Here is a 50,652-nt window from a genome sequence, read left to right as displayed (position 1 = left end):
AAACGGGTTTGGGGGGGGTTGTTTGTTTATAAATAGCTTTGCGGGGGGGGCGGCCCCGGGCCCCCCCCCTGTTTGCGGCCCCCCCTTAAATTCGCTTTGGAAAACGGGGGCCGGCCCGACGGCTCGTCACACGCCACCGCATCGTCGCACCCGATCGCCCTACCCGCGTCGCGATGCTCACCGACTCTCTCATCCCGATAACACCGCCTCGTCTAACGCAAAGGGTCTCGGCGACCATCCCCACGTGCTTTGCATCTGCTGGGGATGGCCGCCGAGACCCTCGATATCCCTGCGGGACTTCGTTGCTCCCGGGGTCGAGTCAAGTGAGTGCCTCGATAGTCCGTGTCGCGCGGATAACCGTCGGTTTTTACTACGAAGACCTTGGTGGACCGGGCGTATAGAAGTGTCATCGGAAATGTCGAGGGTCTCGACGGTCGTCACCAGCAGATGCGAAGCACGTGGGGACGACTGGCGAGGCCCTTGGCATTGGAAGAGGCGGTGTTATCGGGATGGGGGAGTTCGTCGGTATGGTGACGTGTGGAGCGAGGTGGGTTGCGACGATGTGGGGGAATGGAGATGGCCGTCGGTGCGGTCCCCGTTTTCCAAAGCGATTAACGGGGAGCGACGAAAACGGGGACCGTACCGGCGGCAGACCGCAGGCGTCACAAGTGGGTAGGACTTAAGACAACAGAAGCATCGCCCCTTTTCATAAAACAAAAGATAAAAACCCCGAACCCAAAGTTTCCTGCTCGTCTCAAGAATCAACACTGCGATTCAAGAGACTTAAGGCCGTCCACAGAGACGGCCATTTTTTTGGGAAAAGTTTTTTCAGAAAACTTCGGTGTTAACCCGCGACGTATGCCGTTCACAACGTAATACCGAGTATCAAAGCCGGATGATATTTCGCCATTACCGTCTTGATAATAATGATCACGCCTTAAAGCAGTACCGATACCGCGCGAAGTGAAGTCAGTAAAACAATGACTCGGGCGTGCCCCTGACAAATATCGGTAATCAAACTGCGTAAGGCACACGCACAAATCAAAACGAGACGGAGACACATTCATGAGCAAGGCAGCGGGATGGCTGCGGGGCGCGTTCGCCCTCGCGGTTTGTGGTGCAGCGGCAGGGGCGGCACAAGCACAATCCAACGTATCGCTTTACGGTCAGGTCGACGCCTGGGTCGGTGCAGTCAAGACGCCCGGCGGCGAGCGGGCATGGACACAAGGCGGCGGCGGTATGTCCACGTCGTACTGGGGCATGAAGGGTAACGAAGACCTGGGCAACGGCCTCAAGGCCATCTTCGTGTTGGAAGACTTCTTCCTCCCGCAAAGCGGTAACTACGGCCGCTTCACCGGCGACAGCTTCTTCTCGCGCAACGCCTACGTCGGCCTCCAGTCGAACACGCTCGGCACCATCACGATGGGCCGGTTGACCACGTCGTACTTCGTGTCGACGATTCTGTTCAACCCGTTTATCGACTCGTACACCTTCAGCCCGATGGTGTATCACACGTTCCTCGGCCAAGCCGGTCAAGGTATCGTGGGCGACTCCGGTTGGAGCAACGGCGTGATGTACGCCACGCCCGACTATAAGGGTCTGGGCGCCAGCTTCTCGTACGCCTTCGGTAACAAGGCAGGCGAAACCGGCCAGAACAAGTGGAGCGCCGCCGCCATGTACTTCAATGGCCCGCTCGCTGCCACCGTCGCGTTCCAGCAAGTGAAATTCGATTCGGTCCCCGACGATCAGGCAGGCATCACCGGCTTCCGTAATCAGCAAGCCGTGCAAGCCGGTCTTACCTACGACTTCCAAATCGTCAAACTCTACGGCCAGTATCAGTACATCAAGAACAACATCACCGGCGGCAACCTGACCTCCAACGGCGGCCAACTCGGCGTGTCCGTGCCGCTGGGCGGCGGCAACATCATGGCGTCCTGGGCTTACACCAAGAACTCGGGCGCCAACAACACCAGCCGAAACACCTGGGCCATCGGCTACGACTACAACTTCTCCAAGCGCACCGATTTGTATGCCGCTTACCTCAACGACAAGGTTTCCGGCCTCGAAGTCGGCAATACTTTCGGGGTGGGCATGCGTACCAAGTTCTGACAAACTCGGCAGCACGGCGCGCGCGCAGTACAATGCGCGCGCCCCCGCTGCACACGGACGACGGCATAACAAAGTGAAAAGGAGCGCACGTTGCTGACCAAATTCTTCAAACTCGAGGAGCATGGCTCCAATGTCAGGACAGAAATGGTGGCAGGTCTCACGACCTTCCTCACCATGTCCTACATCATCTTCGTCAACCCGAACATTCTCGGCACCACCGGCATGGACAAAAGCGCCGTGTTCGTGGCGACGTGTCTGGCGGCGGCGATTGGCTCGGTCATCATGGCCTTCGTGGCCAACTACCCGATCGGTATGGCCCCGGGCATGGGCCTGAACGCGTTCTTCGCGTTCACCGTCGTAGGGGCAATGGGCTACACCTGGCAGCAAGCGCTGGGCGCAGTCTTCATCTCGGGGTGTCTGTTCATCATCCTGACCGTCACCGGCGTACGATCCTGGCTCATTGCCGGGGTACCCAAATCGCTACGCTGTGCAATTGCCGCCGGTATCGGCCTGTTCCTCGCGATCATCGCGCTCGGTAACGCAGGCGTGGTCGTCGCTAACCCGGCCACCAAGATCGGTCTGGGCGACCTGCACTCGCCGCAAGCGCTGCTCGCGATTTTCGGCTTCTTCCTGATCGCCGTACTCGACGCCCTGCGCGTGCGTGGTGCCATCCTCATCGGCATTCTCGTCGTGACGGTGCTCTCGATGGTGCTCGGCCTGAACCAGTTTCAGGGCGTGTTCGCCATGCCGCCGAGCCTGGCGCCGACGTTCCTTCAACTCGATATTCCGGGTGCCCTGCACGCCGGCTTCGTCCACGTGATTCTGGCCTTCGTGCTGGTGGAAGTGTTCGACGCCACCGGGACGCTGATGGGCGTGGCCAAACGCGCCGGTCTGCTCGAAGGCACGCATTACAAAGGCCTGGGCCGCGCACTGTTCGCCGACTCGATCGCCATCTTCTTCGGCTCGCTGCTGGGCACGAGCAGCACCACCGCCTACGTGGAAAGCGCCTCGGGCGTGCAAGCCGGTGGCCGTACGGGTCTGACGGCACTGACCATCGCCGGGCTGTTCATTCTGGCGCTGTTCATCGCCCCGCTGGCCGGCTCGGTCCCGGCATACGCAGCGGCGCCGGCCCTGCTCTACGTGGCTGGCCTGATGCTGCGCGAACTGCTCGACGTGGAATGGGACGACATCACGGAAGCCACCCCGGCTGCCCTGACCGCCCTGGCCATGCCGTTCACGTACTCGATCGCCACGGGTCTGGCCTTCGGCTTCATCTCCTACGCCGTGCTCAAGCTGTTCACGGGCCGCGCCAAGGAAGTGCACCCGGCCGCTTGGGTCATCGCCGTGCTGTTCGTCTTGAAGTACGCGTTCTTCCCGGGGTAAAAACCGGCGAGGCTGGCGAGCAACTACGCCAGTCTCGGAACGACAAAACGCCCCGCCGGGATCACTTCCGGCGGGGCGTTCTTTTATCTGCGGATGCAGGATCGATCAACCGTCGATCAGCCCTTTGCTACCGAAATCAGCTCGGCCAGACTCGCCCGGTGCTCACCTTCAGCATCGAAGTTCTCCGGCGACAACCACTGCGAGAAGCCACGGCTAATCGCCGGCCACTCGCCATCCGTAATCGAAAACCACGCCGTGTCGCGGCTGCGGCCACGATAGACGATCGCCTGACGGAAGATGCCCTCGAACGTAAAACCATAACGCGTCGCCGCCCGGCGCGACGGTGCATTCAACGCGTCGCACTTCCACTCGTAGCGGCGATACCCCAACTCGTCGAAGGCCCGCTTGAGCAACAAGTACTGCGCCTCGGTCCCCGCCCGCGTGCGCTTGAGCAACGGCGAATACGCCACGTGGCCCACTTCGATCACCCCGTTCGCCGTGTCGATACGCATGAGCGCGAGCGTGCCCACGGCCTTGCCCGTCTCCAGATCGATCACCGCGTGGTGCAACGGGTCGGTCGATGACGCCTGCTTGGTGGCATAGGCGTAATACGTGTCGAAATCGGGAAACGGACCCGCCGACATGTACGTCCAGTCACGCCCATCGGCTGCGCTGGCATAGGCGTCGTATAAATCCTTGGCATGACGCTCTACGTCGATCGGTTCGACCCGGCAATAACGGCCAGTGATCGCAGTGCGGGGCGGCTGTGCGCGCGGCGTCCAATCCGGCACCGGCGGCCCGATAGGTTGATCGTAGTCGTTGAACAGCGGTGCTTCAGTCATGAAAGTCCTCTCCGGAAAACGTAATGAATGCCGTGGACGCAACGGCCATGACACCAAAATAACGCATCGGTGGTACGATAAAAAGCACCATTAAAAGGCAATCTAATGGTGCCACGATGTTCCGCTCCACGGCCGTGGCACTTTTTTGTGGTGCCTCCCCGCCACGCATGTCATCGACGCTACCGTCCTGCCCGCTATGACCGTATCTGCCAAGCCTGCTAGCGAGTCTTCCCGTCCCACGCACGATGCGCGCCACGACGCCCGGCCCGAGAACGTCGCCGCGCTGTTCGACAGTCCGCTGAACACCGGCTCGGGACGCGGCCTCTCGCTCCAGAAGCAACTGCTCGCCCGGCTCAAACACGCCATTCTCGAAGGACGCTTGCCCGCCGGGGCGCGCCTGCCAGCCTCTCGCGCGCTCGCGGAAGATCTCTGTGTGTCGCGAAACACGGTGTCGATCGTCTACGACCAACTCGCCGCCGAAGGCTTTATCGTGCCGCACCGGCTGGGCACTCGCGTCGCGCAACTCTCGCTCGACCCGCGTGTCGCCGAGGAAGCGGCCAACGCATCCATCGCCTCCGTTGCCGCCAATTCCGCTAATTCCGCCATTTCCGCCGATGGCCACGCAACCTCATCCCCCGCCTCGCCAAGCGCCTCGCGCCGCGTGCAACGCTTGCCCTCGACAAGCCATGCGGCGCGTGCAAACGAATCGCCCTTGCCCTTCGTGCCCGGCGTGCCCGCCCTCACCCGCTTTCCCGCCAGCACGTGGCGGCGCACGCTCGAGCGTGTCATGCGCGAAGCTCAACCGCGTCACTATCACTACGGCGATCCGCTAGGCGAACCTGCACTACGCGAAGCCATTGCGGAACACTTGCGCATCTCTCGCGGCGTGCGCTGCGATGCGTCGCAGGTGGTCATTACCGAAGGCGCGCATGAAGCGTTGATCCTGTGCGTTCGCCTGCTCACCGACCCGGGCGACACGGTGTGGATGGAAGACCCGGGTTATCGCGGCGCAAAAGCCGCCTTTCACGCCAGCGATGTGCGCGTGCAGGCCATGCGAGTTGACGATGAAGGGATCGTGATTCCACCGGAGATGTGGGCGCAGGCGACGCCGCGTCTGGTCTACGTCACGCCATCACACCAATATCCGCTCGGCAGCGTGCTCTCGGCGTCGCGTCGGCTCGACCTGATTGCACAGGCGCGTCAATACGGCACATGGATTTTGGAAGACGATTACGACAGCGAGTTTCGCCATCAAGGTGAGCCCATTGCGGCGATGCAAGGGATGGTGCCCGACGCGCCCGTGGTCTACGTGGGCACGTTCAGCAAGACGATGTTTCCTGCGCTGCGGCTTGGATTTCTGATTCTGCCGACGCAACTCGCCGCGCAAACCCGCGACGCCCTCGACGAACTGCTTCGCGGCGGCCATCGGTTCGAACAACTGGCGCTGGCCGATTTCATCCGCAGCGGGCAATTCGCACGCCACCTGGGCCGCATGCGACGCCTGTACCGAGAGCGACAAACCGCGCTGCGCGAAGCCCTCGCCGAACATTTCGATCCGGCCTATGCCGTCATCGGCGAGCGCTGCGGCCTGCATCTTACGGTACGGCTGGACCCCGCCTTTCACGATAAGACGATCGTCGCAACCGCCCTGCGTGAAGGTATCGGACCGCGCGCCCTATCAAGCTTCGCCCTCGATCCGCTGCCCGCCGACAACGGCCTCGTCATCGGCTACGGCGACACGGATGCGGCGCGCATTCCGTCGCTCATCAAACGGCTGGCGGCCATTGTGGCGGCACAAGGGAAAGTGGGACGGTGAGGCGTTAACGGGTCAGGGCGCTGAGTGCCTGCCCGTTGATTTGATCGACATCAGCGATCAGAGGCGACAGCGGCAATGCGCCGCTGCGCGAAAAAGCTAGGCGGTCTGCGGTGTTTTCTTGGTGGTGTCGGCGGCCTCGCTGGCCTCGCGGACCCGAGCGGCGCGCGACATCCAGACGGTGAGCAGCACGGCAGCTACGGCGGCCACGGCCGCGCACAAATAGACTTCGGCATAGCCGTAAGCCCCGACGATCAAACCGGCCACAGGACCGGTGACGCCCAGCGCCACGTCCAGAAACACCGAGTAGGCGCCCAGCGCGGCACCGCGATTTTGTGCCGGAACGAGATTGACAGCAGCCACACCCAGTGACGGGAACACCAGCGAGAAACCAGCGCCAGAGAGCGCCGCGCCCAACAGCGCCGTAAAGCCGGTCGGGGCCACGCCGAGCACGATCAGACCGAAGGCTTCGAGCGCGAACGACACCATTGCCACGCGATAGCCACCGAAACGCCCGATGCTGCTGCCCAACATCAGACGAACGCCCATGAAGCACACACCGAATGCAGTGAGCGCAAGCGCTGCGTTGTCCCAATGATGGCTGGCGTAGTACAGCGTAATGAACGTGGAAATCGCACCAAAGCCGATGGACCCGAGCGCAAGCCCCAGCCCGAACGGCATCACGCGGCCCAGCACAGCGCGGAACGCCAGACGCTCGCCATGAATGACCGGCGTAGCGCGCTTGACCCGAGCGAGTAACAAACCAACCACACCCGCGAACGCAATCGCACCGCCCAAGACTTCGATGCCGTAGGCGTTATTGAGCGCAACACCCAGCGGCGCGCCCAGGGCCAGCGCGCCATACGTCGCGACACCATTCCACGAGATCACCCGTGCAGTGTTTGCCGAACCCACTTGACCAATGCCCCACATGATGGCGCCGGTCGACACCCAGCTTTCACCGAAACCCAGCACCAGACGTCCGAGAATCAGCGCGACGAGCGACAACCACGGCACGCCGGAGAACACGCCGCCCAGCGCCACAAGCAAGCCCGATGCGCCGCAGGCCACCAAGCCGCACAACACCGTGCGCTTCGGCCCCCACGCGTCGGCCGTGCGTCCGGCGTACGGGCGCGAGAGCAGCGTCGCCAAATACTGCACGCTGATCGCCAACCCGGCGATGACCGAGCTGTAAGCCAAATCCACATGCACGAACGACGGCAGCACCGCGAGCGGCAAGCCAATAGTCAGATAGCAGAGGAACGTGAAAAACACGGTCGAGACGATTTGCAGCGTCGTCGCAAACTGCGTAGGGGTGCGGGCGTCGTTTGACATTGGGAAGCGAAAAGAGAATCGACGAAACCCCAGAACGAGCCCAGCCGCGCGACGGGCAAGCATTCGCGCGGCTGGACTCAATCCTAGGGTTTTCCCGAATGATACGCCGTTTTGCGTCTTTTGTGTAAACGCTTAAAAAGTGACGAGGTGTGATGTCTTCGTTTGCCTTGCCATGCCCGAAGAGTCGGGCACGGCATTAGCAATAGGCAAGTGGTATGACAACCTTAACGCCCGACTTCAGCTAAGGATTTGAGACTGACCGAGAGCATGGCCAAATCGGCATTTCCCGATGCCACTTGATCGGCGAGCACACGGTGATAGCGAGCGAGTGAATCGGCGTGCGCCTGCTGCCATTCGGCCACGCGGCTATCCGCTTGCCCTGTCGACGCCTTCCCTTCAAGCACACTCGCCGTCAACCGTCGGCGCAGCGTCGACAATTCCTCCAGCAATGTGGCCCGCGCCAGACGCTGCCAGTGCGACTGCACCGGCAACCCAAGCACGCCAGCATGCAACCAGCCATACCCAAGCGGCTGATCGAGCGCGAAGTACACTTGCGCCGCCAATTCAGGCTCGCATTGGCTCGTGCTCGCCACTTCCGCAATATCGAGCAACGCCACGCGTGCGCCGATGCCAGCCGCCGTCTGCGCGAGTGCCGGTGGCACCCCTGCATCGACAAACGCCTGACGCTTGGCCCGGGCTTCCTCGGCCGCTTCTCCGCTCACCAGCGAGTCAAGCGACGGCAGCAGCGGATCGAGTACCCCACGCAGACGCTCCACGGTCTGCGGCACGTCGGTCAAACGACGCCGCAGGAACCACAGCGTCGCCTGTTCGTGCCATTGCGCCAGCGCCGTGAACAGCCCCGCCTGCGTTTCGTGAGAAACCCGTGCATCGAGAGCGTCGATCTCCGCCCACAACGCATCGAGCCCGTACACCCCGCGTGCGGCCAGACTCGCCCGCACCACATCGACCGGATCGGCGCCAGTCTCTTCGCTCAGGTGATGCACGAACGTCACGCCCGCCCGGTTAACGAGCGCATTGGCATGCATCGTCGCCAAAATCTCTCGCTTGAGCGGATGCCGCGTCATCGCCGCACCGCACCGACTCGCCAGCGGCGACGGGAAATAGGTCGGCAAATCTTCCGACACGAACTCGGCATCGGGCAACGTGCTGGCGAGCAGCATGTCGTAGAGCCACATCTTGCTGTACGCCATCAGCACGGCGCGCTCGGGAGACGTCAGGCCAGTTCCCGCCGTACGGCGAGCATCGAGCGCCTCGTCGTCAGGCAGGAACTCGATGGCGCGGGCGAGCCGCTGCGCGCGTTCCAGATACCGCATAAAACGCGCATCACCATCGAGCGCCGCCGCCGCGCGCAAACGACCCAACGACAACGCCTGCGTTTGGAAGTAGTTGTCGCGCAGCACCAGCGTGCCGACCTCCTCGGTCATCTCTGCGAGCAGCGTGTTGCGCTGCTTGAGCGTCATCTCGCCATCGGTGACCACGATCCCCAGCAAGATCTTGATGTTCACCTCGTGATCGGAACAATCGACGCCTGCCGAGTTGTCGATGGCATCGGTGTTGATCCGCCCGCCATGCTGCGCGTATTCGATACGCCCCAATTGCGTCAGACCGAGATTCCCGCCCTCGGCCACCACCTTGCAACGCAGGTCTAGCCCGTTCACCCGCAGCCCGTCGTTCGCCCGGTCGCCGACTTGGGCATGCGTCTCGGTGCTGGCCTTCACATAGGTTCCGATACCGCCGTTATAGAGCAGATCGACCGGCGCCTTGAGCAGCGCACGCAGTAGATCGGTCGGCGCCATTTCGGTCGCCTCGGTCTCTATCAGCGCGCGCACCTCCGGCGAGAGCGGAATTGCCTTGGCGCTGCGGGGGAAGATGCCACCACCCGCTGAAATCAACGCGGTGTTGTAGTCCGCCCAGCTGGAGCGCGGCAACTGGAACAGCCGCTCGCGCTCGGCGAAGGACGTCGCCGCATCCGGCGACGGATCGAGAAAGATATGGCGATGATCGAACGCCGCCACGAGATTGATATGTTTCGACAGCAGCATGCCGTTGCCGAACACGTCGCCCGACATGTCGCCAATGCCGACCACGGTGAAGTCCTGCGTCTGTGTGTCGACGCCCATCTCGCTGAAGTGCCGCTTGACGGACTCCCACGCCCCACGCGCGGTGATGGCCATCTTCTTGTGGTCGTAGCCGACCGATCCGCCCGACGCAAACGCATCGCCCAGCCAGAAGCCGTACTCGGCAGAAATGGCGTTTGCGTAATCCGAGAAGGTGGCGGTGCCCTTGTCGGCGGCCACGACAAGATAGGGATCGTCGGCGTCGTAGCGCACGGTGTCGGGAGGCGCCACCAATTGCCCGTCGACGTAGTTGTCCGTCAGATCGAGCAGACCACGCAGGAAGGTTTGATAGCACGCCACGCCCTCGGCCAGAAACGCGTCGCGATCGCCCGGCGACGGCGGCTGCTTGACGACGAAACCGCCCTTCGAGCCGACCGGCACGATGACGGTGTTCTTCACCATCTGCGCTTTGACGAGCCCCAGCACTTCGGTGCGGAAGTCCTCCCGCCGGTCGGACCAGCGCAAACCGCCGCGCGCCACACGTCCGCCACGCAGGTGCACGCCCTCGACACGCGGCGAATACACCCATATTTCGAACATCGGCTTCGGCTCGGGCAAGCCCGGCACCTTCGACGGGTCGAATTTGAACGACAAATAAGGCTTCTGGCCCGTGCCGTCCCGCCCCTTTTGGAAATAATTGGTGCGCAACGTGGCTTCCAACACGCCCAGGAACTGGCGCAGGATGCGGTCTTCGTCGAGATTGGGGACGTCTTCGAGCGCTTCGTGAATCTTGGCCCTCAGTTGCTCCGACTGCGCAGTGCGTGCTTCGGCGGCATGCGCCGGGTCGAAGCGTGCGAGGAACAGCCGTACGAGCATGCCTGCAATGGCCGGATTGCCCGTGAGCGCATTCTCGATATAGGCGTTGCTGAACGTCGACCCCACTTGCCGGATGTACTTCGCGTACGCGCGCAGGATGCGCACCTCGCGCCAAGTCAGACCCGCTTGCAACACCAGCCGGTTCAGATCGTCGTTTTCGACATCCCCCGCCCAGATGCGCGCGAACGCATCTTCGAATCGGGCACGGGCATGCTCCAAATCGACGTCGGCACCGTCGAGGCTCGTCATGCCGAAGTCGTGCATCCACACCGTGCCGGAGTCGGCCGTCTCAATACGATACGGACGCTCGTCGTTCACGCGCACGCCCAGATGTTCAAGCATCGGCAAGCTGCGCGAGAGCGCGATCGGCTCGCTCGCCTGATAAATCTTGAAGCGCACGGCGCCTGGCGAAGCTTCGAGCGGGCGATAAAGCTGCATCGACAGTTGCGAGCAGCCGGTCTCAGATGGGCGCGCACCGAGCAGTGGCTCGATCAGTTCAACGTCCCGAACCGCGACACGGGCTGCGTAATCCTCGCGATACCCGGCAGGAAACGCCTGTGCGTAGCGACGCAACGCGCGCATGCCCCGCTCTTCGCCCAAGTGCTCGCGCAGTGCTTCCGACAGGTCGTCTTGCCAGCGGCGTGAAGTCTCGACGATGCGCGCTTCGAGTTCGTTCACGTCAACGTCAGGTACATGGCCCGGCTCGGTGCGCACGGTGATATGAATGCGCGCCAGCATCGATTCGGAGAGCTGCGGCGTGAATTCCACCCCCGTGCCGTGATACGCCGCGAGCAGCAAGTTCTGCACACGCACGCGCAAGTCCGTGTTGAATTTCTCGCGCGGCACGAACACCATGCACGACACGAAACGGTCGAACCGGTCGCGCCGTACGAACAGGCGCGTGCGCTGGCGTTCCTGCAAACGCAGAATGCCGAGCGCAATGTCCGCCAGCGCATCGGTATCGATCTGGAAGAGTTCGTCGCGCGGGTATTGCTCAAGAATGGTGACGAGCGTCTTCGCCAGATGGCCGTTGGGCAGAAAGCCCGTGCGCCCGATCACGTCGGCGACTTTGCGGCGCACGAGCGGAATATCTTCCACCGGCACCATGTAGACCGTCGACGTGTAAAGCCCCAGAAAGCGCCGCTCGCCACAGACACGGCCCTTCGCGTCGAAACGCTTGACGCCCACGTAGTCGAGATAGCCCGGCCGGTGGACCGTGGCACGTGAATTCGCCTTGGTAAGGAAAATCGGCGTGCTCGCTTCCACAATGCCGATGGCCCCGGGCGACAAACGCGTGACGTCGGGCGATGCGGCGTCGCGGCGTGCTTCGCGCAACACGCCAAGGCCGGTGCCCGCCACCCCTTGCAGGTAGTGCGCACCGTCGCGCTCAACGAGTTCGTAATCGCGATAGCCCAAGAAAGTGAAGTGCCTCGCGAGCATCCAGTCGAGAAAGGCTTGCGCTTCGTCGACTTCCGCGCGCTCCTGCTCGCTCACGCCCTTCTGTGCCGCCCGCGCCGTCAGGGCTTCAATGGCCGCGTGGGCCGCCGCTTGCATCGGACGCCAGTCTTCCACTGCCGCGCGCACATCGCCGAGCACGCGTTGCAGCCCGTCTGCGAGGGCCTGAATGCGCTCCGGTTCAGAGAAACGATCGACTTCGACATGGATATACGATTCGAACCGGCCGCCGTCGCCATTCCCGCTAGTGCCCTCGCTCGCGGGCGGGGCCGCACTGGCGGCGCCCGTCGAACCGAGCAACGCGCCGACATCGGCGGCTGGACTGGCCCCGTCGCCCATGGCGGGCACGCCGTTGCGCCGGATGCCGCCGCCGGGGGCGACCGCAATGCGCTTGCCCGCGCTGTCGCGCGTGACACGGTAGACGGGGTGGAATGCGGAATGGAGCGCCAACCCTTGGCGGTTGATTTCCATCGTGACCGAGTCGACGAGAAACGGCATGTCGTCGTTGACGATTTCGACGACGGTGTGGCTACAATGCCAGCCATGCTGGTCGAGCGTGGGGTTGTAGATGCGGATGCGCGGCTGGCCGGAGACGAACTTTTGGCCAAGTTGCCAATGTGCCATCGCCGCGCCATAAAGGTCGGCGACACTGCGAGAGACGACTTCTTCCGCGTCGGCCAAGCCGTAGTAATGCAATACGAAGGGTTCGAACTGGGCTGCAACGTCGGGCGCGCGCTCGCGCGCCATGGTCACGACTTCCGCCATGTGCTGGCGGACCTTCTCTTCCGGATGCGCAGGCATGAAAAACCTCGGCAGGAATGGGACGAGTCATCGACAGGCAAGGCCATGCTACGCCGGGTGGTCCCGGGCGGCAATGGTGCTTCGGGCAACCGCTAGGACAGGCACAGGGCAGATATAGTGCCCCTATATAAGCCGGTATAATCGCGCATGACTTCAAAAGCCCCCGATTCTCGCGCCGACGGCGCCCCCTTCTCGAGCCTGCCGCTCTCGCCTGCCATGCAGGAGAACCTCGCACGGCTCGGTTACGCCGCGATGACGCCCATCCAGAGCGCATCGCTGCCCGATATGCTCGCCGGGCACGACCTCATCGCCCAAGCCAAGACCGGCAGCGGCAAAACCGCCGCGTTCTCGCTCGGACTGCTCCAACGTGTGGATGTGCGCGACTTCGCCGTGCAAGCCGCCGTGCTTTGCCCCACCCGTGAGCTCGCCGAGCAAGTCGCACAAGAAGTGCGCCGGATCGCCCGCGCCGAAGACAACGTCAAGGTGCTCACGCTGTGCGGCGGCGCCCCGCTGCGCCCGCAGGCTGAGAGCCTCGCGCATGGCGCGCACGTGGTCGTCGGCACGCCGGGACGCATCATGGATCACCTCGAGCGCGGCACGCTCTCGCTCGCCAACGTGAAGACGCTGGTGCTCGACGAAGCCGATCGCATGCTCGACATGGGCTTCTTCGACGATATCGCCACCGTGGCCCGTCAAACGCCCGCCTCGCGCCAGACGCTGCTCTTCTCTGCGACGTATCCGGAAGGCATTGGCAAGCTGGCCCAACGCCTGCTGCGCAACCCGCGCGAGATTCGTCTGGAAGAAAAGCACGACGCCAGCAAAATTCGCCAGCGCTTCTATGAAGTGCGTGAAGAAGAGCGCCTGCACGCCGTGGGCCAGTTGCTCGATCACTTCCGCCCGGTCAGCACGATTGCGTTCTGCAACACGCGCGCCCAGTGCCGCGATCTGACCGATGTGCTGATGGCCGAAGGCTTTCACGCGCTGATGCTGCACGGCGATCTGGAACAGCGCGAACGCGATCAGGTGCTGATTCAGTTTGCCAACCGTAGCTGCTCGGTGCTGGTTGCCACCGACGTGGCCGCGCGCGGGCTCGACATCGCACAACTCGAAGCGGTTATTAACGTGGACGTGACGCCCGACCCCGAGGTGTATGTCCACCGCGTCGGGCGCACCGGCCGCGCAGACGAAGACGGCTGGGCCTTCAGCCTGGTGAGCATGAACGAGATGGGCCGCGTGGGCGCCATCGAAGCCGCGCAAGGCGGCGAGGTGCCGTGGCATAAGCTCGACGAACTCACGCCTTCGGGCAGCGGCCATTTGCTGCCGCCGATGGTGACGATTCAGATGTACGGCGGCAAGAAAGACAAGATTCGTCCGGGCGACGTGCTGGGCGCGCTCACCGGCGAAGCAGGGTTTGCCGCCAGTCAGATCGGCAAGATCAACGTGCTCGAGAACTTCACGTATATTGCCGTGGAGCGCGACATCGCCCCCGTGGCGCTGCGCAAGCTCAACGACGGCCGCGTCAAAGGCCGTAAGGTCAAAGTGCGCTACATGCAGCAGGACTGAAGTGTCAGCAAGCTAACGCCCACGCCGCGCGCGGCAAGGAGGCTGCAATGAGGTCGTCGCAAACGTCACGTCCCCTGTTGTCCTCCTTCGCTGCGCGGTGTGCGGCGCTCATCGCTGCGGCACTGCTCGCCGCGTGCAGCACCAAGGGCATTCCGCCCAATCCCCAACTCACCGAAGACACTCTCGACGAATACGCCATCGTGATCGTCGGTCTCGACACGCCCTTGCAAAGCACATGGGGGCCGTGGAGTTATTCGGATTTTTCGCAGACGGTCAACGGCATCGTCGCCGGTAAGGTCACGCGCACGCTCAACACCAACCCGCCGACACGCGGCTTTGTCGCCATGCGCGTGTCGCCACCCATGCGCAATGAGCGCTTCGGGCCGATGGAGTTCGTGCCTGCCGACAACAGCTACCGCTTTCGCTATTGCAAGGGCCGCAAGGTGCCGACGATACAGGTGCGCCGCGGCGACGTGATTTATGCAGGCACGCTGGTGCTCGACAGTCACGACGGGCAGATCTGGTTACGTACCGAGTTCGATATGGCCGGTGCGCGCCGGTTTGTCTCGGCAAACTATCCGTCGCTCGCAGGCAAGCTGCAAGGTCAGCCCTTCACCTACTTCGAGGTCAAGAGCGAACCGGGTTGCCGGTAAACCGCTTGTGGCGTCGGTTATCCACTGGCGCAGCCTAAAGTGCTCAGCCCTCGTCGGCCGCTTCACCCGGCGCGAGGACGATTTCGCGGCCTTCGCATAGCGCCTCAGCACGCGCACTGAGTTCCTGCGCCACATCCGCCAAATGACGACGCAGCGTATCGGCCAGTACCGACTCCGGCTCGTGTGCCGGTCGCAGCATCTCGACCGGAAAATCAATCGCCGGTGACACCCGGTACAGACATTGCGTCTGCACATGCGCGCTGGCTGCGGTGAACTGGTCGAGCAACGCATAACCGAGCCCGTGCTCGACCAGCGCCGCCGCGAGCGAGTAGGTCTGCACCATCACTTCGGCATCCTGCAAAAGCGCGGTTTGCTCCAGACGCTCATTGATCAGCGCCCCGAGCGGCGTGTCGTCGTGCAGCTTGATCAGGTCGCGCCCGATCAGCGCCTCCGCACTCGCTTGGCCACGCCGCGCGAGCTTCGGCCACGCAGCGGGCACGGCCAGCACGATATGCCCCTGCGCAATCGGACGGCTCACGATACCGGCCGCCATGGGCGGTGCCGAGACGATGCCCACGTCGACCGACGACGTGAGGATCGCCGTGATCATCTCGGTCGTGTGGTGCGTGATGAGTTCGAAGACCACATCGGGATGGGCGCGCCGCATGCGCTCGATGGCCGCGGGCAGCAGACTTTGCGCAAGGCTGGGCGTGGCGGCGATGCGCAGATGACCGACACCGTGCTGACGCAAATTGCGCGACGTGGTGCGAAGGCGCTCCAAGTCGCTGAAGATTCGCTCGACGTCGGGATAGAGGCGGCGCGCTTCGGCAGTAGGCACGAGGCGGCCCTTCACGCGATCGAAGAGCTTGAATCCGAGCTGCTGCTCGGCATGTTGAAGCACCCGTGAGACCACCGGTTGCGAGACGTTGAGGAGTTGCGCCGCGCCACTCGCCGAGCCTGTCAGAACCACTGCGCGAAACGTCTCGATATGCCGCAATTTCATGCCTGCTGCCGCTCCTGTGGCGGGCCGCACGTCGCGACGACCCTATAGCTAAAAGACATATGCTGCCTCAAAACCGCATAGGTTGGCGATTTTTATCGCTCTACACTGCGTAACAAAGGCCAAGGAAAAAGCGCCTGCGGCGGCTCCCCCGTCCTGCTGCCGCGAATATTTTCCGCCTTGCAATTCCCTGCGTTTTTGGTTGTTATTCATCGTCATGCATATTGGAGTCATCGGGGCGGGCATCGTCGGCCTCGCCAGCGCGTATCAGTTGCTGCGCGCAGGCCACGAGGTCACGGTCATCGACAGTGGGCGCGGCCCGGGTCTGGGCACAAGCTTCGCCAACGGCGGCCAACTGAGTTACGGCTACGTGTCGCCGCTCGCGGCACCCGGGGTCCTGTCGCAACTACCGTCGCTGCTGTTTTCGCGCACCGGCCCGCTGCGAATCAAACCGTCGTTCGATCCGGATTTCTGGCGCTGGTCGATCGAGTTCGTCAAACACTGCAATACGCAGGCCAATGCCAGCTCGACGTTGCGTCTGCTCTCGCTTGGGCTGCATAGCCGCGAAGTGATGCTGGAGTTTCTCGCGCAAGAGTCGGTGTCGTTCGACTATCGACTCAGCGGCAAACTCGTGGTGTATCGCGACGCCGCTAAGCTCGCCGCCGCCGAACGCTCGCTCGAACTGGCCAACGGTCTTGGCTACGCGCAACGCCGTGTCGACGCCGCCACGTGTGCGGCACTGGAGCCGGCGCTCGGCAAGATCGCGGGCGAGCTGGCCGGCGGGATTCATACGCCGGGCGAAGGCACCGGCGACTGCCAGTTGTTGTGCAAAGAATTGGCGCGACTCGTCGGCGCCCATGCACGCGGCACGTTGCGCTTCGATCAAGAAGTGACCGGCTTCGACGTGCGCGGCGACGCAGTGCAAGCGATCCGCACGCGCGCCGGCGATATCGAGGTCGACGCGGTGGTCGTCGCCAACGGACTCGCCGCCATGCCGTTACTGCGCACGGTGGGCGAATCGATTTCGCTGTATCCGCTCAAGGGTTACAGCTTGACGTATCGCGACGCACCTGAAGCGGCACGCCCGCAGGTGTCGGTGACGGATGCGGACAACAAGGTGGTGTATGCAAGCCTTGGCGATCACCTGCGTGTTGCAGGCATCGCCGATCTGGTGGGTTACGACTATCGCATTGCCGAGCACCGCATCGATGCGCTGCGCTCGCTCTCGGGCGACTTGTTCCCGGCATTGCGCGGTGCGCATGCGCCGCTGGAGTGGACGGGGATGCGTCCGGCCACGCCGCATGGGCGTCCGATTCTCGGGCGCGCTGGCCGGTTGGGCAACTTGTGGCTGAACGTGGGCCACGGCGGATTGGGTTTTACGTTGTCGATGGGCGCCGCACGCGTCATCGCCAATGCGATCGACGGCGAGCAACCTGCCGTCGATCTGGCAGGGTTTGCCCGGCTGGCCGCGTAAGGTTCGGTGCCCGAACATGTTTGGTTGTATCGCTGTTTTTGGTTTTGATATTCCAACGGCGCGGACCACCGTGCCATTTGTTCCTATAGGACTGAGACCATGAAGAAGCTGTTTGCCCCTTTGCTGCTCGTCAGCGCCGCCGCTAGCCTGTTCGCGCACACTGCCAGCGCAGAAGAACTGACCGGCACGCTCAAGAAGATCAAGGACACTGGCGTGGTGGCGCTCGGGGTGCGCGAATCGTCGATTCCGTTCTCGTACGCGGACAACACGGGCAAGACCATCGGGTATTCGCAAGAAATCGCGCTGAAGATCGTCGACGCGGTCAAGAAGAAGATCGACGCGCCGAACCTGAAGATCACCGAAACGCCGATCACCTCGCAGAACCGTATCGTGCTGATGCAAAACGGCACGATCGATCTGGAGTGCGGCTCGACCACGCACACGTTCGAGCGCGCCAAGCAAGTCGGCTTCTCGCACAACATCTTCCTGTACTCGATCAAGATGATTGCGAAGTCGGGCTCGGGCATCACCGACCTGAACAGCCTGAAGGGCAAGACGATTGCGACGACGGCAGGCACGACGGCCGACCGCATTCTGTCGGGCAAGAAGGGCGAAATCGGCTTCAACCTGATTCAGACGAAGGAACACTCGGACGGCTTCCTGACGGTCAAGCAAGGCCGCGCCGTGGCGTTCGTGATGGACGAGCCGCTGCTGTACGGTCAACGCGCCGCGCTGCCGGCCGAAGAAGCCAAGGGCTACGAAGTCGTCGGCCCGAACCTCCAGTTCGAAAACTACGCTTGTATGTTGCGCAAGGACGATCCGCAATTCACCCAAGTGGTGAACACGGTGATTGCCGACATGGAAAAGTCGGGCGAGATGGAGAAGCTGTACAACAAGTGGTTCACGCAGCCGGTGCCGCCGAAGAACCAGAACATGAACTACCCGATGACGGTGGAAATGCGCGCCATGTTCAAGGATCCGGTCACGAAGGCTTACGACTGATCGGTTGATGCAGTGACGCTGTAGACCGGCGGTCCGGGGTGAGCGAAGTCGGCGCACCCCAGACCGTCGGGCAGTTCAGGGCGAGACGTTTCGCCCGTCGGTGAAAGTTATTAGTTGTCTGTTGAATTGCCACGATCATGAACACGCACGCAACGCTTGGCATTCTGGGCGGTATGGGGCCTGCCGCAGGGATCGACCTGTGCCGCAAGATTGTCGATCAGCATCCGGCGAACCGAGATCAGGATCACATCCCGTTCATCCTGTACTCGGTGCCGCAGATTCCCGACCGGACCGAGGCCCTGTTGCGTGACGGCGCGTCGCCGTTGGACGGCATGCTCGACGGCGTTCATGCGTTGGAACAATCGGGCGCGGGCTGCATCGCCATCGCCTGCAATACCGCGCACGCGTGGCTCGAAGCGCTGCGCACCCAGACCCATCTGCCGGTGCTCGACGTCGTCGACGCCGTGGCTGGCGAACTGTCGCGCTGTGTCGCACCCGGCGCGCCCATCGCCCTGATGGCGACCGAAGGCACCCACCACGCTAACGTCTACCGCCCGCGCCTTGAGGCGCTCGGGTATCGCTTCGTAGCGGCAGCCGAACCGCTGGCGCAACAGGCACTGGTCAACGAAGGCATCCGCCTGACTAAAGCGGGCGACATCCGGCGTGGCGGCGAAGCGCTCGCCATGGCGATGGAACCGCTGCTCGCGGCAGGCGCGCAGCGCGTCATCCTTGGTTGCACCGAAATTCCGGTCGCCCTTGCCATGTGTGAAACGCCGCTCGCGCGTTTCGGCCTCGACGCCTCCGCCGCTCTCGCGCGTGCATGCATCGCTTGGTCGTTGGCCCACGAGTCGGACCCAACGCCGGCTCGTCAGTAATCTTCCCCGCACGGCTTCGGCAATTTCCCACGCCGAAGCCCCTCATTCCCATGTCGTGAGTAGGCCTATGCGTATTCGTACGTAGCCAAACCCGGCACGCACTCATGACGCATCGCGATGTTGCATCGCAATGACAAAAATCCATCATTCGGACCCCCGCAAACGCATCGCGCTTCGGTAGACTTGCGCACGCACGATAAACGCTGCCAAGACGGCACGGCGCCCAACAAAAACGCCGTTCGCGAGGCAGTTATCAGCCAAACGGCAGGTGTCGTGCAGGAAAAAAACCCCAGGGGCTTGTCAGAAAAAAACCCACAAGGGAAAACCTGTGGAAAGCGGCATGAAACGGGGGTTACAGCCACCAAAATCACTGGCGTCTTTGGCTATAATGGCCCACAATCCATCGGACACCTGCCGGACCAAGGTCCGGCCATGAGCGCGTTTGCCTGAACGGGGAAGCAGATGAGCGGCGGCGCGCTCGACGTGAAGCATGCACAGACAACAACAATGAGTTCAGATCGACTCCCAGCCGGTGTGCCTTTGGTCGAACCGTCGACCCTGGCACCGGCACTCGCCGAGGTTAGCGCCCCGGCACCGGCACCGGCGTTATCCCGGGCGCTGGTCGAGCTGACCGGCGGACTTTCGGCACATGTGGCGGCCGATGGCCGCTTCCTTTTCATTGCCGACGCTTCCCTTCGCCTGCTCGAATACTCACGCGAGTACATCGATCACGCGACGTTGATGGAGCTCACCGGCATTGAAGATGTGCCGTTGTTGCAAGATGCCTTCTCTGCCGCCCAGACCCTCGGTCCCCAGCAGTGCACCGTACGCCTGCTGCGCGGTTTGACCGATCGCATCTGGATGCGACTTCGCATCGCTCAATACACCCCGCGTATCGCCGGCGCCCCGGCCACCTTCCTCATTCAAGGGGAAGACATCACCGCGTTCAAGGAAAACGAAGCACGCCTGTCCGATCTGGCAGTGCGTGACGCCGTGACGGGGCTGGGCAATCGTCAATATATCCAGCAGTGCATTACCGAGGCGATTCAGCACGCCCGACAAGGCGGCCCGAACTTTGCCGTCGCCCTGCTCGATCTCGACGGTTTCAAAAAGGTCAACGACTCGCTCGGCCACGACGTGGGCGACCAGTTATTGCACGATGCAGGCCAGCGCCTGATCGCCCAGATTCGCGAAACCGATATGGCAGCGCGCATGGGCGGTGATGAGTTCGTGCTCGTGCTGCCGGGCTGCGATAACGAACAGGCGCTCGGCGGCATCATGAAGCGCTTGCTTTCCGCAGTGCAGCAGCCGTTCCAGGTCGGTGACCAGTTGCTTCACCTGACGACGAGCATCGGCGTCTCGTTCTTCCCGCAACACGGCGACTCGGCCGGCCTGCTCATCAAGCATGCCGACGCCGCCATGTATTGCGCCAAGGACCGCGGCCGCAACGGCCTGTTCGTCTACACCGACGATCTGGGCGACCTGCACCGCAAAGCCTTCTCGTTGGAATCGGCCATGTTCGAGGCCATTCACAACGGCGAGTTCAGCTTGCATTACCAGCCGATCTGCGACCCGATCACGCTGAACGTGAAGGGCGTGGAAGCGCTGATGCGCTGGCACCCGGCGCTTGGTCCGGTCTCGCCTGCCGAGTTCATTCCACTGGCCGAAGCCAACGGTCTGATCAACCTGCTCGGCGGCTGGGCCCTGCGCGCGGCCTGCATGCAGTTGGCCCGCTGGGGCAGCACGCGGCTCGACGGGCTGTACATGTCGGTCAACGTCTCGGCACAACAATTCCACCATCCGTCGTTCCCGAGCCTGGTCTGGCAAGCGATTGCCGACTCGGGCGTGGAAGGCCACCGGCTGGTACTCGAAATTACCGAAAGCGTGCTCATGCGCGACCCCGAGCAAGCCAACCTCGTGCTGCGCGAATTGCAGACGCTGGGCGTGCGCTTCGCCGTGGACGATTTCGGTGCGGGCTATTCGAGCCTGGGTTATCTGAAACGATTCCCGCTCTCGGCGCTCAAGATCGACCGCAGCTTCGTGAAAGACATGCCCACGTCACCGAACGACCGTACGATTGTGACGGCGGTCTTGGGGTTGGCACGCGAGTTGGGGCTGTCGGCGGTCGCCGAAGGGGTGGAGACCGAAGAACAACGGCAGATGCTGATCGATCGCGGCTGCCATTCCATCCAGGGCTGGCTGGTGTCGAAAGCCCTGCCTGCGGGAGAACTCGAGGCGGCCTTCGCGAGCGGACGCCTCAACGTGGATGCCGGACACTGACCGGACACCCCGCCAACATGAGCCTGACGAAAGAAAAAACGCTCGAATTGCTGTGGCAGCGCATGGCTGAGCGCGGCGACTTCCCGTCGCTGCAACGCTCGGTCACGGGCATCGTGTCTGCCATGCAAAGCGAAAACACCAGCACTGCCGACCTCGCGTCGTCGGTGCTCTCGGACTTTGCCCTCACGCAGAAAGTGATCCGGCTGGCCAACTCGGCCATGTACGCCCCGTTCGGCTGCAACGTGACGACCGTCTCGCGCGCCATCATGATTCTGGGCGTCGACACGATCGGTCACTTGGCATTGAGCTTGAAGCTGCTCGAAGGCTTCGGCGAAGTCGCGTCGCGCCGTGACGACATGGCGCGCGAGCTGGCCCGCGCCACGCTCGCTGGTGCGTTCGCCCGCGACATCACGGCCAAGAACGGCATTCGCGACGGTGAAGAAGCCGTGGTCTGCACGCTGCTGCACCATGTCGCGCGCCTGCTCGTGACGTACTGCTTCCCGAACGAATGGATCGAGATTCAGCGAATCGCTGCCGAAGAAGGCATTAGCGACAGCGACGCCTGCGAGCGCGTGCTCGGTATCACGTTCCCCGAGCTGGCCGAAGCCGCCGCCCGTAAGTGGGGCTTGCCCGAGTCGATTGCGACCAGCATGCGCCCGATCGACCTCGAAGGCGACGCCCCGCTCTCGCACGCCGACTGGCTGTGCGCAGTGGCGAACATGTCCAACGAGATGGTGACGGAACTCACGCGCGGGGCCGACCCGGCGCGTCTGGCCGAACTAGCCGAGCGTTACGCCGACCGGCTCGCCCTCGATATCAGCGAAGTGGTCTCGGTGGGCGAGGAAATGGCCCGCGATACGAGCCATCAAGAATTCATCGCGATCAGCACCCGCGCCTCGAACAAGAATCCGCCGCCCGCGGGTAAGCCGCTCGATTCGGCACGCCGGCTCGCGGACGGGCTTTCCGAAGTGCGCGCCGCCACCGGCGAGACCGATGCCGTTGGCCTGCTCAATCTCACGCTCGAAGCGATTCTGCAATCGCTGGGCTTCGTCAATTGCGCGGCGTTCGTGCGTGTACCGACGAGCAAGGTCTTCGAGATGCGTTTCGGCATCGGGCGCGACGTGCAGCCGCTGCTGGGCCTCACCTTCCCCGAGGCGTTCGAGCCGGACGTGTTCCACCTCGCGCTCACCAACGGCCGCGCCATCCTGATCGACAACGCGCGCGAGCCGCGCATCGTGCCGCGTATTCCGATCTGGCACCGTCAACACTTCGCGCACGTGAAGTCGTTCTTCCTGCTGCCGGTGCGCCAGCGTAACCAGACCGTGGCACTGCTCTACGGCGACTGGGGCGGCGCGCTGTGCGCAGGCGGTATCGGCGCGAAGGAAATGGAGTTTCTGCACCATATGGGTGAAGAGATTTCCAGCAAGCTCGAGAGCGCGGCGCAGCACGGCGCTGCACCTGTCACCGCCAGCGACTCGCTGCGCAAGCCAACGGGCACCACCGGCGCACGCTGATTAGCGTCGCGCCGGTTCATACGCCCAATACAATCTTTAGTATTCCGGATTCGATATAGTCCGAGGCCACCGCGTGGCTTCGGCGTTTTCCGGCTGGACGATTCCACCACCGCGCAGCCCTGCGCGCCGACGTCGCACACGTCGCTCGACCTATCTGCCAACCCCATATGCCGCAAGGCTTTTCAGGCCATCTGGCGGGGGGATCGGCAACGGCATACCATGTCGCGAATACCGCAGTTTTTCTCCATCGTGAAACGCATTGCGTGGCGCGCCTGACGCGCGTTGCCGCACCGGCTTGTTTTTGACTGCACTCGCTGCCGCTCAATAAAAAATTTACGCTCGGTTCCGCCATGTAACACAACGATGTCCCACCGTAACGTCGGATCAGGAGAAGACATGACGCAAACTGCCGCAGCCGCACCGGTGCATCCGGTCGACGAGCGCCTGCCGCTCCCCAAGTTGTTCACGCTGGGCCTGCAACACGTGCTGGTGATGTACGCGGGAGCGGTGGCAGTGCCGCTCATCATTGGCGGTGCGCTCAAGATGTCGGTCGACCAGATCGCGTTTCTGATCAACGCCGATTTGTTCGCCTGCGGCATTGCCACCCTCATTCAAACCCTCGGCTTGTGGATCTTCGGTCTGCGCCTGCCGATCATGATGGGCGTGACGTTCACCGCTGTGACACCGATGATCGCCATCGGCACCAACCCCGATCTGGGACTGCTCGATATTTATGGCGCGACCATCGCTGCGGGCATCATCGGCATCGTCATTGCGCCGTTCATCGGGAAGTTGCTAAGGCTCTTCCCGCCGGTCGTCACTGGCACGGTCATCACCGTGATCGGCATCTCGCTCATGGGGGTGGGGATCAACTGGGCGGCGGGCGGCTTCGGCAATCCCGACTACGGCAACCCGCTGTATCTGGGCGTGTCGTTCGCGGTGTTGCTGTGCATTCTGTTCATCACCAAATACGTGCGTGGTTTCTTCTCGAACATTGCCGTGTTGCTGGGCATTTTGTTCGGCACGATCGTGGCGGTGGCGCTGGGTAAGGTGTCGTTCGCGGGGGTGAGCGAGGCACCGTGGTTCGGCTTCGTGATGCCGTTCCACTTCGGCGTGCCGCGCTTCGACCCGATTGCCATTGCGACGATGACGCTGGTGATGCTCGTGACGTTCATCGAATCGACCGGCATGTTTCTCGCGGTGGGCGATATCGTCGGGCGTCCGGTCGATCAAAAGACGCTGGTGCGTGGCCTGCGTGTCGACGGGCTGGGCACGCTGATCGGCGGTGTCTTCAATACGTTTCCGTACACCTCGTTCTCGCAGAATGTGGGCTTGGTCGGTGTAACGGGCGTGAAGAGCCGTTGGGTGTGTGCGATGGGCGGATTGATTCTGATCGTGCTCGGGTTGTTTCCAAAGGTGGCGCACGTGGTCGCTTCGGTGCCGCAGTTTGTGTTGGGCGGTGCGGGCATCGTGATGTTCGGGATGGTGACGGCGACGGGGATCAAGATTTTGTCGACGGTCGACCTCGCGAAGAACCGCTACAACCTGTACATCATCGCGATCAGCATCGGCGTGGGGATGATTCCGGTCGCCTCGGACAAATTCTTCATGAAGTTGCCGCACGCATTGGCGCCGTTCTTCCATAGCGGCATTCTGCTGGCGTCGATCAGTGCGGTGCTGCTTAACTTCCACTTCAACGGGCTGCGCAGCGAAGAGGAAGCCAGTGCGCTCGCACAAGAAGCAGGGCGACAGGCGGACGCGGCGCATTAAACACGGACGTGTCGGCGTGATGGATAAGGGGGCATGCGTGCCCCCTTCTTTATGCCCAAAACGGATGTGCTGCCAAGCAACGGCAGTGCACACAAGCTCAGGCAGCGGCCAACAGATGCTTGGCATTGCGCTTGATCTCGCGCAATTCATCCGCCAACGCCGCTCTCGCAATCTCGGCGTCGTAATGATTTTGTAGATTGAGCCAGCTCTGCGCGTCGACACCGAAGAAGGCGCCGAGACGCAGCGCGGTATCGACGGTAATCGCACGCTTGCCGTGCACAATTTCATTGATACGGCGAGGGGGCACACCGATCGCCTTCGCGAGTGCGTATTGCGAGACTCCCATAGGGCCGAGCCAATCCTGCATGAGGATCTCGCCGGGTGTTGCCAGTGGGACTTGTCGGGCCATGTCGGATCTCCAGGAAATATTGGCGGATTGCGCAGAAATATCGGAACGCACCCATGCATCGCTCAGTGGTAATCCACTATCTCGACGGCCGAGGCATTGCCCGCGTCGAAACGAAAACACAAGCGCCACTGGTCGTTGATGCGAATGCTGTATTGCCCCTGACGCTCGCCGCGTAGCGCCTCAAGTCGATTACCCGGTGGCGCACGCAGGAACGTGAGTGTGGCGGCAGCATGCAATTGCTGAAGCTTTCGCGTTGCGACAGCTTCGATCATTCGCCAGCGCATTACCCTGCGTCCATCAAACAGCAAGGCGGTATCTCTGCATTTGAAATCTTCGATCACGAATAATAACGCAACGCGTTATTAACGCGTGACGCCAATAGTAATGCGAGGCGTCGTTCACGTCAAATTCGGATACGAGGTCCACGCAGTGGTTGGGGGGCCACAGATGTCCTCATCCTATCGAAAACCCCTCAATGAAAATTCCGACTTGAGATGGTTAGCTCGCCCAGCATCGGCGAGAGATCGATCAGGCGGTGAGCGACCAGATGCATGACGCGCTCTTCGCGTTGCCATACTCCCTCCACGCCCAACAACGACGACGCCAGCAATTCCTTGCGCTGCGTCTCCACCAGATCGGGCCACACGATCACGTTAATCACGCCCGTCTCGTCTTCCAACGACACGAATACCGTGCCGTTTGCCGTGCCCGGCCGCTGCCTCCCCGTCACGATGCCCGCCGTTCGCACCCGCCGCCCGTGCACTGCCTCCGCCTGCAACGCCTTCGCGGTGCGCACCCGCATCTTCTCCAACTTCTCGCGCAACAACAGCAACGGGTGTCGGCGCAATGTCAGCCCCGTGCTCGCATAGTCGGCCACAATGTCCTGCCCCTCCGGCATCGGTGGCAAGACCACCCGCTCGTCAGCACTGCCCGGCACGGCGTCGCGCAAGGTCGTCGCGCCCAGCAACGGTGTCGGCGGCTGCCATGCCGCCACCGCCCAGCGCGCCTGACGCCGCCCGCCCAGCAAGCCCGATAACGCATCGGCCGCCGCTAACGCATCGAGATCGTGCCGCGATAACGCTGCCCTCGCCGTCAGGTCGTCGATATCGGTAAACGGCCGCTGCTTGCGCACCCGCGCAATCGCCTGCGCCCCATCGTCAGACAGCCCCTTGACCAGCGACAACCCGAGCCGCACCGCCGGGCGCCGGGCATTGCCATAGCGCCCGATGCGCGCTTCGGGCAAGGAGTCCACATCGCTCACGCAAACATCGACCGGACGGACTTCGACCCGATGCCGCCGCGCATCCTGCACCAATTGCGACGCCGAATAAAACCCCATCGGCAAACTGTTGAGCAAGCCGCACAGAAACATCTCCGGCGCATGGCATTTCAACCACGCACTCGCGTACGCCAGCAAAGCAAAACTCGCCGCATGGCTCTCCGGAAAACCATACTCGCCGAAGCCCTCGATCTGTCGGCAAATCGCTTCAGCAAAATCGCGCGGATAACCGTTCTTCAACATGCCATCGACAATGCGTGTCTGGAATTTCTCAAGCCCGCCCTTACGCCGCCACGCCGCCATCGATCGACGCAACTGGTCGGCATCGCCTGCCGTGAAGTCGGCGGCAATCATCGCCACCTGCATCACCTGCTCTTGAAAAATCGGCACGCCCAGCGTGCGTTCGAGCGCTGCCTTGATCTCTTCGCGCGGATAGTCCACCTTCTCTTTGCCCTGCTTGCGCCGCAGATACGGATGCACCATGCCGCCCTGAATCGGCCCGGGCCGCACGATCGCCACTTCGATCACCAGGTCGTAATACGTGACCGGCTTCAGACGCGGCAGCATGCTCATCTGCGCCCGCGACTCGATCTGGAACACGCCGATGGTGTCGGCACGGCGAATCATCCCGTACGTCGCCGGATCTTCTTTCGGAATATCGGCCAGCGTCATCGGCACACCGCGCCACTCGCCCAACAAGTCGAGCGTGCGGCGCAATGCACTGAGCATGCCCAGCGCCAGCACGTCGACCTTGAGCAGCTTGAGCGTGTCGATGTCGTCCTTGTCCCACTGAATGACGTAGCGGTCTTCCATCGCCGCCGGGGCAATCGGCACCAGCCGCGAAAGCTTGTCGCGCGAGATCACAAAGCCGCCCACGTGCTGCGACAAATGCCGCGGAAAACCAATCAGACGCGCCACCAGATCGGCCCATAGCCGCGTGGTCGGCGCATCGGGCGAGAGTCCCTGCGCGGCCATGCGCGCGAGCAGATTCTCGCGGCCATCCCACCACTGCTGGCTCTGAGCCACCTGCTCGACAATCGATAAGTCGATGCCCAGCGCCCGCCCGGTGTCGCGTACCGCACTGCGCATGCGGTAGCTGATGACGGTCGCCGCCAGCGCAGCACGATCCACGCCGTACTTCTTATAGATGTACTGGATCACCTCTTCGCGCCGCTGATGCTCGAAGTCCACGTCGATATCGGGCGGCTCGTTACGCTCTTTCGACAGAAAACGCCCGAAGAGCAATTGCACCTGATCGGGGTCGACCTCGGTAATGCCAAGGCAGTAACACACCGCCGAGTTGGCGGCCGAGCCGCGCCCCTGACACAAGATGTTCACGCTGCGCGCGAAGCTCACGATGTCATAGACCGTCAGAAAATACGGTTCGTATTCGAGTTCGCCGATGAGCTTCAACTCGGCCTCGATCAGCTTGCGGACCTTCGGCGGCACCCCTGCCGGATAGCGGCGCTTCAATCCGGCTTCCACCTCCTGATGCAAATAGGTCTGCGGCGTGTGACCGGGCGGCACCAACTCTTCCGGATACTCATAGCGCAGGCTACGCAGATCGAAATGACAACGCGACGCGATCGCCACCGTCTCGGCCAATGCCTCGGCCGGATACAGCCACGCGAGACGTAAGCGCGCGCGTAAGTGTTGCTCTGCATTCGCCGTGAGCGCGAGCCCGCACGTCTGCACTGGCTGGCCTAACCCGATGGCGGTCAGCGTGTCTTGCAACGGCTTGCGCGAGCGCACATGCATGAGCACATGCCCCGTGGCCACGAGCGGCACGCCGCACTCGGCCGAGATCGTGCGCAGCTTCGCCAGATGCGCTTCGTCGTCGGCACGGTGACGGCGTTCGAGCGCGAGCCATAGACGTCCCTCGCCGAAGGTTGCCGCCGCCCAGCGTGTTTGCGCGAGCGTCTGCGCTGCGCTCGCGTCGGCATCTGGCACCAGAATCAGCAGGCAGCCAGGCAGACCACGCAGATGTGCCTGCGCTTCGTTAGGCGCGCTGAAATCGCGGGGATGCAAACGATAGCTGCGCTTCGGGCCACGCATGCGCCCGAGCGTAATCATCTCGGAGAGATTGCCGTAACCTTCGCGATGCTGCGCGAGCGCCACCAGATGCACGGTGCCCGGTGGTTCGAGATTCGGCACCAAGCCCGTCGCTAAATCCTGGCTCGGCGTCAGACGAAATTCACTGCCGACGATGAGCGACACCGACGGATGCTGCACCGCTTCGGCCAATGCCCGCACCACGCCTGCGAGCGAACATTCGTCGGTAATGGCCAGCGCGGTGTAGCCCAGATGCGCCGCACGTGCGATCAACTCTTCCGGATGCGACGCGCCGCGTTGAAACGAGAAATTCGACAGACAGTGCAGTTCGGCATACGCAGGCAGACTGCCGTCGTCGGCGGCACGCGGGTCGGCCGGATCGGCCGCCGGTGCGTCAGCACTGTCGTCGTTGGCGGCGAGGCCTTCGGTCGGGCCCTGCCAGGGCAGGAAATCGTCGATATCCATGAGAACACCCGCGCGCGGCGATCAGCCGAACAAGCCATGCAGATACCACGCGGCATCCGCACCATGGACCGGACGCTCGCGAAACAGCCACAGCAACGCGCCAGTCGTATCGGCCGCGATGAAGTAGTCGCGCGTGACTGTGCCCGGCTCCCACCAGCCCGCTTCGATACGCTCGGGGCCACTGACCAACTGCAACGGCCCCTGCCGCCACGGACGCTCGTCGCGCACCATGAGCCGTTGCGGCGCATCGAGCAACCATGCCGGACGTGGCGGTATTGGGGCGCGATCGACCTCCCCCGTCACCGCCTTTGCCTCATAAGCGACGCTCGCAAACGCCGCCTCGGGGCGATGATCGCCACGCACTTGCAGCCGTCGCACATGCTCGTCGCCCAAACGCGCCGACATGCGCTCGATCAATTGCACGAAATCTTGCCGGGCACGTCCCGGCTCGGGCAGCAAGCTGCCGCTCAGCGGCACGTGCGCAGCGGTTTGCGTGACGTCGAGCCGCAACGTGAGTACCGGGGCCACCAGCGGCGAGCGTGCCAATCGCTCCTTACATAGCGACAGCAAGTGCGCCGGTGCCGCACTCGCTTCGGCCAGCCGGATGTCGAAACGCGTCGGCGCGAGCGTGTGACGTCCCAATGGTTCGTGTTCAAGGATGAGCGTGAGGGCGCGCGTGGCCAGTTGTCCGGCCGTCAACCAACCCGTGAGTTGCGCGAGCAAGCGACGCAGGCCGAACAGCAACACTTCCACATCGTGCGTGAGCGACGGCAGCGGCAACACCGCCTCGAAGTGCGGCGGCGCGCGGTACCAAGCCGGGGCTTCGGGCGCCTCGCCATACGCACGCGAAAGCGCCGCCGGGAGTGCCGCACCGCAACGGCGTCGTATGCCGCTGGTCGGTAGCGCACGCAACTCGCCTAACGTGGCGCAACCAATTTGCGCCAGCCAGTCGAGCCACGGTTGCGCATCGGGCAGCAACGCCACGGGCAGCGTATCGAGCTGCTGTGGCAGCGCTGCCAACGGCGGAGGCAGGCAAGGCGCGAAAGTATCGACAAAGACCGTGGCCTCCTCCCGATCGTCCTCCCTATTGCCTTCCCTATCGCCCACACGTGCCAGCAATGCCGCTGCGCTGGCTGTTGTCGCGACACCGAGCGACGCGCGATGTCCGAGCGCATCGGCACTGTCGAGAATCTGTGCGGCGAGCGACGCCAGCCCGCCGAACAAGCGCAGGCTCGGCGCAACATCGATCAGCACACATTGATGCGGCGCGATGGCGACATCGGGGCCGAAACGCAGCAACGCCAATGCCAACGCTTCGAGTGCGACGGTCTCGGCCGCTTCGTCGCGCTCGTGAAATCTCGCTTGTGGCAACAACGCGAGCACCCCGCCCCGGCGCATGCCCGGTTGCACGCCCGCCGCCTGCGCGGCCTCGCTCGCTTGCCACACACGCGACTGCGCGAGCACGACGGTCGTGTCGACGACCGGTGCGCGCTCACCTTGCGACTCGCCGTGGGCCCGCGTTAGCTGACCGGGACTGGCAAGCTCAAGCGCGAGCGTCGGCAAATGCAGGGCGATCCAGCAAGCCATGCGAGACTCCGGAAACGGAAGCAGAAGGCACCACCGACGGTGCAGAGGAAGGCGCTGGCCGAGGGGCTGATGGGATAGCGGTATCGTCCCCGGCCACCGGTTGTGTCGGGTGTTCCGCACGCACATACGGCGCGGGCAGTGTCAGCCAGAGCGGCTCGGTACGGGGCGGCCCCCGGCGCTTGTGGAATTGCACGCCGAGACGGCTATCCTCGCCAACCTGCAAGCCAAGCCGCAGTGGCGCAGCGGAAGCGGTGGCCGCCGCCGTGGGTGCTCGCATGACCCACGCGAGCGCATCACCGCCGCCCGAGGCCACCTGAAGCCGCCGGATTTGCTCAGGCGTTGCCGCTGGCAACCATGCCAGCACCGCGCCGCAGCACGCACTCTTGAGCGCCTGCTCGGCACACCAGAGCATGTCGCGGTCTTCGCCACGCACCGCACGAGTTCGGGGAGCGGTGCGGCTTGTCGATACCGATGCGGAAGTCGAACGCGCGCCACTGCGCACTGGCCGTGTCACAACGCTCAGCCAGCGCAGGTCGATGCCCCATCCGGCCAGCGCCGGGGCATATGGCAGCATCGGCGGCGCGATCACCACCACCGGTTGCCCGGCCTGTGTGAGATCGCGCAACGCCGGTGCCAGCAGCCGCCACTCACCGATGCCCGGGCGCTCGCTCAGCAACTCGGTCACCGCACCATGCGGCCAGCCCGCACCGGGCAGTTCCGCGTCGAGCGCGGCGAAGCCTGTGGTGTGGCCAGCGCGGTGGTATTGCGCCAGTTCACTGGCACGCCACAGCCCGGCGGGCAAAGAAGAGAGCGGCAGAGTCATGACGCGTCACAATACTGTATGGATATACAGTATAGCAGGTAGAACGCTATTGCCGTGCCAGTCTGCGCATCGGTAAACGTCGATGGATACCGATGAAAACGATAAAGCCCCGACGTATCGGGGCTTTGCTGTGGGTCGCTTCAGCGCATCTCGCAATGCGCAATGCGCGATAGGCACGCCGTCAGAACGCCGACTTCAGCCAGAGGATGGTGTTCGGCGTCAACAGCAGCAATATGGCGAAGAATCCACTCGGCTCGCGCAGCCAGTCAAGCAGCGGAATCTCTTCCCCGTAGTGCTTCTCTCCCTTCAGGCGCGCCCACCCGCCGCCAAACACCTTGCCGAGCACGGCGAGACTATTGATGAACAACGCCCCGGCAAAAAGCGTTCCCCACACGAAGGCCAAGCCAAAGGGCAGCACGGCATGCATATCCGATTTTCGCCCGGTGAACATTTGAATCGCCTCGGCAATCAGCCAACCGACAAAGAGTGCCAACGCATAAATCCAAAGCGCGCGCTTGCGCTTCGCCCCTGTTTCATTCACCGCAACCGATCCCGTCACCTTGCTCATCGTGTTCCCCCGTTATTCGAGCACTGAGCATTCTGTGGCAAACACAAGCGCCACTCAAGCGAAATCCAGAGGGTCGCCACGAGACCGGTGTCCCGGTATGCTCGTCGTCAATTGCGCGCTCCCGCCCTCCCCCATGCCACTGCCGACCACCGCCACTGCCCCGTTCTGTCCCGCCGAAGTCAAAGGCAGCATCGTGATCGACGCCAGCGAGTCGCGCTGGCGCAAACTCAAGCGTTTTGCCGGGCCGGGTTTGCTCGTGGCCATCGGCTATATGGACCCCGGCAACTGGGCCACCGATATTCAGGCGGGTTCGCAATTCGGCTACTCGCTGCTCTGGGTGGTTGCGCTCTCGAGCATCGCCGCGATCTTTCTTCAGATGCTTGCTGCCCGGCTCGGCCTCGTTGCAGGTAAAGACCTCGCCCAAGCCAGCTACGAACGCTATGGCCGCACCGGGCGCGTCGTGCAATGGGTCACAGCGGAAGTCTCGATCATTGCCTGCGATATCGCCGAAGTGCTCGGCTGCGCACTCGCCTTCAAACTCCTGCTCGGCGTGCCAATCGCGTGGGGCATCGTGCTGACCGCATTCGACACGATGATCGTGCTGGGGCTGCAAGGCAAAGGCTTCCGGCAGATCGAAGCCATTGTGCTCGGGCTGATCGGCACCATGGCGTTCTGCTTCGTCGCGCAAGTGGCGATGGTGCCGCCCGACTGGCACGCGGTGGCCGCCGGTCTTGTGCCCGGTGCCCCCAGCCACGACCGGCGCGATGCCATCGTGCTGGCGCTGGGCATCGTGGGCGCCACGATCATGCCGCACAACCTCTACCTGCATTCGTCCATCGTGCAAACACGGCGTGTGACCGGCGGCAAGCACGGCGACATTCGCGACACCCTCGCACTCGTGCGCATCGATACATGGGTGTCGCTGGTGATCGCGATGTTCGTGAATGCGGCCATTCTCGTGCTTGCTGGATCGGTCTTTCACGCGAGCGGCCAGACGAGCGTCACCGATATCGAGCAAGCCTACAAACTCATCACGCCCATTGCAGGCAGCGCCGCCGCCTTCCTCTTCGGGATTGCATTGCTTGCCTCGGGCCAAAGCTCCACGCTCACGGGAACCATCGCAGGCCAAGTCATCATGGATGGCTTTCTGCACATGAAGATTCCCTGCTATCAGCGACGGCTGATCACGCGAGGGCTCGCGCTCGTGCCTGCGTTAATCGGCGTGCTTTGGCTGGGGGATGGCGCAGTCGGCAAGCTGCTCGTGTGGAGTCAAGTGCTGCTCAGTCTGCAATTGCCATTTGCGATGTGGCCGCTTATCCGCTCGGTCAGCGACCCGCGCGTGATGAACGGCGACACGATCGGGCGACCCACGCAAGTCGTTGCGTGGGCGCTGTTCATCGTGATTACGGCGACGAATCTGCTGCTGATCTTCGGGCTGGATTGATGACTACAGACCGAGATCGCTCAGTCCCGGATGATCGTCGGGGCGGCGCCCGAGCGGCCAGTGATACAACCGTTCGTGTTCGCCGATGCGAGTGTCGTTGATGCTCGCATGGCGCTCGGCCATCAGCCCCTGTGCGTCGAACGCCCAGTTCTCGTTGCCATAGGAACGGAACCAGTTGCCGGAATCGTCGCGCCACTCGTAGGCGAAGCGCACGGCGATGCGGTTCTCGGTAAACGCCCACAACTCCTTGATTAGCCGGTAGTCGAGTTCGCGCTGCCATTTGCGCGTCAGAAATTCGACGATCTGGTCTCGCCCGCGCGGAAACTCGGCGCGATTGCGCCAGCGGCTGTCGGCGGTATAGGCCAACGCCACCCGCGACGGGTCGCGTGAATTCCAGCCATCTTCGGCCATGCGCACTTTCTGGATCGCTGTCTCACGTGTGAACGGCGGAAACGGTGGGCGGGCTTCACTCTCTGACATGGCAACGCTCCTTTCGCAAATAGGAACACGGGTCGTGCGAGTGTAGCGCCAAGCGATTTGCGCTGCTCGCTACCCATCTGCTACCCATCGCGCTACCCATCGAGCTGGCCGACGGACTGCACGGTCCCCGGGTTGCGCCGGATTGGGGTCATGGCATACGCCACCTATAGTGGTAACGCATTACCCGGACCGATAGCCACACCGCGCGCCCGAGCGCGGGAATGCTCGCAAGACGCCACACGCCACTGCGCTGATGTGCCGTTGCCCTATTGCCGATGCACATACGTGTGTTCGTGCAAGCGCAAGCGTCGTGCTCAGGCTTCGTCTCCGGGAGTCACTATGTTCCGCCTCGTCAATCGCTTCCAACGCTTCTCCCTTTTCCCTACCCTCGCCGCGCTCGGCTTGTGTGCGCTATCGCCACTCGCGCATGCCGACCCGATGCATCTGTCCGACATCAAACAAGCCAATGGGCAGCAACTCTCGGTCGACGACTTACGTTCGCTGATGCCCGGCGCACACGTCACCAACATGCTCGACAACGGCAGCACACGCAAATGGGTCAATGAAACCAACGGCTCGCTCAACGCCACCACGGATAACAAGGGCAACATGGGCTCGACCACCCGCCTCGTGCAGACCGCTCACGCCACCGGCACCTGGTCGGTCAACGACAACGGCTCGTACTGTGTGAACCTCGAGTGGCGCGCCATCACCGAGAACTGGTGCCGGTTCATGTTCAAGGTCGGCGACAAGTACTACGGCGTCACCTCGCTCGCCAACGGTGCCGCCCTCGCCACGGAATTCCACTTCGAGAAGTAACCAACAGCGACCGCCAGACGATAAAACGCCCCGGTGCTGCGAACAGCACCGGGGCGCGACTGCTTCCACTGCGTTTTCCGTCGTCAGCGTGGCAGTGGGGGCGAAGCGACGTACGAGTCCAACAACTCAGAAGTCCGTCGTCATCGACATCAGGAAGGTGCGCGGTGCACCGAGGGTTAAGTAGTTGCTCGACGACACGCTCGACCAATAAGCCTTGTTCGTCACGTTGAGCACGCTCACGCGGAACGTCGTCGGCTTGCCGTAGATTTGCATGGCGTAACGTGCGCCCAAATCGAAGCGGTCCCATGCGGGAATCGACGCGCTGTTCGCGATGTTGGCGTACTCGCGGCCCGTGTGAATCCAGCGGGCGTTGAGCGTGAGGCCCGGCACCCACGGCACGTCGTACTCGGCACCGAGGTTGTACTGGAACGTGGGCACGCCCACCGGACGATTGCCGTTCGTCGATGCGCTCGACTGGTTGAGCAACTCGCCGTCGATGTAAGACACACCGGCGATCACGCGGACGTCTTTCACCGGGCTGCCATAGACCGAGGCTTCGACGCCACGGTGGCGCTCAGACCCATCGGCCACATAGAAGTTGGCTGCGTTGGTGTACGCCGACGGCTTTTCAATCTGATAAAACGCGACCGATGCACCGAAGCGCGCCGTGTCGTATTTCGCGCCGAATTCGTACTGCTTCGAACGGTACGGCGGCAACGACTGACCGTAGTTGTTCGTGCCCTGCGGTGCGGTCGAACCCGCTGCCAAGCCTTCGCTGCGGTTAGCGAAGAACGCCACGTTCTGCCACGGCTTAACCACCAGCCCGAACACCGGCGTGGTGATCGAGTCGTTGTAAGCCAGCGTTTGCACACCGGTGTAGCTGTAGTTATTCACGCCGATCGACTGATGGCGCACACCCACCGTCGCCAGCACACGATCGTTGAAGAAACCCAGCGTGTCGGACACCGCCGCGCTACGCAACAACGTCAACGCCGTGGTCTGCGGATCGTCGAGGTTGCCGCCTTGTAGCGTGGTCTTCGGATACGGCACTTGCGGCGGATTGACGAAATTCGTCGAGAACGCCCCCGCATACGTATAGGCAGACTGCGAATCCAGACGCGTGCCCGACACGCCGGCCGTCACGAAATGCGACACGGGTCCGGTGGCAAAACGCCCGCGCACACCGGCTTCGCCCGAGAGCGCATCTTCCTGGTGCGGCGCGTTCAGACGCGTGGCGGTAATCGTGCTCGGCGAGCCCTTCCATGTCGGGTTCGAGTACTCCCCGTTCTCGTTGGTGTGACGCACACCGCCGGTGACGTACGCTGTCCAGTTCGGCAGGAAGTCGTACTCGGCACGCACGATGCCGACGTTATCTTCGAGCGTCGTGTAGCTCCAAGACTGGGCGTAGTTCGACGTGGCAGCAGGCGGCGGGGGCAGCACGTTGCCCGAGAAGTTGTACAGCGCGCGGCCCGAGCCGATGTGTTCCTTCTGATACAGGAAGTCGGCGGACACACGCACCTTGTCGCCGCGCCAGTCGAGTGCCACGGCCGTGGAGTTCGAGTTCGAATGTTCGCGGTCGACGGAGGTCTCGCCGTCGCGCACCGCCTGGTTCACGCGAATGCCGAACTGCCCCTCACTGCCGAAGCGTCGGCCGACATCCACGTGGCCACCCAGTTCACCCGAGCCGCTGGTGTCGACGGTGACACGGGTGAGCGGTGTGTCTTCCGCACGCTTGAGTTGCAGATTCACGCCCCCACCGATGGACGAACCGCCCGGCGACGCGCCATTCAGAAACGCGTTGGCGCCTTTGAACAATTCCACGCGCTCTAGCGCTTCGGTAGACACCAACTGACGCGGCGTGATGCCGTATAGGCCGTTGAGCGAAATGTCGTCGCCTGCCAGCGTGAAGCCGCGGATCACGAAGGTTTGCGCGAAATTGCCGAAGCCGCGCGACATGCGCACCGACGGGTCGTTATCGAGCACATCGGCGAGCGTGCGAGCTTGCTGGTCCTCGATCATCTTCGACGTGTAGGCGCTCATGCTGAACGGAACGTCGAGATTATTCTGATTGCCCAGCACGCCAAAGCTCATGCCACGCGCGACCTGACCGCCGACGTATGCGGGAGGCGGGTCGTTGGGCGATGCCTCGCGCGCGCCCTGCACCGTGACGGCTGGCAGCGCTACGTCGTTCTGCGTGGTGGACTGTGCGACGGCGTTCGCCGAGAGCACGAACGAACCGAAGGCGATGGCAGCGCACTTCGGCATAGACAAGCGGGAAACTTCGGACATGAGGTACAGCTTGAGAGATACGCCCCGGCGACCACAGCGGCCCGAGACTAGAAGCGTTTCGCCGGTTGCGGATCTCGACCGGCACAAGGCACGGCCGCCGACGACACCGACGTCTTGGCGTGAGCGCTCGCGACAATGCCTTCCCGCGGCAACTCAGTTCGCACGAAGTTTAATGAGAATTATTATTGTTATCAATTACAGAAATGCAACTCATGGGGCCTGTGATTTATGGGAGGTCAGGCAACACGTGCGTTTCGGCCAAAAAGACGGAAACGCTCATCGGAACGTTGAGTTGGATACGCTGGGAACGTACGGCAGAGATGGCGTACGGGGGAGCGCTGTCGGGTGATAAGCGCGAGGAGCAAGCGTCGGGGATTACATGAGCCGTACGTAAACGACAAAGCCCGCCAAACGGCGGGCTTTTGCGCGAGCCAGTCTCGAAACAACAGAGACATGGCATCCGGATTCACGGCTGGGGCGCTGTCGCACGTCATCACAACGATGACGGGAATCGCCCAATGTGACGATCGACCAGCCTGATTGCGCCAGCGACGACCGTGCGTCCGGGGGGACTACTTTAGTACTTAGTAACCGGCGGTTTCGAGCGAGCGGATACGTTGTTCCAGTTCAACGATGTCCTTCGACTCAGCCAGGAACGCTTCACGACGACGGCGTTCAGCAGTTTCAAACCAAGTGTTCACGACTTCAAACAGGGCGGCAAACATGACGTTTCTCCAATTCATTTAGTGTGCTGCATCGCAGCAGTGCTTCGCATTATATAGGGTTTTCCCGTAAAGGGTTAGCCCTGATTTGCGAAAAGCCCACGCATTCTGCTAGAGAAACACTTCGAATACAGTCGATTCCAAATTAATTACTTACAAATCATATAGTTATGATTTTTTCGTCGGCCTGCAAAGTCGTCTGCGACGGCGTGTCGCAGCGGGTGATCAAAAAACAACGGATCAAAAAAAGCGCCGCTGTTGCGGCGCATCATGCTGCGTTTTCCGGTGCTGTGAACCTGCCCGGGAGCGTCTGCCTTACCCTTGCGGGACGTGGCAGGCCTGAGTATCACCGTCCTTACCGGGATTGCTTGCCGGTGCACTGGAGACGGCCTCTGCTGCCGCGGCTTGTTGCACCGGCACGCTCGTCGGACCGGCGTTCGCGGCAGGTGTCGACGGCGTCAACGTCGCCGCAGCAATCCCTTCAAGGATCGGACAATCCGGACGGTCGTCGCCATGGCAGTGCACGGCCAGATGGGAGAGCGTGTCGCGCATGGCGACCAATTCCCCAATACGTTGATTGAGCTCGTCGACGTGCGACTGGGCGAGCGCCTTGACCTGCGCGCTGGATCGGCCGCGGTCCTGCCAAAGTGCGAGCAGTTGGCGTATCTGATCGATGCCAAAACCTAACCGCCGCGACTGCCGAATGAAGCGCAGCAGATGCAGGTCCTGCTCGCCGTAGCGGCGGTAACCAGCGTCGGAGCGCGGGCTAGGGGGCATCAGGCCAATACTCTCGTAGTACCGGATCATCTTGGCCGTAACACCGCTGGCCTGCGCCGCTTGTCCGATGTTCATAGCTGCCTCACTGGGGGGAACGAGGGTTGAACGGCGGGGTGGAAGCACCATTCATCAACGCCTTCTCATCGTCCGACGGCATAAGCCGGGCACTGATAGGCGAGTGATCGGAGATTCTCGACCAGGGGCGGCCATGCAACACCTGCGCCCCTTCGATATCAAAGCCGCGTGAATAGATGCGGTCAAGTCGTAAAAGCGGCAATCCGCTCGGAAAACTACGCGCTGGACGGCCCACACTGTTCTGAAACACTTCAGTCAACGCCAGCTTCTCCGCCAGCAACCGGTCCGCCTGATTGCTCCAGTCGTTGAAGTCACCGGCAATAATCAACGGCGCATCCTTCGGAATCGCATCCGCCACCCGCTCGGCCAACATGTCGAACTGCCGGCGACGCCCGGGCCCAGCCAACGACAAGTGCACACACAGGCAATGCAACGGCTGTCGCAGCCCCGGCACCGCGATTTCACAGTGCAGCATGCCGCGCTTTTCAAAACTATAGGTGGTGATGTCGTGATTGTCCGATCTAACGATCGGATAGCGGCTCAGAATGGCGTTGCCGTGGTGGCCGTGCTCGTACACCACGTTGCGGCCATAGGCGTGATCGTGCCAAATGCCGTTCGCCAGAAACTCATGCTGAGGCTGTACCGGCCAGTTGCTATGGCGCGAGGCATGGCGCTGATGCATACCCTGCACTTCCTGAAGGAAGACGAGATCCGGCGCGAGCCCTTCCAGCCCAGCGCGCAACTCGTGAACCCGCAGTCGATTGAAAGCGGAAAAGCCCTTGTGGATGTTGTAACTCGCGATATGCAGACTATTCATATTCGGCAGCATAGACTCCGTGCCGGAAGACAGACGATATCAACAAGATGATGTCGCTTTCGGCGAATTTCAAGAGGCTTTGAATTCCGGGCGGCGCATCGAGCGTGATCCTCGAATGCGTCGCCCCCGATCGGTTCATTATGCGCCGTTAGGCGTGTGCCCGGGCAAATCGGCCGGTACGGCCCTCCCAGCTTGCCCTGGCGTCCCATTGGCCGCGCGATCGCCACTCGCGCCATTCGCGGCGCCAGCCGGACGCCAGCGGCGCAACAACAACGCATTGCTCACCACGCTCACACTGCTTAGCGCCATCGCGGCACCGGCAATCACCGGGCTGAGCAGTCCGAAGGCCGCCAGCGGGATGCCGATCACGTTGTAAGCGAAGGCCCAGAACAGGTTTTGCCGAATCTTCGACCATGTGCGGCGCGACACGTCGATCGCATCGGCAACACGCAGCGGATCGCCGCGCATGAGCGTAATACCCGCGGTCTGCATGGCGACGTCTGTGCCGGACCCCATGGCGATACCGACATCGGCAGCGGCAAGCGCCGGGGCATCGTTGATACCGTCGCCGACCATGGCTACGACCGCGCCATCGCGCTTGAGTTGCGCAATCACCTCGGCCTTGTGTTCGGGCAGCACGTCGGCGTGCACTTCATCCAGCCCGAGGGCCGCTGCCACCGCGTTGGCGCTACCTGCGTTGTCGCCGGTCACCATGACCGTGCGCACGCCCATCGTTTGCAGTCGCGCCACGGCTTCACGCGCCGATGCTTTGACGGTGTCCCCGAACGCCAGCAACCCCAGCAACGTGGGTGCCCCGACGCCACCGGCGTGAGCAAGCGCACCGGATTCGCCGTTGCCGGCACTGACGCCCTCACCGCCATCCACAAGCCACGACACCGTCCGCCCTTCGCTCGCCAGTCGTGCTGCCTCATGTGCCAGTTCGCCTTGCGACACGTTCAGTTCGTCCAACAAGCGCGAGTTGCCCAGTTGCAGCGCATGCCATGCACCCGATTCGTCGATGCGCGCACGCATGCCTCGTCCCGGCAACGCGGCGATGTCTGTGGCGACCGGCACGTTCGCCGCGAGTCCGGCTTCCTCAGCCGCCGAAATCACCGCCTTCGCCAACGGATGCGAACTGCCCGATTGCACCGCCGCCGTCCAGCGCAACAGCGTTTGCGCGTCGACACCCGGGGCGGGCAAATACGCGACCAGACGCGGCTTGCCCTCCGTCAGCGTGCCGGTCTTGTCGAAGGCAACGACGTTCACACGATGCGCTAGTTCAAGCGCTTCAGCGTCCTTGATCAGAATGCCCTGCCGCGCTGCGGCGCCAGTGCCCACCATGATCGCGGCAGGTGTCGCCAGCCCCAGCGCACACGGACACGCAATCACCAGCACCGCCACCGCATTGAGCATGGCGGCTTCGAAGCCGATGCCGTAGGCCCAGCCACCGAACAGCGTGATCAACGCGATGACCACCACCACGGGCACGAACACCGCCGCCACCCGGTCGACCGCGCGTTGAATCGGCGCCTTGCCCGCCTGCGCGTCTTCGACCATGCGAATGATGCGTGCCAGTGCCGTGTCGGCGCCGATGGCCGTCGTCTCGACACGTAATGTTCCCGAGCCATTGATCGAACCGCCGACGACGGTATCTCCCGTCGTCTTGTCGATCGGCAACGGCTCGCCAGTGAGCAGCGATTCATCGAGCTGGCTGGCGCCATCGCGAATCACACCGTCCACCGGCAAACGTTCGCCAGCACGCACGACCACCCAGTCGCCGACTGCCACCTGAGCAAGCGGCACAGTGACCTCATTGGCTGCGCCCTGCGGATCACGCAACACGCGCGCCGTTTCGGGGCGCAGCGCCGCCAGCGCCCGAATCGCCTCGACAGTACGGCGTTTGGCCCGTGCCTCGAGCCACTTACCCAGCAGCACCAAAGTGATGACGACCGCCGCCGCTTCGAAATACAAATGCGGCATGCTGCCCGCAGGCGCGCGCCACCATTCGTACAAACTCAGGCCATAAGCGGCCGATGTACCGAGCGCCACGAGCAAATCCATATTGCCGCTGCCCGCGCGCACTGCCTTGTAACCCGCACGGTAGAACCGTGCCCCCAGCCAGAACTGCACCGGCGTAGCGAGCAGCCACTGCACCCACGGCGGTGGCATCAAATGCACACCGAACGGTTCGACCAGCATCGGCAACAGCAGCGGCAGCGACAACACCGCTGCCACCGCCACCGGCCACCACGCCGGGCCTTCATGCGAGACGGCTTCGGCTGCCGGATCGGTGACCAGCGTCGCCTCATAGCCCGCCTTCTGGACCGCCGCAATCAACACCGTGCCGTCGACGGCACCGCGTACGCCGCGCACGTTGGCTTTCTCGGTCGCAAGGTTGACGCTCGCTTCGATCACCCCGGGCACCGCACGCAGGGCCTTCTCGACACGCCCCACGCACGACGCACACGTCATGCCGCCAATCGCCAATTCGAACGATTGCCCGGCCACCTCGTAGCCCGCATCGCTCACCGCGCTCTGCACGGCCCCGAGCAATGCCGACGGCGCCACATCCGGGGCGGCCTCCACAGCGGCCGTCTCGGTGGCGAGATTGACCGTGGCGTTGGCCACGCCCGGCACGCGTCGCAATGCCTTCTCGACACGGGTCACACACGAAGCGCAGGTCATACCTTCGATGCCAACCGACCAGTTCTGCGTCATTTGAGTCACTCCATGAGCCTTATCATGTGTCGAAGCATAGACCTTGCCATGACAGGAAGGTCAAGCGCATTGCGCAAGTTCATTCGGAAGGCTCCACCATAGCGCCGCCGGAACCGCGCAGGTTTGGGCCCCGTCTGACGTGCCACACGAATACGCTGAAAAATCGCTTGAGCTTCCCGTTATAGGAAGGTCTATGATCGGTTCACGTCGGAAGGGACACTGAAGTTACGCCCTCCCGGGAACATCCCACCTGTCACTCAAGGAGTTCACCATGCAAGTGCAAGTCGAAGGAATGAGCTGCGGTCACTGCGTCAAAGCTGTCACCCGTGCAATCACCGAGCGCGACGCCGACGCGAAGGTCAACGTGGATCTCGGCGCGGGTCGCGTCGATGTGGATAGCGACCTCTCCCCGGAAGAAGTCACGGCGGCGATCGTCGACGCAGGCTATACGGTCAAGAGCGCCAGCTAAACACGGTAGTTGCCAAACACCGTGAGGCACGCCAGCCTCACGGGCCATCCCTCCCCCTTCCCCGTATTCCCGCACCGCCGTTGCTGCCTCTCCAGCAGAGTAACCGTACCTTGTGCTACGCTTTGTCCCGCTGATGAGGTCGTTGTCACGCTTTGTGGACACGGCACCGTTGGCATACACGTCTTCAGGGCGGGGTGAAAGTCCCCACCGGCGGTATGTGAGAGGAGCAGTTAGCGCTGCCCGCTCATGAGCCCGCGAGCGCTTGCCACCGTTGCTTTCGCAATACCGGCAGGGTCAGCAGATCTGGTGCGAAGCCAGAGCCGACGGTCATAGTCCGGATGAGAGAAGATGCGTCGATACCCGCGCTCCATGGGATGCCATCCCATGGTGACGTCCGTTCGCATGCCCTGAAACGTTTTTCGCCCGATCCATTTACGCGAGGAGCGTTTCATGTCCGTCATTACCCGCAACACCCAAGCCGCATCGCAAGTCTCGCCAGCCGCTGCAAACCACGCGGCCAACGCTGACGACAATCTGCTCGATTACCCCGCTTTCGCCAATTTGCCGCCCGTCGAAGTGCGCCTGGCCGCCTCGCTCGAAGCGATGCGCGAAGGCCGTCCCGTGATTCTCATGGACGATCTTGACCGCGAGAACGAAGCCGATCTGATCATCGCGGCCGAGAAAATCACGCCCGCCACCATGGCCATGCTGATTCGCGAGTGCAGTGGCATCGTCTGCCTGTGCCTGCCCGACGAAACACTGCGCCGCCTCGATCTGCCGCCCATGGTCGATCAGAACCAGAGCCGCTACGGCACCGCATTCACGGTGACGATCGAAGCGCGTCACGGTGTGACCACCGGCGTGTCGGCCGTCGACCGCGTGACGACGATTCGCGCAGCCATCGCCGACGACGCCAAGCCGTCCGATCTGTCGCGTCCCGGCCACGTGTTCCCGCTGCGCGCGCAGCCGGGCGGCGTGCTCACGCGCCGCGGCCATACGGAAGGCTCGGTCGATCTGGCGATCCTCGCCGGTCTGAAGCCCGCCGCCGTGCTGTGCGAACTCATGAACCCCGATGGCACGATGACGCGCGGCGCCGATATCGAGCGCTTCGCCGAGTTGCACAACCTGCCGATTCTCACGATCGACGAACTGGCAACCTACCGCCGCGATCAGGCGCAAGCGGCATAAGGGGCATAACCTGCGTCGACATTTCCCTCTAACGCGGTGATACACGGTCATGCGAAAGCGCTTCTATAATCGCCTGACATACCTATCATCATAAAAGTTACGAGGAAGACGTCATGACGCAGAGTGCCCCCAACCTCAAATCCGTCAAACCCGACGCCGCGGCGGTACTCGCCCAGTGGGAAGCCGACGAGGCCGCCGTGCGTGCGCGCGTCGAGCGCGATGGCCCCGTGCGTTATGGCGTTGCAACGCCCTCGGATGTGATTGGCTTGTCCGGCAACGAGATTTTCCAGGCGATGTTCGAGGGCAAGCTGCCCATGCCACCGATCAGCGAGACGCTCGGTTTTATCGCCATCGACATTGCCGACGGTCATGCCGTCTTTCAAGGCCGGCCAGCACTGCCGTACTACAACCCGCTCGGCTCGATCCACGGGGGCTGGTTCGCCACGCTGCTCGATTCGTGTGTCGCGTGCGCCATTCACTCGACGCTGCCCGCCGGGCGCAGTTACACCACACTGGAACTCAAAACGAACATGGTGCGTGCGCTCACGCGAGACGTGCCGCTCGTACGCGCCGAAGGCAAAGTGATTCAGGTCGGCCGCCAAGTGGGCATTGCCGAGGGCCGCATCGTCGGACCGGACGGCACGCTTTACGCCCACGCAACGACCACCTGCCTGATCTTCGATTTCCCGCCGCGCAAGGCGTAAGCGCCAACAAGTTTGCCGAAACGAGAAAGCCCGCCGGAGGTCATCCTCCGGCGGGCTTTCTTATTGACATCTCGTCTGCATGCCACGGCGCGAAACCCTTCGCGCCGGGCTAACGTCCTTTAGTGCGACGAGCCGCCGCCGCCATTCGGACCGTTGCCGTGATCCGCTTCGGGTTGATGCTCCAGCGTTTCCTTGAGTGCGATTTGCAGCTTCGCGTGCATGCGTACGAACCAGCTACGCATGACGATCGCCAGCACCACCGTCCCGGCGACGATCAACACGATCATTTCGGTCGACGGCAGAATGCTCGCCGAGAGCGCCGCCACCAGCAGAATCACCCCGACCATGGCCGCAATCGGCAAGATCTCGGCGACCACGCGACGCACTTGCAGCGTGTAGCGCCCCGTCAGACTCGGCGGCACCGACAGCTCGACGAGCAATAGCGAGAGCGACTTGAGCTTGCGATACACCGCGATCAGGAACGGCAGCGACAACACCAGCGCCCCGCCCCACACCACGGCACTTTGCAGGCTCGGGTCACGCACCCACGGCGACATCAGTTCGGCCAGACGGCGGTAGAAAAACGCGCCACCGAGGAAAATCGTCACCACCAGCGCCAGATTGATCGCCACGCTCATCACAATGCGACGCACGATGGCGACGATGGCCGCGCTGTCGCCCGTGAGCTGAATGCTTTGCAGCCACTGCGTGTATTGCCCGAGCACATACGACAGACGCCCCGGCATCACGCGACCCAACCAGCCGGTGAACGGGTCGGCACCACGAATCAGATACGGCGTGAGCAACGTCGTGATGACCGACACGGCCACCGCAATCGGATACAGGAAGTCGCTCGTCACCTTCAGCGACAACCCCAGCGACGCGATGATGAACGAGAACTCACCGATCTGCGACAGGCCCATGCCCACGCGCATCGACGTCCGACCGTCCTGCCCCGACATGAACGCGCCCAACCCGCACGACACGATCTTGCCCACCACCACCGCCACCGTAATCACCAGAATCGGCACGATATACGTAGTGAGCACGTGCGGATCGAGCAGCAGGCCGATGGTCACGAAGAAGATCGCACTGAACATGTCGCGCAGGGGTGCCACCAGCCGCTCGATGGTGTGCAACTCCCGCGCTTCGGCCATGATGGCGCCGATAAGGAACGCGCCGAGCGCCACGCTGTAGCCCATCTGAATGACCAGCAGGCAGAAGCCGAAGCACAGCCCGAGCACCACCACGAGCAACATCTCGTCGCTCTTGAACTTCGCCACGTAACCGAGAATGCGCGGCACGAGCAGAATGCCCACCACCAGCGACACGACCATGAACAGCAGCAACTTGCCGAGCGTGAACGTCGCTTCGCCTGCATCTACCGAGCCGCTGATGGCAATGCCCGAGAGCAGCGCGATCATGCCGATGGCGAGCACGTCTTCCACGATCAGCACACCGAAGATGAGCTGCGCGAAGCGCTCTTTCTTCATGCCGAGTTCGTCGAGCGCCTTCACGATGATGGTAGTCGACGAAATCGCGAGCATGGCCCCGAGGAAGATCGAGTCCATCGAATTCCAGCCAAAGAATCGGCCGATCTCGTAACCGATCCAGAGCATCAGCACGATTTCAGTCAACGCCGCGACGAAGGCGGTCACGCCCACGCGCGCGAGCTTGCGCAAACTGAATTCCAGACCCAGCGAGAACATCAGGAACACGACCCCGAGCTCGGCCAGAATGCCGATCGTCTTCTCGTCATGTATGAGGGCAAACGGCGGCGTGTACGGGCCGATAATCACGCCCGCCACGATATAGCCGAGCACGACCGGTTGCCGGAACCGGTTGAAGATGACCGTCACGATGCCGGCTAGCAGCATGATGACGGCCAGGTCCTGAATGAAGTCGATGGCGTGATGCATCCGATACGTTCTCCCCGCGGCGTGGTACGCCGGTATTGCTGTTTTTGACGACGCCCACGCGCCGCGCTGCAACCCGAAGGCCGCCGCGGCAACACAAGGCGTGATGCTTGATAAAGGTGGGAAGCCGGCTGATCACCCGCCGGCTTGATAGACGTTGCGCTCGGTCACGTTGGCGGATTTTCCGCCGGACCGCCGGTTTGACGCATGCTCCGCCCAGATGCCATGAACCGCGATCCGATCCGCAAAGCACGGTGCAACCCGCGCGCCGACCCAATATACGCGATGGGCGGAGACGCGCGCAACCCAAGATTGACGGGGCTCTTCACAAAAAATTCCCGTCGAATGCCACTTCCGATGAAATTTTTTTACTTGCGTTTTGTCGCGTCGCACTGTGAAATATCACACAAATATCAATCGAATTTCACAGGAGTGCGTTTTCATGAGTTCCCGTTTGTCGTTTGCGGTGCCGCAAGGTGGCGCATCTTCGTCGGTCGACGTGCGTGTCGATTCGTTGATCATCGCTGGCTGGGCCGGGCGCGACCGTGACGCGGTCGAACATCACATTGCCGAGCTGGCGGCGCTCGGCGTGCGCCGTCCGTCGACCACCCCGTGCTTCTATCGACTCGCCCCCGCCCTGCTCTCGCAGGACGACGCCATCGATGTCGTGGGTCAGACCAGCAGCGGCGAAGCCGAGTGCGTGCTGGTGCAAAGCGAGGCCGGTTTGCTTGTGAGCGTGGGGTCCGATCACACCGACCGTGAAGTCGAAGCCTATGGCGTGACCGTGTCGAAACAGGTTTGTGGCAAGCCGGTCGCACGCGCTGCGTGGCGCTTCGCCGACGTGGCCGATCACTGGGATCAACTCGAACTGCGCTCGTGGGTTACCCGTGCAGGCGAGCGTCATCTGTATCAGGAAGGCACGGTCGCGGGCTTGCTCTCGCCGCAGGAATTGATGGCGAAGCTGGGCGCGAACGGCTTGCCTATTGGCGCCGCAATGTTCTGTGGCACACTCGCTGCCATTGGCGGTGTGGCCGGTGGCGAGGCATTCGAGATCGAATTGCGCGACCCGGTCCTCGACCGCACCATCCGGCACCGCTACGCCACGCAGGCGCTGGCCATCGCCGACTGATTTCCCCCGATTCGATGCTCAACCACACGTCCGACGCTTCCCTGTCCCCTGCGGCTGCACCCAACGACGGGCGCAGTCTCACCGAGCGCGCCTACGAGGCGATCAAGCACGACATCATCACCTTGCGCCTGCGCCCGGGCGAAACGCTCAACGAAGCGCAGTTGATGCAGTCGACGGGACTCGGTCGCACCCCCGTGCATCAGGCCATGCACCGTCTGGCGCTCGAAGGCTTGCTGGTGATCCTGCCGCGCAAGGGTGCGATGGTCGCGCCGGTCTCGCTCAACGACGCGCTGGAAATCATCGACGTGCGCATGATCAACGAGACCTACTGCGTCGAACTGGCCGCGCGCGCCGCCACACCGGGCGATCTCGCGGCCATCGAAGCGGTCTTGGCACGTTCGCGCGAAGCCATTGCCGCACGCGATGTTGCGCAGATGATGGCCATCGACCGCGACTTCCATCTGGCGATCTCGCGCGCGTCGCGCAACCAGACGCTGGCCGAATTGCTGCGCGGCCTGCACGAGCGCTCGCTGCGCTTCTGGTTTCTGGCGCTGTCGTCGCCAAGCCATCTGGAAGGCGTGTACGAAGAGCATCTCGAACTGTATGAGGCCTTGGCGGCACACGACGCCGAGCGCGCCCGCCGGGCCATTGCCCGGCATATCGAAGAATTCCGCACCCATATTCTGAAAGCGATCTGAACATGAGCCACGACGCCATCGATCTGAAACGCCCCCTGTCCGATCTTGCCGCTGCCCTCGACAGTGGCCGTACTACCAGCCGTGACCTGACCGAGCAAGCCCTGTCGCGCATTGCCGATCCGGCGGGCCAAGGCAATGTCGTCTTCACGCAGGTCGATGCCGATGCCGCGCGCGCAGCCGCCGATGGCGCAGACGCCCTGCGCCGCGCCGGTGTGCGCCTGTCGCCGTTGATGGGCGTGCCGGTGTCGGTGAAGGACCTGTTTGATGTGGCCGGACAAGTCACGCGCGCCGGGTCGAGCGTACTCGCCGACGCCGCACCGGCCAAACACGACGCCCCTGCCGTGGCGCGACTGCGTCAGGCAGGCGCGGTGATCGTTGGCCGCACCAACATGACCGAGTTCGCGTTTTCCGGACTGGGCCTAAATCCGCACTACGGCACGCCGCGCTCGCCGTGGCAGCGCGAGAGCGGCCACGTTGCCGGTGGCTCGTCGTCGGGGGCCGCGGCATCTGTCGCCGATGGCATGGCGGCGGTGGGGCTGGGCACCGACACGGGTGGCTCGATTCGGATTCCGTCGGCATTTTGCGGCCTGACCGGCTTCAAGCCGACTGCCTCGCGCACGCCGCGCGATGGCGCTGTGCCGCTGTCGACCACGCTGGACTCGGTGGGGCCGATTGGCCGCTCGGTCGACTGCTGCGCTTGGGTCGACGCGATTCTGTCGGGTCAACCGGTCGTTGAAGCGCCTGCCGCACCGCGCGCAATCAAAGGCATGCGTTTTGGCGTGCTGACCAACTACGTGCTCGATGGCGCAGAACCCGCCGCCCTGGCCATCTATGAGCGCGCACTCGCCGCGCTGGCTAAGGCGGGTGCAACGCTTGTCGAGTTCACGTTTGCGCCCTTCGACACGCTGCCCGCGATCAACCGCTTCGGTTTTTCGCCGATTGAAGCGTTCGCATGGCATCGCAAGCTGCTGGCCGAGCGCGCCGAGGGCTATGACCCGCGCGTGCTGGTCCGTATTCGCAAGGGCGAGCCTGCCAGCGCCGCCGACTACATCGACCTGATCGCTGCGCGAGCCGCGCTCATCGGGGCGGCGAATCCGGTTTGGCAAAGTTTCGACGCCGTGCTGTGCCCGACGGTGCCGCTCACGCCCCCGGCCATCGGCCCGCTGGAAGCGAGCGACGACACTTTCACCACGACTAATGCGCTGGTGCTGCGCAACCCCACGGCGATCAACATGATCGACGGCTGCGCGTTCTCGCTGCCGTGTCAGGGGGCTGGCGAAGCCCCGATCGGCTTGATGGTGAGCGGTGCCGCGGGTGACGACGCCCGCCTGTTCCCGGTTGGTCGCGCCATCGAACAGACGCTGCGCGGGGCGGGTCTGGGCGCTTGATGCCGAGGCCGGGATGACACCCCGGCCGGTCTCATTGCCACGTTTTCGGGAACCCTGCGAGTTTTGATAGCTCGCAGGAGAGGCAACCGTCTGATTTTTGGGCAGAAAGTTCCGTAATTTTTCGTCTCACGCGCGAATCGAGGCGGGGTTACAATGCCTGCCCATGTGCCCAACGCCCGCATCAAACGGGCGTTTGCGGGCATCAGCGTGCCGTCTGTTATCCAATAGTCCACCCGCCCGAAGTGACATGAACGCTCAAATCGAACCGGCTCTGCGCCGCGAACGCTCGTTGTATTTCCTGCTCACCCTCGTCTGCCTCGCCTTGCTTGGCGGCGCGCTGTACTTCCAATACGTGTTGCACGAAGACCCCTGCCCGCTGTGCATTCTGGCGCGCTATGCGCTGGTGCTGATTGCGATCTTTGGGCTGGTGGGCGCAGTGTCGCGCGGTTGGGCGGGGATTCAATTCGCGCGCGTACTCGCCGCGTTGTCCGCCATTGGCGGAATGGCAGCGTCGGCCTATCTGATTTACGTGCAGGCCAACCCGATGGTGAGTTGCGGTTACGACGTGGTCGAAGCGTTCGTCGATGCCCTGCCGACCTCGCGCATGCTGCCTCAAGTCTTCCAGGTGCAGGGGATGTGCCAGACGATGTACCCGCCGATTCTCGGCCTGACGCTGCCGATGTGGTCGCTCGCGGCGTTTGTGGTGATTTTCCTGGCGCTGGCGTTGCATCGTCCGCGTCGTGCGATTTCGCTGCGCTAAGGCGTCGTTATCAACTGCGGGATCCGGGCGCCTGCCGAACGCGGCAGCGCCCGGCACCGATTCCCCCCTCGCTCAGGCGCTCAGCCGCTCAGCCGTCTAACTTAGGGCCGACCGGCCACCGTGGTATCTGCGGCGCCATTGCCAGCGCCAGACCCAGCAGTACCTGCCGCATCCAATTCCGTTGCCACTTCTGCCACACGTCGGCGCAGCCACGTCACTTCCGGGGCCGCATGCGTACGTTCATGCCAGAGCT

General features: G+C 63.0%; 38 protein-coding genes, 1 pseudogene and 1 riboswitch (1 of these 40 running past the window's edge). Of the genes and pseudogenes, 21 read left to right on the top strand and 18 right to left on the bottom strand.

The features are described 5' to 3' along the window. Positions 1-1,065 precede the first annotated feature (1,065 nt). Together ACPWR9_RS21855 and ACPWR9_RS21850 are read left to right on the top strand one after the other, a co-directional pair. Positions 1,066-2,109 carry a porin gene (locus ACPWR9_RS21855; protein WP_426300552.1) on the top strand — a complete coding sequence of 348 codons (1,044 nt, stop codon included), beginning with the start codon at positions 1,066-1,068 and terminating at the stop codon, positions 2,107-2,109. Between the two features lie 90 nt (positions 2,110-2,199). After that, a complete protein-coding gene (locus ACPWR9_RS21850) occupies positions 2,200-3,492 on the top strand; it encodes an NCS2 family permease (RefSeq protein ID WP_150681427.1) in 1,293 nt (430 codons plus the stop codon). 116 nt (positions 3,493-3,608) lie between these two features. Here ACPWR9_RS21850 and ACPWR9_RS21845 read toward each other — a convergent pair whose 3' ends face one another. Beyond that, complete coding sequence (locus ACPWR9_RS21845) at positions 3,609-4,334, bottom strand: GNAT family N-acetyltransferase (RefSeq protein WP_426300550.1); 726 nt, start codon at positions 4,332-4,334, stop codon at positions 3,609-3,611. A gap of 196 nt (positions 4,335-4,530) precedes the next feature. Between ACPWR9_RS21845 and ACPWR9_RS21840 the strand changes: the two genes are divergently transcribed. Then, complete coding sequence (locus ACPWR9_RS21840; RefSeq protein WP_426300548.1) at positions 4,531-6,150, top strand: PLP-dependent aminotransferase family protein; 1,620 nt, start codon at positions 4,531-4,533, stop codon at positions 6,148-6,150. Positions 6,151-6,246: 96 nt separating this feature from the next. On the opposite strand, the gene ACPWR9_RS21835 is transcribed toward ACPWR9_RS21840, so the two are convergent. Together ACPWR9_RS21835 and ACPWR9_RS21830 are read right to left on the bottom strand one after the other, a co-directional pair. Further along, the gene (locus tag ACPWR9_RS21835; protein WP_426300546.1) at positions 6,247-7,482 is read right to left on the bottom strand and encodes an MFS transporter; all 1,236 of its coding nucleotides are present in this window, start codon (positions 7,480-7,482) and stop codon (positions 6,247-6,249) included. Between the two features lie 224 nt (positions 7,483-7,706). Then, positions 7,707-12,692, bottom strand: a complete 4,986-nt coding sequence (locus ACPWR9_RS21830; protein ID WP_426300544.1) for an NAD-glutamate dehydrogenase — start codon at positions 12,690-12,692, stop codon at positions 7,707-7,709. A gap of 147 nt (positions 12,693-12,839) precedes the next feature. Here ACPWR9_RS21830 and dbpA point away from each other — a divergent pair, with 147 nt between their 5' ends. Together dbpA and ACPWR9_RS21820 are read left to right on the top strand one after the other, a co-directional pair. After that, entirely contained in the window at positions 12,840-14,255 is a 1,416-nt protein-coding gene (gene dbpA, locus ACPWR9_RS21825; RefSeq protein WP_426300542.1) for an ATP-dependent RNA helicase DbpA, read from the top strand. Positions 14,256-14,302: 47 nt separating this feature from the next. Then, entirely contained in the window at positions 14,303-14,908 is a 606-nt protein-coding gene (locus ACPWR9_RS21820; RefSeq protein ID WP_426300540.1) for a hypothetical protein, read from the top strand. Positions 14,909-14,951: 43 nt separating this feature from the next. On the opposite strand, the gene ACPWR9_RS21815 is transcribed toward ACPWR9_RS21820, so the two are convergent. Continuing rightward, entirely contained in the window at positions 14,952-15,911 is a 960-nt protein-coding gene (locus ACPWR9_RS21815; RefSeq protein ID WP_426300538.1) for a LysR family transcriptional regulator, read from the bottom strand. Positions 15,912-16,125: 214 nt separating this feature from the next. Here ACPWR9_RS21815 and ACPWR9_RS21810 point away from each other — a divergent pair, with 214 nt between their 5' ends. From ACPWR9_RS21810 to ACPWR9_RS21780, 7 genes are all read left to right on the top strand, one after another. Further along, on the top strand, positions 16,126-17,382 hold the full coding sequence (locus ACPWR9_RS21810; RefSeq protein WP_426300536.1) for a D-amino acid dehydrogenase: 1,257 nt from the start codon (positions 16,126-16,128) through the stop codon (positions 17,380-17,382). A gap of 99 nt (positions 17,383-17,481) precedes the next feature. Continuing rightward, a complete protein-coding gene (locus tag ACPWR9_RS21805; RefSeq protein ID WP_150681436.1) occupies positions 17,482-18,384 on the top strand; it encodes a transporter substrate-binding domain-containing protein in 903 nt (300 codons plus the stop codon). 137 nt (positions 18,385-18,521) lie between these two features. Next, positions 18,522-19,259, top strand: coding sequence for an aspartate/glutamate racemase family protein (locus ACPWR9_RS21800; RefSeq protein ID WP_426300534.1), 738 nt, complete (start codon positions 18,522-18,524; stop codon positions 19,257-19,259). A 117-nt stretch (positions 19,260-19,376) separates the two neighbouring features. Then, entirely contained in the window at positions 19,377-19,709 is a 333-nt protein-coding gene (locus ACPWR9_RS21795) for a hypothetical protein (protein WP_426300532.1), read from the top strand. A 57-nt stretch (positions 19,710-19,766) separates the two neighbouring features. Beyond that, positions 19,767-21,539, top strand: coding sequence for a putative bifunctional diguanylate cyclase/phosphodiesterase (locus ACPWR9_RS21790; RefSeq protein ID WP_426300530.1), 1,773 nt, complete (start codon positions 19,767-19,769; stop codon positions 21,537-21,539). Positions 21,540-21,556: 17 nt separating this feature from the next. Beyond that, entirely contained in the window at positions 21,557-23,053 is a 1,497-nt protein-coding gene (locus tag ACPWR9_RS21785; RefSeq protein ID WP_426300528.1) for an HDOD domain-containing protein, read from the top strand. Between the two features lie 396 nt (positions 23,054-23,449). Then, positions 23,450-24,823, top strand: coding sequence for a nucleobase:cation symporter-2 family protein (locus ACPWR9_RS21780; protein WP_426300526.1), 1,374 nt, complete (start codon positions 23,450-23,452; stop codon positions 24,821-24,823). A 97-nt stretch (positions 24,824-24,920) separates the two neighbouring features. On the opposite strand, the gene ACPWR9_RS21775 is transcribed toward ACPWR9_RS21780, so the two are convergent. The 6 genes from ACPWR9_RS21775 to ACPWR9_RS21750 form a co-directional block, all read right to left on the bottom strand. Next, positions 24,921-25,232 (bottom strand): HigA family addiction module antitoxin, encoded by a 312-nt coding sequence (locus ACPWR9_RS21775; RefSeq protein ID WP_426300524.1) that lies wholly within the window; start codon positions 25,230-25,232, stop codon positions 24,921-24,923. 62 nt (positions 25,233-25,294) lie between these two features. Next, positions 25,295-25,516, bottom strand: coding sequence for a type II toxin-antitoxin system RelE/ParE family toxin (locus ACPWR9_RS21770; protein WP_426300656.1), 222 nt, complete (start codon positions 25,514-25,516; stop codon positions 25,295-25,297). Positions 25,517-25,704: 188 nt separating this feature from the next. Continuing rightward, a complete protein-coding gene (locus ACPWR9_RS21765; protein ID WP_426300522.1) occupies positions 25,705-29,028 on the bottom strand; it encodes an error-prone DNA polymerase in 3,324 nt (1,107 codons plus the stop codon). 21 nt (positions 29,029-29,049) lie between these two features. Then, on the bottom strand, positions 29,050-30,615 hold the full coding sequence (locus ACPWR9_RS21760; RefSeq protein ID WP_426300520.1) for a Y-family DNA polymerase: 1,566 nt from the start codon (positions 30,613-30,615) through the stop codon (positions 29,050-29,052). Continuing rightward, a complete protein-coding gene (gene imuA / locus ACPWR9_RS21755; protein WP_426300518.1) occupies positions 30,572-31,438 on the bottom strand; it encodes a translesion DNA synthesis-associated protein ImuA in 867 nt (288 codons plus the stop codon). Before imuA ends, ACPWR9_RS21760 begins: the two co-directional genes overlap by 44 nt. A gap of 181 nt (positions 31,439-31,619) precedes the next feature. After that, positions 31,620-32,006 (bottom strand): hypothetical protein, encoded by a 387-nt coding sequence (locus tag ACPWR9_RS21750; RefSeq protein ID WP_426300516.1) that lies wholly within the window; start codon positions 32,004-32,006, stop codon positions 31,620-31,622. 133 nt (positions 32,007-32,139) lie between these two features. Between ACPWR9_RS21750 and ACPWR9_RS21745 the strand changes: the two genes are divergently transcribed. Further along, a complete protein-coding gene (locus ACPWR9_RS21745) occupies positions 32,140-33,450 on the top strand; it encodes an Nramp family divalent metal transporter (protein WP_426300514.1) in 1,311 nt (436 codons plus the stop codon). Between the two features lie 3 nt (positions 33,451-33,453). On the opposite strand, the gene ACPWR9_RS21740 is transcribed toward ACPWR9_RS21745, so the two are convergent. Then, a complete protein-coding gene (locus tag ACPWR9_RS21740) occupies positions 33,454-33,930 on the bottom strand; it encodes a DUF1348 family protein (protein WP_426300512.1) in 477 nt (158 codons plus the stop codon). A 339-nt stretch (positions 33,931-34,269) separates the two neighbouring features. Here ACPWR9_RS21740 and ACPWR9_RS21735 point away from each other — a divergent pair, with 339 nt between their 5' ends. Further along, complete coding sequence (locus ACPWR9_RS21735) at positions 34,270-34,749, top strand: DUF995 domain-containing protein (protein WP_426300510.1); 480 nt, start codon at positions 34,270-34,272, stop codon at positions 34,747-34,749. A 126-nt stretch (positions 34,750-34,875) separates the two neighbouring features. Here the strand turns inward: ACPWR9_RS21735 and ACPWR9_RS21730 are convergent, their stop codons facing one another. The 5 genes and pseudogenes from ACPWR9_RS21730 to ACPWR9_RS21710 form a co-directional block, all read right to left on the bottom strand. Continuing rightward, positions 34,876-37,038, bottom strand: a complete 2,163-nt coding sequence (locus ACPWR9_RS21730) for a TonB-dependent receptor (protein WP_426300509.1) — start codon at positions 37,036-37,038, stop codon at positions 34,876-34,878. Positions 37,039-37,622: 584 nt separating this feature from the next. Further along, complete coding sequence (locus ACPWR9_RS21725) at positions 37,623-37,763, bottom strand: DUF3563 family protein (protein WP_150681448.1); 141 nt, start codon at positions 37,761-37,763, stop codon at positions 37,623-37,625. 450 nt (positions 37,764-38,213) lie between these two features. Next, positions 38,214-38,612, bottom strand: a pseudogene (gene cueR, locus ACPWR9_RS21720) (Cu(I)-responsive transcriptional regulator); the annotation flags it as partial. A 7-nt stretch (positions 38,613-38,619) separates the two neighbouring features. Next, on the bottom strand, positions 38,620-39,429 hold the full coding sequence (locus tag ACPWR9_RS21715) for an endonuclease/exonuclease/phosphatase family protein (protein WP_426300507.1): 810 nt from the start codon (positions 39,427-39,429) through the stop codon (positions 38,620-38,622). A gap of 138 nt (positions 39,430-39,567) precedes the next feature. Next, complete coding sequence (locus tag ACPWR9_RS21710; RefSeq protein WP_426300505.1) at positions 39,568-42,147, bottom strand: heavy metal translocating P-type ATPase; 2,580 nt, start codon at positions 42,145-42,147, stop codon at positions 39,568-39,570. A gap of 271 nt (positions 42,148-42,418) precedes the next feature. Between ACPWR9_RS21710 and ACPWR9_RS21705 the strand changes: the two genes are divergently transcribed. The 3 genes from ACPWR9_RS21705 (at position 42,419) to ACPWR9_RS21695 (ending at position 44,508) form a co-directional block, all read left to right on the top strand. Next, positions 42,419-42,616: a heavy-metal-associated domain-containing protein gene (locus ACPWR9_RS21705; RefSeq protein WP_426300503.1), complete on the top strand. Its 198-nt coding sequence runs from the start codon at positions 42,419-42,421 to the stop codon at positions 42,614-42,616. A 176-nt stretch (positions 42,617-42,792) separates the two neighbouring features. After that, positions 42,793-42,970, top strand: a riboswitch (FMN riboswitch). Positions 42,971-43,066: 96 nt separating this feature from the next. Continuing rightward, positions 43,067-43,804: a 3,4-dihydroxy-2-butanone-4-phosphate synthase gene (ribB, locus tag ACPWR9_RS21700; RefSeq protein WP_426300501.1), complete on the top strand. Its 738-nt coding sequence runs from the start codon at positions 43,067-43,069 to the stop codon at positions 43,802-43,804. 113 nt (positions 43,805-43,917) lie between these two features. Beyond that, positions 43,918-44,508, top strand: a complete 591-nt coding sequence (locus tag ACPWR9_RS21695; RefSeq protein WP_426300499.1) for a PaaI family thioesterase — start codon at positions 43,918-43,920, stop codon at positions 44,506-44,508. Positions 44,509-44,627: 119 nt separating this feature from the next. Here the strand turns inward: ACPWR9_RS21695 and ACPWR9_RS21690 are convergent, their stop codons facing one another. Then, positions 44,628-46,427 (bottom strand): cation:proton antiporter, encoded by a 1,800-nt coding sequence (locus ACPWR9_RS21690; RefSeq protein ID WP_426300497.1) that lies wholly within the window; start codon positions 46,425-46,427, stop codon positions 44,628-44,630. A 439-nt stretch (positions 46,428-46,866) separates the two neighbouring features. On the opposite strand from ACPWR9_RS21690, the gene ACPWR9_RS21685 reads away from it, so the two are divergent. From ACPWR9_RS21685 to ACPWR9_RS21670, 4 genes are all read left to right on the top strand, one after another. Further along, positions 46,867-47,553, top strand: a complete 687-nt coding sequence (locus ACPWR9_RS21685; RefSeq protein ID WP_426300495.1) for a DUF2848 domain-containing protein — start codon at positions 46,867-46,869, stop codon at positions 47,551-47,553. 14 nt (positions 47,554-47,567) lie between these two features. Next, a complete protein-coding gene (locus ACPWR9_RS21680) occupies positions 47,568-48,251 on the top strand; it encodes a GntR family transcriptional regulator (RefSeq protein WP_426300493.1) in 684 nt (227 codons plus the stop codon). A gap of 2 nt (positions 48,252-48,253) precedes the next feature. Continuing rightward, positions 48,254-49,639, top strand: coding sequence for an amidase (locus ACPWR9_RS21675; RefSeq protein ID WP_426300491.1), 1,386 nt, complete (start codon positions 48,254-48,256; stop codon positions 49,637-49,639). Between the two features lie 247 nt (positions 49,640-49,886). After that, positions 49,887-50,399, top strand: a complete 513-nt coding sequence (locus tag ACPWR9_RS21670) for a disulfide bond formation protein B (protein ID WP_426300489.1) — start codon at positions 49,887-49,889, stop codon at positions 50,397-50,399. A gap of 101 nt (positions 50,400-50,500) precedes the next feature. On the opposite strand, the gene ACPWR9_RS21665 is transcribed toward ACPWR9_RS21670, so the two are convergent. Then, positions 50,501-50,652 carry the 3' end of a LysR substrate-binding domain-containing protein gene (locus ACPWR9_RS21665; RefSeq protein ID WP_426300487.1) on the bottom strand. 835 nt of this gene lie beyond the right edge of the window, so 152 of the gene's 987 nt are visible here — the last part of the coding sequence; its start codon lies off the right edge, out of view; its stop codon occupies positions 50,501-50,503.

Origin of the sequence: Pandoraea pneumonica (assembly GCF_049918595.1) — a bacterium.
Classification (GTDB): Bacteria; Pseudomonadota; Gammaproteobacteria; order Burkholderiales; family Burkholderiaceae; genus Pandoraea; species Pandoraea pneumonica_A.
Note: the sequence above shows the minus strand (reverse complement) of the source record. Positions and strands in the feature narration are given on the sequence as shown.

Coding starts and splice junctions, on each gene's coding strand:
- ACPWR9_RS21760 (WP_426300520.1), bottom strand. CDS start 30,615: ATGGCTTGCTGGATCGCCCTGCATTTGCCGACGCTCGCGCTTGAGCTT.
- ACPWR9_RS21780 (WP_426300526.1), top strand. CDS start 23,450: ATGACGCAAACTGCCGCAGCCGCACCGGTGCATCCGGTCGACGAGCGC.
- ACPWR9_RS21690 (WP_426300497.1), bottom strand. CDS start 46,427: ATGCATCACGCCATCGACTTCATTCAGGACCTGGCCGTCATCATGCTG.
- ACPWR9_RS21730 (WP_426300509.1), bottom strand. CDS start 37,038: ATGTCCGAAGTTTCCCGCTTGTCTATGCCGAAGTGCGCTGCCATCGCC.
- ACPWR9_RS21790 (WP_426300530.1), top strand. CDS start 19,767: ATGAGTTCAGATCGACTCCCAGCCGGTGTGCCTTTGGTCGAACCGTCG.
- ACPWR9_RS21750 (WP_426300516.1), bottom strand. CDS start 32,006: ATGAGCAAGGTGACGGGATCGGTTGCGGTGAATGAAACAGGGGCGAAG.
- ACPWR9_RS21840 (WP_426300548.1), top strand. CDS start 4,531: ATGACCGTATCTGCCAAGCCTGCTAGCGAGTCTTCCCGTCCCACGCAC.
- ACPWR9_RS21745 (WP_426300514.1), top strand. CDS start 32,140: ATGCCACTGCCGACCACCGCCACTGCCCCGTTCTGTCCCGCCGAAGTC.
- dbpA (WP_426300542.1), top strand. CDS start 12,840: ATGACTTCAAAAGCCCCCGATTCTCGCGCCGACGGCGCCCCCTTCTCG.
- ACPWR9_RS21820 (WP_426300540.1), top strand. CDS start 14,303: ATGAGGTCGTCGCAAACGTCACGTCCCCTGTTGTCCTCCTTCGCTGCG.
- ACPWR9_RS21740 (WP_426300512.1), bottom strand. CDS start 33,930: ATGTCAGAGAGTGAAGCCCGCCCACCGTTTCCGCCGTTCACACGTGAG.
- ACPWR9_RS21775 (WP_426300524.1), bottom strand. CDS start 25,232: ATGGCCCGACAAGTCCCACTGGCAACACCCGGCGAGATCCTCATGCAG.
- imuA (WP_426300518.1), bottom strand. CDS start 31,438: ATGACTCTGCCGCTCTCTTCTTTGCCCGCCGGGCTGTGGCGTGCCAGT.
- ACPWR9_RS21815 (WP_426300538.1), bottom strand. CDS start 15,911: ATGAAATTGCGGCATATCGAGACGTTTCGCGCAGTGGTTCTGACAGGC.
- ACPWR9_RS21710 (WP_426300505.1), bottom strand. CDS start 42,147: ATGACGCAGAACTGGTCGGTTGGCATCGAAGGTATGACCTGCGCTTCG.
- ACPWR9_RS21855 (WP_426300552.1), top strand. CDS start 1,066: ATGAGCAAGGCAGCGGGATGGCTGCGGGGCGCGTTCGCCCTCGCGGTT.
- ACPWR9_RS21670 (WP_426300489.1), top strand. CDS start 49,887: ATGAACGCTCAAATCGAACCGGCTCTGCGCCGCGAACGCTCGTTGTAT.
- ACPWR9_RS21830 (WP_426300544.1), bottom strand. CDS start 12,692: ATGCCTGCGCATCCGGAAGAGAAGGTCCGCCAGCACATGGCGGAAGTC.
- ACPWR9_RS21835 (WP_426300546.1), bottom strand. CDS start 7,482: ATGTCAAACGACGCCCGCACCCCTACGCAGTTTGCGACGACGCTGCAA.
- ACPWR9_RS21795 (WP_426300532.1), top strand. CDS start 19,377: ATGTTGCATCGCAATGACAAAAATCCATCATTCGGACCCCCGCAAACG.
- ACPWR9_RS21785 (WP_426300528.1), top strand. CDS start 21,557: ATGAGCCTGACGAAAGAAAAAACGCTCGAATTGCTGTGGCAGCGCATG.
- ACPWR9_RS21715 (WP_426300507.1), bottom strand. CDS start 39,429: ATGAATAGTCTGCATATCGCGAGTTACAACATCCACAAGGGCTTTTCC.
- ACPWR9_RS21695 (WP_426300499.1), top strand. CDS start 43,918: ATGACGCAGAGTGCCCCCAACCTCAAATCCGTCAAACCCGACGCCGCG.
- ACPWR9_RS21725 (WP_150681448.1), bottom strand. CDS start 37,763: ATGTTTGCCGCCCTGTTTGAAGTCGTGAACACTTGGTTTGAAACTGCT.
- ACPWR9_RS21675 (WP_426300491.1), top strand. CDS start 48,254: ATGAGCCACGACGCCATCGATCTGAAACGCCCCCTGTCCGATCTTGCC.
- ACPWR9_RS21735 (WP_426300510.1), top strand. CDS start 34,270: ATGTTCCGCCTCGTCAATCGCTTCCAACGCTTCTCCCTTTTCCCTACC.
- ACPWR9_RS21685 (WP_426300495.1), top strand. CDS start 46,867: ATGAGTTCCCGTTTGTCGTTTGCGGTGCCGCAAGGTGGCGCATCTTCG.
- ACPWR9_RS21810 (WP_426300536.1), top strand. CDS start 16,126: ATGCATATTGGAGTCATCGGGGCGGGCATCGTCGGCCTCGCCAGCGCG.
- ACPWR9_RS21845 (WP_426300550.1), bottom strand. CDS start 4,334: ATGACTGAAGCACCGCTGTTCAACGACTACGATCAACCTATCGGGCCG.
- ACPWR9_RS21770 (WP_426300656.1), bottom strand. CDS start 25,516: ATGCGCTGGCGAATGATCGAAGCTGTCGCAACGCGAAAGCTTCAGCAA.
- ribB (WP_426300501.1), top strand. CDS start 43,067: ATGTCCGTCATTACCCGCAACACCCAAGCCGCATCGCAAGTCTCGCCA.
- ACPWR9_RS21765 (WP_426300522.1), bottom strand. CDS start 29,028: ATGGATATCGACGATTTCCTGCCCTGGCAGGGCCCGACCGAAGGCCTC.
- ACPWR9_RS21800 (WP_426300534.1), top strand. CDS start 18,522: ATGAACACGCACGCAACGCTTGGCATTCTGGGCGGTATGGGGCCTGCC.
- ACPWR9_RS21805 (WP_150681436.1), top strand. CDS start 17,482: ATGAAGAAGCTGTTTGCCCCTTTGCTGCTCGTCAGCGCCGCCGCTAGC.
- ACPWR9_RS21680 (WP_426300493.1), top strand. CDS start 47,568: ATGCTCAACCACACGTCCGACGCTTCCCTGTCCCCTGCGGCTGCACCC.
- ACPWR9_RS21705 (WP_426300503.1), top strand. CDS start 42,419: ATGCAAGTGCAAGTCGAAGGAATGAGCTGCGGTCACTGCGTCAAAGCT.